The sequence below is a fragment of the Proteiniclasticum aestuarii genome, assembly GCF_017368455.1.
GTDB classification, from domain to species: Bacteria; Bacillota; Clostridia; order Clostridiales; family Clostridiaceae; genus Proteiniclasticum; species Proteiniclasticum aestuarii.
In genome coordinates this window covers 1-57,671 of the sequence record NZ_JAFNJU010000005.1, presented here as the reverse complement: position 1 = coordinate 57,671, position 57,671 = coordinate 1, and the positions used below count along the sequence as shown (strand labels likewise).

45 protein-coding genes are annotated in these 57,671 nt (G+C 42.5%); 17 read left to right on the top strand and 28 right to left on the bottom strand.

The genetic code is table 11. The features are described 5' to 3' along the window. The first annotated feature begins 33 nt into the window (after window positions 1-33). Together J3A84_RS07535 and J3A84_RS07530 are read left to right on the top strand one after the other, a co-directional pair. Window positions 34-1,152 carry a DUF3644 domain-containing protein gene (locus tag J3A84_RS07535; RefSeq protein WP_207599403.1) on the top strand — a complete coding sequence of 373 codons (1,119 nt, stop codon included), beginning with the start codon at window positions 34-36 and terminating at the stop codon, window positions 1,150-1,152. Continuing rightward, on the top strand, window positions 1,145-1,537 hold the full coding sequence (locus tag J3A84_RS07530; RefSeq protein WP_207599402.1) for a hypothetical protein: 393 nt from the start codon (window positions 1,145-1,147) through the stop codon (window positions 1,535-1,537). The genes J3A84_RS07535 and J3A84_RS07530 overlap by 8 nt, the downstream gene beginning before the upstream one ends. Window positions 1,538-1,686: 149 nt before the next feature. Here J3A84_RS07530 and J3A84_RS07525 read toward each other — a convergent pair whose 3' ends face one another. Both J3A84_RS07525 and J3A84_RS07520 read right to left on the bottom strand, forming a co-directional pair. Next, on the bottom strand, window positions 1,687-2,697 hold the full coding sequence (locus J3A84_RS07525) for an aromatic acid exporter family protein (protein ID WP_242694073.1): 1,011 nt from the start codon (window positions 2,695-2,697) through the stop codon (window positions 1,687-1,689). Next, window positions 2,694-3,146 carry a MarR family winged helix-turn-helix transcriptional regulator gene (locus tag J3A84_RS07520; protein WP_207599401.1) on the bottom strand — a complete coding sequence of 151 codons (453 nt, stop codon included), beginning with the start codon at window positions 3,144-3,146 and terminating at the stop codon, window positions 2,694-2,696. The genes J3A84_RS07525 and J3A84_RS07520 overlap by 4 nt, the downstream gene beginning before the upstream one ends. Window positions 3,147-3,276: 130 nt before the next feature. On the opposite strand from J3A84_RS07520, the gene J3A84_RS07515 reads away from it, so the two are divergent. Continuing rightward, window positions 3,277-3,675 (top strand): 23S rRNA (pseudouridine(1915)-N(3))-methyltransferase RlmH, encoded by a 399-nt coding sequence (locus J3A84_RS07515; RefSeq protein ID WP_207599400.1) that lies wholly within the window; start codon window positions 3,277-3,279, stop codon window positions 3,673-3,675. A gap of 231 nt (window positions 3,676-3,906) precedes the next feature. Here the strand turns inward: J3A84_RS07515 and J3A84_RS07510 are convergent, their stop codons facing one another. The 3 genes from J3A84_RS07510 to J3A84_RS07500 form a co-directional block, all read right to left on the bottom strand. Next, window positions 3,907-4,458: a uracil-DNA glycosylase family protein gene (locus tag J3A84_RS07510; RefSeq protein WP_207599399.1), complete on the bottom strand. Its 552-nt coding sequence runs from the start codon at window positions 4,456-4,458 to the stop codon at window positions 3,907-3,909. Further along, entirely contained in the window at window positions 4,430-5,785 is a 1,356-nt protein-coding gene (locus J3A84_RS07505) for a B12-binding domain-containing radical SAM protein (RefSeq protein WP_207599398.1), read from the bottom strand. Before J3A84_RS07505 ends, J3A84_RS07510 begins: the two co-directional genes overlap by 29 nt. A gap of 638 nt (window positions 5,786-6,423) precedes the next feature. Beyond that, window positions 6,424-7,794, bottom strand: coding sequence for an exonuclease domain-containing protein (locus J3A84_RS07500; RefSeq protein ID WP_207599397.1), 1,371 nt, complete (start codon window positions 7,792-7,794; stop codon window positions 6,424-6,426). Window positions 7,795-8,181: 387 nt separating this feature from the next. Here J3A84_RS07500 and J3A84_RS07495 point away from each other — a divergent pair, with 387 nt between their 5' ends. The 5 genes from J3A84_RS07495 to hag all read left to right on the top strand — a co-directional run bounded on the left by J3A84_RS07495 (window position 8,182) and on the right by hag (window position 13,221). Next, window positions 8,182-8,517 (top strand): nucleotide pyrophosphohydrolase, encoded by a 336-nt coding sequence (locus J3A84_RS07495; RefSeq protein WP_207599396.1) that lies wholly within the window; start codon window positions 8,182-8,184, stop codon window positions 8,515-8,517. A gap of 4 nt (window positions 8,518-8,521) precedes the next feature. Continuing rightward, entirely contained in the window at window positions 8,522-10,387 is a 1,866-nt protein-coding gene (locus tag J3A84_RS07490) for a DUF2075 domain-containing protein (RefSeq protein WP_207599395.1), read from the top strand. Window positions 10,388-10,507: 120 nt separating this feature from the next. Continuing rightward, window positions 10,508-11,530 carry a recombinase family protein gene (locus tag J3A84_RS07485; protein WP_242694071.1) on the top strand — a complete coding sequence of 341 codons (1,023 nt, stop codon included), beginning with the start codon at window positions 10,508-10,510 and terminating at the stop codon, window positions 11,528-11,530. A 14-nt stretch (window positions 11,531-11,544) separates the two neighbouring features. Further along, complete coding sequence (locus tag J3A84_RS15295; protein WP_242694070.1) at window positions 11,545-11,868, top strand: hypothetical protein; 324 nt, start codon at window positions 11,545-11,547, stop codon at window positions 11,866-11,868. 513 nt (window positions 11,869-12,381) lie between these two features. Beyond that, on the top strand, window positions 12,382-13,221 hold the full coding sequence (gene hag / locus J3A84_RS07480; protein ID WP_207599394.1) for a flagellin Hag: 840 nt from the start codon (window positions 12,382-12,384) through the stop codon (window positions 13,219-13,221). Window positions 13,222-13,485: 264 nt separating this feature from the next. Here hag and J3A84_RS07475 read toward each other — a convergent pair whose 3' ends face one another. The 5 genes from J3A84_RS07475 to J3A84_RS07455 form a co-directional block, all read right to left on the bottom strand. Beyond that, window positions 13,486-17,913, bottom strand: coding sequence for a coiled-coil domain-containing protein (locus J3A84_RS07475; RefSeq protein ID WP_207599393.1), 4,428 nt, complete (start codon window positions 17,911-17,913; stop codon window positions 13,486-13,488). Then, window positions 17,900-18,610, bottom strand: coding sequence for a DUF6063 family protein (locus J3A84_RS07470; protein WP_207599392.1), 711 nt, complete (start codon window positions 18,608-18,610; stop codon window positions 17,900-17,902). The genes J3A84_RS07475 and J3A84_RS07470 overlap by 14 nt, the downstream gene beginning before the upstream one ends. Further along, complete coding sequence (locus tag J3A84_RS07465) at window positions 18,597-20,216, bottom strand: hypothetical protein (protein WP_207599391.1); 1,620 nt, start codon at window positions 20,214-20,216, stop codon at window positions 18,597-18,599. Before J3A84_RS07465 ends, J3A84_RS07470 begins: the two co-directional genes overlap by 14 nt. Next, window positions 20,209-21,252: a Wadjet anti-phage system protein JetD domain-containing protein gene (locus J3A84_RS07460; protein WP_207599390.1), complete on the bottom strand. Its 1,044-nt coding sequence runs from the start codon at window positions 21,250-21,252 to the stop codon at window positions 20,209-20,211. The genes J3A84_RS07465 and J3A84_RS07460 overlap by 8 nt, the downstream gene beginning before the upstream one ends. A gap of 560 nt (window positions 21,253-21,812) precedes the next feature. After that, on the bottom strand, window positions 21,813-23,561 hold the full coding sequence (locus tag J3A84_RS07455; protein ID WP_207599389.1) for an FAD-dependent oxidoreductase: 1,749 nt from the start codon (window positions 23,559-23,561) through the stop codon (window positions 21,813-21,815). A 244-nt stretch (window positions 23,562-23,805) separates the two neighbouring features. Here J3A84_RS07455 and J3A84_RS07450 point away from each other — a divergent pair, with 244 nt between their 5' ends. Further along, window positions 23,806-24,414 carry a TetR/AcrR family transcriptional regulator gene (locus J3A84_RS07450; RefSeq protein ID WP_207599388.1) on the top strand — a complete coding sequence of 203 codons (609 nt, stop codon included), beginning with the start codon at window positions 23,806-23,808 and terminating at the stop codon, window positions 24,412-24,414. A 420-nt stretch (window positions 24,415-24,834) separates the two neighbouring features. Here J3A84_RS07450 and J3A84_RS15510 read toward each other — a convergent pair whose 3' ends face one another. The 10 genes from J3A84_RS15510 to J3A84_RS07400 form a co-directional block, all read right to left on the bottom strand. Then, window positions 24,835-25,188, bottom strand: a complete 354-nt coding sequence (locus J3A84_RS15510; RefSeq protein ID WP_425350739.1) for an SPASM domain-containing protein — start codon at window positions 25,186-25,188, stop codon at window positions 24,835-24,837. Between the two features lie 62 nt (window positions 25,189-25,250). Next, on the bottom strand, window positions 25,251-25,490 hold the full coding sequence (locus J3A84_RS07440; RefSeq protein ID WP_207599386.1) for a sulfatase-like hydrolase/transferase: 240 nt from the start codon (window positions 25,488-25,490) through the stop codon (window positions 25,251-25,253). An 85-nt stretch (window positions 25,491-25,575) separates the two neighbouring features. After that, on the bottom strand, window positions 25,576-27,042 hold the full coding sequence (locus tag J3A84_RS07435) for a GH39 family glycosyl hydrolase (protein WP_207599385.1): 1,467 nt from the start codon (window positions 27,040-27,042) through the stop codon (window positions 25,576-25,578). A 56-nt stretch (window positions 27,043-27,098) separates the two neighbouring features. After that, window positions 27,099-29,312: a glycoside hydrolase family 2 protein gene (locus J3A84_RS07430; protein WP_207599384.1), complete on the bottom strand. Its 2,214-nt coding sequence runs from the start codon at window positions 29,310-29,312 to the stop codon at window positions 27,099-27,101. A gap of 129 nt (window positions 29,313-29,441) precedes the next feature. Next, window positions 29,442-30,281: an HAD family hydrolase gene (locus J3A84_RS07425; protein ID WP_207599383.1), complete on the bottom strand. Its 840-nt coding sequence runs from the start codon at window positions 30,279-30,281 to the stop codon at window positions 29,442-29,444. Beyond that, entirely contained in the window at window positions 30,282-31,958 is a 1,677-nt protein-coding gene (locus tag J3A84_RS07420) for a glycoside hydrolase family 3 protein (protein WP_425350738.1), read from the bottom strand. A 74-nt stretch (window positions 31,959-32,032) separates the two neighbouring features. Beyond that, window positions 32,033-33,067, bottom strand: a complete 1,035-nt coding sequence (locus tag J3A84_RS07415; RefSeq protein ID WP_207599381.1) for an ABC transporter permease — start codon at window positions 33,065-33,067, stop codon at window positions 32,033-32,035. Window positions 33,068-33,093: 26 nt separating this feature from the next. Continuing rightward, entirely contained in the window at window positions 33,094-34,368 is a 1,275-nt protein-coding gene (locus J3A84_RS07410; protein ID WP_207599380.1) for a hypothetical protein, read from the bottom strand. A 17-nt stretch (window positions 34,369-34,385) separates the two neighbouring features. After that, window positions 34,386-35,345, bottom strand: a complete 960-nt coding sequence (locus tag J3A84_RS07405) for an ABC transporter permease (protein ID WP_207599379.1) — start codon at window positions 35,343-35,345, stop codon at window positions 34,386-34,388. A gap of 9 nt (window positions 35,346-35,354) precedes the next feature. Next, window positions 35,355-36,875: a sugar ABC transporter ATP-binding protein gene (locus tag J3A84_RS07400; RefSeq protein ID WP_242694069.1), complete on the bottom strand. Its 1,521-nt coding sequence runs from the start codon at window positions 36,873-36,875 to the stop codon at window positions 35,355-35,357. Between the two features lie 245 nt (window positions 36,876-37,120). Between J3A84_RS07400 and J3A84_RS07395 the strand changes: the two genes are divergently transcribed. Then, the gene (locus J3A84_RS07395) at window positions 37,121-38,341 is read left to right on the top strand and encodes a helix-turn-helix transcriptional regulator (protein WP_207599378.1); all 1,221 of its coding nucleotides are present in this window, start codon (window positions 37,121-37,123) and stop codon (window positions 38,339-38,341) included. A 399-nt stretch (window positions 38,342-38,740) separates the two neighbouring features. Here the strand turns inward: J3A84_RS07395 and J3A84_RS07390 are convergent, their stop codons facing one another. Then, complete coding sequence (locus J3A84_RS07390) at window positions 38,741-39,457, bottom strand: uracil-DNA glycosylase family protein (RefSeq protein WP_207599377.1); 717 nt, start codon at window positions 39,455-39,457, stop codon at window positions 38,741-38,743. 598 nt (window positions 39,458-40,055) lie between these two features. On the opposite strand from J3A84_RS07390, the gene J3A84_RS07385 reads away from it, so the two are divergent. Both J3A84_RS07385 and J3A84_RS07380 read left to right on the top strand, forming a co-directional pair. Beyond that, window positions 40,056-41,861, top strand: coding sequence for an ABC transporter ATP-binding protein (locus J3A84_RS07385; protein WP_207599376.1), 1,806 nt, complete (start codon window positions 40,056-40,058; stop codon window positions 41,859-41,861). Continuing rightward, complete coding sequence (locus tag J3A84_RS07380) at window positions 41,858-43,717, top strand: ABC transporter ATP-binding protein (protein WP_207599375.1); 1,860 nt, start codon at window positions 41,858-41,860, stop codon at window positions 43,715-43,717. The genes J3A84_RS07385 and J3A84_RS07380 overlap by 4 nt, the downstream gene beginning before the upstream one ends. A gap of 547 nt (window positions 43,718-44,264) precedes the next feature. Here the strand turns inward: J3A84_RS07380 and J3A84_RS07375 are convergent. Beyond that, complete coding sequence (locus J3A84_RS07375) at window positions 44,265-44,567, bottom strand: DUF2089 family protein (protein ID WP_207599374.1); 303 nt, start codon at window positions 44,565-44,567, stop codon at window positions 44,265-44,267. A gap of 330 nt (window positions 44,568-44,897) precedes the next feature. On the opposite strand from J3A84_RS07375, the gene deoD reads away from it, so the two are divergent. Beyond that, window positions 44,898-45,617, top strand: coding sequence for a purine-nucleoside phosphorylase (gene deoD / locus J3A84_RS07370; RefSeq protein ID WP_207599578.1), 720 nt, complete (start codon window positions 44,898-44,900; stop codon window positions 45,615-45,617). 141 nt (window positions 45,618-45,758) lie between these two features. Here the strand turns inward: deoD and J3A84_RS07365 are convergent, their stop codons facing one another. Next, the gene (locus J3A84_RS07365) at window positions 45,759-46,226 is read right to left on the bottom strand and encodes a nucleoside deaminase (protein WP_207599373.1); all 468 of its coding nucleotides are present in this window, start codon (window positions 46,224-46,226) and stop codon (window positions 45,759-45,761) included. Between the two features lie 370 nt (window positions 46,227-46,596). Continuing rightward, window positions 46,597-48,552 (bottom strand): oxidoreductase, encoded by a 1,956-nt coding sequence (locus J3A84_RS07360; protein WP_207599372.1) that lies wholly within the window; start codon window positions 48,550-48,552, stop codon window positions 46,597-46,599. 241 nt (window positions 48,553-48,793) lie between these two features. Here J3A84_RS07360 and J3A84_RS07355 point away from each other — a divergent pair, with 241 nt between their 5' ends. After that, window positions 48,794-49,339, top strand: coding sequence for a TetR/AcrR family transcriptional regulator C-terminal domain-containing protein (locus tag J3A84_RS07355; protein WP_207599371.1), 546 nt, complete (start codon window positions 48,794-48,796; stop codon window positions 49,337-49,339). 249 nt (window positions 49,340-49,588) lie between these two features. Here the strand turns inward: J3A84_RS07355 and J3A84_RS07350 are convergent, their stop codons facing one another. Beyond that, window positions 49,589-50,212 (bottom strand): DUF4352 domain-containing protein, encoded by a 624-nt coding sequence (locus J3A84_RS07350; protein WP_207599370.1) that lies wholly within the window; start codon window positions 50,210-50,212, stop codon window positions 49,589-49,591. Between the two features lie 432 nt (window positions 50,213-50,644). Between J3A84_RS07350 and J3A84_RS07345 the strand changes: the two genes are divergently transcribed. After that, complete coding sequence (locus J3A84_RS07345) at window positions 50,645-52,648, top strand: methyl-accepting chemotaxis protein (RefSeq protein ID WP_207599369.1); 2,004 nt, start codon at window positions 50,645-50,647, stop codon at window positions 52,646-52,648. 203 nt (window positions 52,649-52,851) lie between these two features. On the opposite strand, the gene J3A84_RS07340 is transcribed toward J3A84_RS07345, so the two are convergent. After that, window positions 52,852-53,169, bottom strand: a complete 318-nt coding sequence (locus J3A84_RS07340) for a hypothetical protein (RefSeq protein ID WP_207599368.1) — start codon at window positions 53,167-53,169, stop codon at window positions 52,852-52,854. Between the two features lie 298 nt (window positions 53,170-53,467). On the opposite strand from J3A84_RS07340, the gene J3A84_RS07335 reads away from it, so the two are divergent. Both J3A84_RS07335 and J3A84_RS07330 read left to right on the top strand, forming a co-directional pair. Beyond that, the gene (locus tag J3A84_RS07335; protein WP_207599367.1) at window positions 53,468-54,274 is read left to right on the top strand and encodes a class I SAM-dependent methyltransferase; all 807 of its coding nucleotides are present in this window, start codon (window positions 53,468-53,470) and stop codon (window positions 54,272-54,274) included. 98 nt (window positions 54,275-54,372) lie between these two features. Further along, window positions 54,373-54,888, top strand: coding sequence for a GNAT family N-acetyltransferase (locus J3A84_RS07330; protein WP_207599366.1), 516 nt, complete (start codon window positions 54,373-54,375; stop codon window positions 54,886-54,888). 104 nt (window positions 54,889-54,992) lie between these two features. Here the strand turns inward: J3A84_RS07330 and J3A84_RS07325 are convergent, their stop codons facing one another. Together J3A84_RS07325 and rsgA are read right to left on the bottom strand one after the other, a co-directional pair. Further along, complete coding sequence (locus J3A84_RS07325; protein WP_207599365.1) at window positions 54,993-55,877, bottom strand: SDR family oxidoreductase; 885 nt, start codon at window positions 55,875-55,877, stop codon at window positions 54,993-54,995. Between the two features lie 74 nt (window positions 55,878-55,951). Further along, complete coding sequence (rsgA, locus tag J3A84_RS07320) at window positions 55,952-57,073, bottom strand: ribosome small subunit-dependent GTPase A (protein WP_207599364.1); 1,122 nt, start codon at window positions 57,071-57,073, stop codon at window positions 55,952-55,954. Window positions 57,074-57,671 lie beyond the last annotated feature (598 nt).

Here is a 57,671-nt window from a genome sequence, read left to right as displayed (position 1 = left end):
GCATTTTTGAATTTATAGTTATTGGAGGTTGAAATGTCACTTCGAAAAGGAAAAACTAAGAGTATTTTAGAAAATTCTATTGATAGCGCATTATTGGCCGTTGAAATTTATAATAAGCCTAGAACAACTTTTAAAGTAGAAAATTATATAACTCTAATGATTATAGCGTGGACACGCCTTTTTCATGCATACTTCAATAACACAATCGGAGATAAATATTATTACAAAAATGGAAGAAACTACAGAAAAGTTGATGGAGAAAGAAAATCATGGGATTTACGTGAGTGTATTAAGCAATATAATAATTTAGATGATCCAGTGAAAAAGAACCTTGATTTTTTCATCCAATTAAGAAACAAAATTGAGCATCGGCATATCGATAAAGAAATATTGGGAACTCAAATATTTGGTGAGTGTCAGGCTATGTTATATAATTATGAAAGCACACTAACTAATTTCTTTGGAGAAGATTATGCAATTAATGAAAACTTAGCTTTTTCTCTGCAGTTCTCAAAGATCCTTACAAAGGAACAAAAAGAAGCACAGAAAAATTTACTATCGAGAGAAGCCCAAGATATTATTGATTACATAAATAAGTATAGAACATCATTGCCAGAAGAAATATTCAGCAGTCAAGAGTTCAGCATAAAGCTTATTCAAGTGCCAAAGATTGGAAATACTAATAGAAATGATTTGGCTGTTGAATTTATTAACTGGGAGGCTTTAACCCCAGAGGAACAAGCTGATTTTCAAAAACTAACCACAATAATCAAAAATAAGACCTTAACATTAGAAGGAGCAAATGTTGGAAAACTCAAACCCAAGGATGTCGTTGAAAAAATTAAAGAAAATGGCATTGATAACTTTACAATCTATAATCATACACTATTCTGGAAATTATTCGGAATTAGGCCTAATAACAATGCAGACAACCCTTTTGAAACTAATACAAAGTATTGCCATTATGACGAGGTCCATAAGGACTATGTTTTTAACGACAACTGGGTCTTATTGTTGACATCAATTCTTAAAAACCATCAAATTCCAGTAGAATGGATTAAAGACCAAGTTAAGAATAATATTGTAGTATCTGTTCATGATTACCCCCCCCAAAAAAAACATTCACCTATAGGAGGTCCCATTGTTGATTAAAGTGAAAAGAAACACAGGCTGGCAAGGGTCCGGTTCGCCTATAAAGATCCATGCCAATGGAGAGAAGATTGCTTCAGTTTCCCATAAGCAGAAAGTGGAGATAAAGATCCCTCATGATCAGGTAGAGCTGAAGGCGATGCAGTTCGGGATAAGAAGTAATACTATAACCGTACATGACGGTGACCTGGTGGAAGTCACGTCCACCTTTTGGACCAGATGGAGTCTGCCGGTGCTCATTATACTTTTCGCATTACCGATCCTGCTTCCTGATGCGCAAGAGAAGTTCATGATCACTGCTCTTCTGATGATACTACTGATCACTCTCCTTCTCCTTTTCGTTAAAGGATATGAACTTAAAGTGCTCCCTGCTGAAGAGGACAGGTAGCTTTCTTTCATGCAGCGAACCGTTCATGTTTCCATCTGGTCAGGCTGCGCCTGAAGCTTATGTTCTGGGGCTTTTTCAAACATAATACGTTCCATACTAAAAGGGGTTCTGGCGAACCCCTTTTGAAATGCCTTGAATTAGGATGGTGCTTATACCGCATCCTCTTTTTTCCAGAATGTTTTCTTGTCATACTCTGTTAGAGAGTCCGCAAACTCCTTCTTGATTTCCAGAAGGGTCTGTAGGTCTCGAACATACTGATAGAGAGAAGCCCTGTTTTCAAACTCCTCTCTTGTCTTGGGCAGGTCCTGATTCCTGAAGAGCTCCATATAACAATGGAGATCTTCCATGAGCTCTCTCGCGGTATTGAGCTCATTATACTGATGAGCTACCAGTTCCGTAAGGGATGCCACCAGGCGGTTCTGCTCGTAGTAGCTGTCCACCCTGCCAAGGACTTCTCTCATCTGTTTCAGAATCTCGTACTGCTTGATTCTCATCTCCATGTACCGGACATAGTAGAGGAAGGATTCCGAGAGATAATTAGATGAAAGCCTGTGCGCTTTCTCAAAGCCTCTAGTCAGCGTGGCATCCAGTTCCTTGAACATCTTCTCTTCTTCTATGTTCACAGACTGGGAGAGGATGTCTTCCGAAAAACTGGCAAGGATCTTCTTGAAGAGTCTTTCCACATCCTTCTGGGCTTCCTTGATATCCTTCTCCACACTGGGCATGTAGATATTAAAGAGGAGCGCAATTCCTGCTCCAACAATGAGAATGCCATATTCATTGAGAATCCAGGAAAGGGCCACAGACTCTTCCACCAGTAGGTGGGTTACAAGGACGGTACTGGGTACAATCCCATCATTGAGATTAAGTGCTGCCGCAACGGGTATGAAAATGAGAAGGTAGACCCCAAAGCTCACCGCGGAGTAGCCCATGAGAAGAAAGACCACAACGGCCACTATGATTGCTAGGGTTGTAGAACCCAGTCTTCTTATGGCTATATCGATGGACTTTCTCTTGGTGCTCTGCACACTCAGAACGGTGATGACACCTGCTGATACGGCGTAGCTGAGCCCGATGTATTCTGCGATGATTATGGCAAGGGCTGCACCGATGGCTGTTTTCAGTGTGCGGTATCCCACATATTTTCTCAGCGTCTTCATTCCTGCATCCTCTGCATCTTCTTAAGTAGATGGATCATTTCCTGTTTCTCCTCATGGGTCAGTCCGTCCATAGATTCCGCCAGAATCTCAAGGTGTCCAGGAAAAAGCGCACCGATGAGCTCTTCTCCTTTTTCCGTGATGCTTACGCTGTAGGATCTGCGATCCCCAGGGGTCGGTATTTTCTCGATGTATTCTTCTTTCAGCAGATTATTGATGACCACAGTCATATTTCCACCAGTGGACAGTATTTTTTCTGTAATATCACAGACTCTCATCTCTCCTTTGTGATATAAGACTTCCAGAACCATAAACTGGGAGGGAGTTATGCCATATTCCTTGATGTTTCTCATGGTCTCTCTGCTGATATTTGATAAGCCTCTGCTCAGTGAGATCAGAAGCTTCAGGTTTGTGTCGTTTTCTTTTCCATAACTGTTTCTATTCTTATCCATACTACTACTATAATGGAAAATGGCCCGAATTTCAATTGCACTCAATTTATTTAAGTGGAGATGCATTATTTTCATTCTATATCGGGAATGATCCATGGTATGATTAAGGTAATAGAAGGGAGGCGAAACTATGGTTACACTACTTGTTATCTATAGGAAGAATGAAATCCCAGATTACTATCTGGGTGCCATAAAGGAATACAGTAAAAGGCTGAAGAGGTACTGCAATCTGATTCTGCAAGAAGTGGAAAACCAAAGTGATGTTCTTCCTCTCGTTTCTTCCTGCTACACTTTCAGAGTATATGCAAAAGGAAAAGCCCTGGATTCTGTTTCCTTTTCGGAAAAGATCCAGGAGCTTACTTTAAACGGACATTCTAAGATCGCCTTTGTGGTTAATATGAAGGTAGATACAGATGACACACTAAGTCTCACCACACTTGATATGAGTGATGATCTGTCTGTCGTCTGTATGCTGGAGCAGATTTATAGGGCGTTTAGGATATGGTACGGTGAACCGTACCATAAGTAACGGCGTAAATTTTGCCCTTAGGTATGGTGAGGAAGCGAAGGAACTATGGTTTCTCTACAGTTATCATGAATACTTTCACTTATAATCCCTAATTGAATTCATCGGTTAGAACGGGGAATGTGTATTTTGAATTAGATTGTATCGGCAGAATTTAGGATTATTAATGAATCATCCACCTTAAGGTTAGATATAGCCTTGAAGGTGGATGATTCATTTCATTATCTATATGCATTATAGTGATAAGATAATCAACTCTTTGACAGCATCAATATAGGTCTCTTTATTCTTTCTTTTATAAACACTTATATAAGAAGGGTGATGAATTGGCATAAAACTATACTCACCATGCTTATATAGCTTATACTCATAATCATTAAATTTATCAAATGTTACCTTCATGCTTTTTTCAACTGACTGGATAACATTATTCCCTAACAAGATAATGATTTTGGGCTTAAGTATCTCAATCTCTCTCTTGAGATTGACAATACAAAGATCCATTTCCTTCTTAGTTGGGTATCTTAACTTACCATTATTGTTTAACGGTAGACACTTAACTATATTAGTTTTGTAGAACTTACATCCTTGTACTTCAGATTCCATTTCACTAATTAGTTTACCAGATCTAGTAGTTGCCGATAAGGGGATTTCATCTAATACATTATCAACCAGTTTTGCAGAAAGTCCAACCCACATTACATCACACTCTTCCACCTTATCTAATAATGGTATCTGATTATTACACATATTGCACTTATTGCAATTCATTATCTCCTTGATCATATTTTCCTCCTAGATTACTAGTTTTAAAAATAAACTCATATAATATTTTATCGTCACATTCACTGTAGTTTTTAGTCTGAATATTAAAATGTCTTCTCTCAATCAATGTAGATAAAATATGATTTTCTTGATAATCCAACTCTAACTTTGGTTCAACAAATTCATTGAATAATGCAGTGCCATGGTATGGCCTAAACTGAAAAACACTCGTTCTAAAGTTTCCATCAGAATTTTGTGAATATCTGTATATTGTAGTCGCAACATTAAAACTCATTTCCATATCACTCTCAGATTCCAATGGAAAACCGAAAATGAAATATCCTTTAATGTCAATTCCACATTTTAATATTTTTCTAGTGGTATTCTTTATCTCATCTACTGTTCCTAATTTGTTAATCATCTTCCTGACTTTATCAGATCCAGATTCAATTCCAATAAACAATTCAACACAACCACTTTTCTTCATTTGAACGATTAATTCTTCTGGTACATTTTCAAACGTTTTGATATGTGCCATGGCTCTCCAAGACACATTAAACTGACTAAATATCTCAATTGCATCCCGTATAGATTGTAGGCTCCTTAAGAATAAATCATCTAATATTCTGATGCATTGAACCGTCGGATCTACTTGAATTAGATCATTAATCTCTGACAATACCACAGCCTTATCTTTTAGCCTAATTTTTCTATTATGATTCAAGCTTTTTGCTGCTCCACAAAAAGCACAGTCATAAATGCATCCTCTTGATGTTATTATTGCTCTTTCTTTCAAACCATAGTAGTTTACCACAAACTCCTCATTTAGTAATCCTCTATTTAGCGGTAAAACATTAATATCAGCTGGGAAATACTTTGATGAACTATGTACTTGAAATACTTTTCTAGTCTTACTTTCATATACTGGCGGTTCAGAAACCACGTCTTCAATCACATCACAAATAATCAAATCGCCTTCACCGATAATTACCGCTAGCTCATTATTAGTATTCCATTTGATGATTTCATTATAAATAAAATTTGTACATTGTCCACCAACAATAAACTTTGCTTTGGATTGATATGACTCCAATATACTTCTGACAACTGGAATATTAACAGAAAAAATATTAATAGCAATGATATCTGGCTCCATTTCATAGAGTCTCTGAACGACTTGAGTTACATTTAGACCTAATTGAATTGTGTCTAGGATTGTTACATCCCAATTTTTTTCTTGAATTTTTGTCGCCAAATAACCAAGACCAAATGGTGGTAAATACTCATTACCTGCAGATTCAATTTCTAGTCGATCATATATTGGCGAATTAATCAGCACGACCTTCATTTCACACTCTCCCCATTAATCAACTAACACGCATCCAGAATTACATCTCCAATCTTTTTAATATTCTTTGCTAGGGACCCCTCGGTATCTATATATTCCATTAGCAACCTAATTCCTCTAGAAATTTCCCTGCTTTAAATGATAACTCAATTTCGTGTTTGCTTCTAAAACCTCTTTAGAATCTTGTTAATGTTGACCTTACAGATAACCTTTTAATAATTGTCTTTTCATTTGCATAAACTATTACAGATAAATCCGACTTCAAAATAATACATTAATAATCTTAATATTATTGTACTATCTAATGAAAATCTTATCAATTAATTAAAAAGATAGCTCACTATGGATCATGACAGTTTATCTATAAAAACTAAAAAAAGACTAGCCACAACAAGCACTAATTCTTAAATGACTAGTCTCTTCTTACGCCGATAGAATAGTTACGGAGAACCATACCATAAGTAAGTTGGAGTGTGCTAGTATTAATCAAATAAACATATCCCATCCAGCCACCTTGATCCTCAAGAGGTAGTTGAAACATTCCGGCATCTTCTTCTCTCTACTGACACCTTATCATTCTTAACACTATTGTGATAACATCCTATAAGTATTAATTAAACACTATTTTCCAGTTTATTCTATTTCTCAATAAGATCTATTTCTTTCACTATTTGAATATTGCACCCTTTCTGATTATATTCGATAGCCTTAATCACTTTACTTCCATAAGTTCCATTAGAGTATGATTGACACTCAAGGTTCCCAATCAGCAAAATATTTGTTGATTTCTTTACTGTGTTATCAATGATTCCGCCACGATTTACAATATATTGACTTACATCAGTCTTACTTCCAAATGCAAAATTACCTGAAAGACAGACATGTTTCCCTTCAACTGAATTGACTTGTACCTTCAACGCTTCAATTGGATTTAGAATGCTTTGTATCGATTCAGTAATATATTCCGATTCTTTTTCTGTAATTAGTGAATCAGCAAGAGCTTCCTCCAGCAGACACATAATTTCATCATAAGGATGATGTCCAGAGAGAAAACTATTATCACTCAACCAACTTCGCAGGTTTTCGCTTTCTTCAGTAGATATTTTCCCGTCAATAATTATACCCTTCATGATTCCATTTAGTACCTGCGTACCTAGAGTTACGGGTGATTTTGAGATGATGTCCATACATTGCCCAACAACACTCTGAAGTTTAAAAGATTCTTCTAGCGTAACGACTCCATCATCTAGAATACGATCAATGACATCGATAATAGATGCTAACTCCTCTGATCCAGTATATAGACAGTACTGATTTCTCCAATTTCTAATGTAATTTGCTTCGGTAATAGTGATTTTATTATCAATGGAAAACCCTTTCACCATACCATAAAATTCAATTATTGCCTTTCTGATTAATGGAGCAGCCATGAACTGTTCGAAATCTTTTATTTCAATCGAATCATATCTTCTAATATGCTCCTCAATGTAAATATCATAATTATTAACCAAAGCTCTGAATAAGTTTGCATTCGCACTTGCATCAGCAAAAGCATCATGCTCTAAATCTATATCGATATCAAAGTACTTACAAAGTGTACCCATGCGGTAATTTTCTACAGTAAAAGGTGGCACATATTTCTTAGCGAGATCAAGGGTGCAGATATAGTAAAACTCAGGAATATCTATACTGTAGCGTTTTAGATTTCTTGCCAATGCATTAAGATCTGCATTAGCTACATTGTGGCCAACAACAACGGTGTTAGTGAAATATTTTTCTATTTCAGACCACACCTCTGGTAAAAAGGGTTTATCCTTAACTTTAGAAAAGGAAATTCCATGAATCTTAACACAAATATCATCAAAACCATCTTGTGGATTCAGATAGAGATTCTGTTCTGGATAGTATAGCTTTCCAGAATCATAATCTTCACATAATAATCCTAATTGGCAAATAGATTTATTTTTGGGGTTCGCATATTCCACATCAAAATATGTGATTTTTTTCATATTGACCTCCCTTACTTAAAACTCCATATTCAAAATACATCTCGTGGCAAAGTAGGAATTAGTAATACTTCTAGTCATCATCAGCTCTGATGATGATCAAATTACATCAAAATCTTCTGCTCAAAAATATTATAGAATATTCTAAAAATTAATACAACATATAGGAAATAACATTTCATTCACTAATGTTCTATTCTATTATTTACGTTCTAAATATTTATTCAGATATAGATGGATACTCAAATATAATCAAATATCTATATCATTTGACGTTATCCCTTACACTATTGATCGTATATTATGCGTTTTTCGTTCCAAATTATTCATTTTTCGATAAATAAGTTATAATAAGAATTATTAGATAATTTATTGATTACTGGAGGATATATGAATCAGGATTTAATAGAAAAGATTATCAAGTTCAGAGATGAAAGGAACTGGGATCAGTTTCATAACCCTAAAGATTTAGCCATCTCAATCAGTATCGAAGCAGCTGAACTGCTTGAGACATTTCAATGGTCAGGAGCAGACTTAGAGAAAAGCGACAAGCTCGATAACATGAAAGAAGAGATTGCCGATGTATTGATCTACTCCATACTACTTGCAGAGAAACTGAATTTAGATATCTCAGAAATTATCGAACATAAGCTTAAGAAGAATGGAGAAAAGTATCAGAAAGACAAAGCATATGGGACAAGTAAAAAATATACAGAGTTGAGGTGATTACATGATTATCTACAAGAATGATGTGGAAGGATTCCGAAATGCTGTTGATAGTAATGCCATCGTCTCCGACATCGAAAAAGGCTTTCGAGAGAAATTCGGGCGTAAGGTCAACAGTAATGAGAAGCGATCCTGGAACAATTCACTCCGTTTCATGGAAACAGCCCTAAGAAAAGCAGACATACCTGGTGATTGCGGCGTACTTGTAGAGTATAATATTCCTTCAACAAGCAAGCGAATTGATTTCATTGTAACAGGACACAATGAAAAGGATGAAGCAAACTTTGTAATTGTAGAACTTAAACAATGGGAATCTGCTCATGCAACAAATAAGGAAGAACTGGTCGCAACTTACGTAGGTGGAGCGGTTCGCGATGTACCTCATCCATCCTATCAGGCTTATTCCTACAAAAAATATATTACTGATATGAATGAAGCTGTCTACACAAAGAACATCCAGTCCTACTCCTGTGCATACCTGCATAACTATCAGGTACATGAGCCTGAACCCTTGCTTAGCTCACAATATGCTGAAATCATAGAAGACACACCTGTTTTCTTCTCTAGAGACGTAAACAGATTGGAAGCTTTCATCAAAAAGTATGTCGGAAAGGGCAGCGGTAAAGAAATCCTCTATCAGATTGAAAACGGAAAAATCAGACCATCTAAGAAATTCGTGGAATATATTACTAGCATGTTTCAGGGAAATCAGGTATATACCCTACTTGATGAACAGCAAGTGGCTTACGCAAACATCATAGAACATGCGCTGAATGCTGAAGGCAAAAAGACAATCATCGTTAATGGTGGTCCAGGTACTGGAAAGTCCGTTGTTGCAATGAATGCTTTTGTAAAGCTGCTTAATGAAGATATGAATATCCAGTTTATAGCACCGAATGCCTCCTTCAAAGAAGCACTTATTTCTTCTCTCAGCGGAAGCAGGAAATATACTAAGAAGAGACTGAATGCGATATTTTCCGGTTCCGGAAAATATTATAATGCTTTAGATGATGAATTCGATATGCTCATCGTGGATGAAGCTCATCGACTAAAAGGAAAAGGCACTTATATGTACAAAGGTGCGAGCCAGGTGGAAGACATGATTCGATCCTCAAGATGTAATGTGTTCTTCATCGATGATTTTCAGAGAATCAGACCTAATGATGAGGGCACTGTAGAAAAGATCATCGAAGTTGCAGAAAAATATGGTTCTGAAGTAGTAAAAGTAGAATTGATCGCACAGTTCAGGTGTGCTGGAGCAGAAGGCTTTCTTAACTGGGTAGAGCATACCCTCGGCATCTCAGATACAGCGAATTTTGACGGCTGGGATCAGGAAACTTTTGAATTCAAGCTTGTCGAGAATCCCAATGACCTCAAGGACACTATAGATCAAAGGATTGAAGAAGGCTTTAAAGCAAGACTTTTAGCCGGTTACGCATGGAACTGGACATCAGAAAAAGAAGGAAACTCTAATGCAGAAATAGATGACATCGTCATCGAAGACTACAATTTCAGTATGCCATGGAACAGCAGAAACAATTCCTATTCTTGGGCAGTCGACCCGGATAAGGCTGGCCAGATCGGCTGTATTCATACATCCCAAGGCCTTGAATTCGATTATGTTGGAGTCATCATCGGCAACGATCTGAAATATGACCCCATATCTATGACGGTTTATGGTTCCTATGATGACTATAAGGACTCTGCAGGAAAGAAGGGATTAAAGAATAAACCAACTGAGCTAACAACCTATATTAAGAACATCTATAGAGTTCTCTTAAGTAGAGGCATGAAAGGTTGCTATGTATTCTGTCAGGATGAAAATCTAAGAGAACACTTAAAATCTCGATTAGTTAGCACGCAAATTTAAAGTCATTTCAAAGCATCTTGATTGCAGTACCCATCGCTGAGATCAAGATGCTCTTTTAATGTCTGAGCAAAAACTCAGATTAATTTTTAAGAACTAAACTATAAGCCAGATAGTAAACCATTGGAGAAAAACAATATCACCTTCAAGTCCTACTCTGAACCCTTTAAGACCAGTACTCCTGCTGGAAAGATGCAGTTTCAGATGATGGCCCTCATTGGTGAGTTTGAACGAGGCACCATAGCGCAGAACGTGAAGATGGGTATGAATGCGAAAGCGAAAGCAGGAGAATGGTGTGGTGGTATTGTCCTTGGATATGACCTCATACCTATTCCAGAAGAAGGCACCAAGAAAAAGCGGACAGAGCTCATCATCAATGAGAAGGAAGCCCAAATTATCCGGAGAATCTTCAAAAGCTTCATTCAGGGAAACGGCTATAAATCCATCACCAATCAGCTGAATAAAGAAGGACTCAAGACAAAGAAAGGAAACTCCTTCTCTGTGTCCAGTGTGAGAGATATTCTTCTTAATCCTCTCTATGTAGGTAAAATTCGATATAACATCCGTCAAAACTGGGCAGAAAAGAGAAGAAAGAACATCAATGCGAATCCGATCCTTGTGGATGGTATCCATAAACCCATCATTGATGAAACCACATGGAGTCAGGTCCAAGCACTCTTTGAGTCTTCCCAGGGTAAACCAGCTAGAATCTACGATGGTCAGTATCCTCTCACCGGAATCTTAAAGTGCCCGGAATGTGGTTCTGGCATGGTCATCGCCAGAACTGTGAATACCCTGAAAGATGGGACAAAACGCAGGCTTGTCTACTATGCTTGTGGTAACTGGAAGAATAAAGGCACCAGTGTATGTCACAGTAACACCATCCGAGTAGATAAGGCCAATGAGTATGTGTTCTCCAGAATCACAGAACTGATCTCCTCTGAGAAAATGGTGAAGAGCATCGTGACAAAGCTCAATACGGACAGAAATGACAAAATCAATCCTGCCAAGAAGATCTTGGAACAGATTTCTAAATATCTCCAGCAGCTGGAAAGAAGAAAGACCAAGCTGTTTGATGCAACGAAAATGACATCATCAGCCAAGAGGATTTCAGAAAACGAAATGATGAGCTCAATGAGAGAATAAACAACTTACACAACATGAGAAATAAACAGGAGATCATCCTGAACCAAGAGAAGGTCAATGAAGTATCCTATGAGCTGGTGAAAAACACCTTACAGAAGTTCAGTGACATCATGACCATATATATGACGAGGCAAAAGCAGAAGAGGCTTCTCCATATGATCATCTCAGAAATCACCATCAATGAAAAAAGAGAGGTGGACAGCATCAACATCAAGCTGACGGACCATCTCACCAATTACCTGAAGACTGAAAGAGGAGTATCCGCGAGTGATGCTCCTCTTTCTCCTTCCCCTGATTTACACATACCTCAAAGGGAGGATATCAGGTTTTCTATTTAGAATCGGGAAGAGAAGAGTTTAAGTGCCCTTCTCTTTTTTTGATTTACTTGGTTGGAGGTGATGATAAGCTTCTCCATAGTTCTCAGGTAGCACTTGCCAAAATCCAAAACTCAATCCATTTTCCTTCCATCTGAACTGCCTTTTCTCAAACAACTCAGAGAGTATCATAATCTACTTCCATAAAATTTTGTAATTCTTTTCTAATTTACTCTTAAACTTTCTTTACAGATGACGATACAGATAACATAGCCAAGAAAGAGATACTGCATCAAATTATATTGGTAAGAATCCCTAAATTGACTTGTTCTTATGCTGATCTCATAGTTAAGGTTATCAAGCATAAGACCGATGGATCAAGATGATCCATCGATGATACAAATATCTCCAATCGTCCAAGGAGATACTTAAGAAAAAAGGACGCTTACTTATGGTAATAAGCCGAGATGATCATAGGCTTGTTATAAAATTATGTGAACACGGAAGTTCACACTCAACATTCAAGGAGGAAAAATAATGAGAATTAACAACAACATCGCTGCAATGAATACTTACTCAAGACTGACATCAGCACAGGGTGCACAGGCAAAGTCTCTTGAAAAACTTTCATCAGGTCTAAGAATCAACAGAGCTGGTGATGACGCTGCAGGTCTGGCAATCTCAGAGAAGATGAGAGGACAGATTGGTGGACTGAACCAGGCAACTAGAAATGCTCAGGATGGCATTTCACTGATTCAGACCGCAGAAGGCGGACTGAATGAGACTCACTCCATTCTTCAGAGAATGAGAGAGCTGACCGTTCAGTCAGCGAATGACACAAACACTGATGAAGATAGACTGAACATCCAGGATGAATTCGACCAGCTGGCAAAAGAAATCACCAGAGTTGCAACCACCACTCAGTTTAATGGTAAAGCTCTTCTTGATGGAACAGCATCGGTTTCTCTTCAGATTGGCGCTAACGCAGGACAGAGCATGTCTTTAGCTATTGGAGCTATGGACGCAACTACTCTTGCAGTAGGTACGGGAGCAAATGAAACTGATACAGTAGGTCTTGATATTTCAACTGCATCAGCTGACTTTGACGCAGCTCTGACAGCGATTGACACAGCTATTGGAACAGTTTCTAGTGAACGTTCAAAGCTTGGTGCCACACAGAATAGACTGGACCACACCATCAATAACCTGACAACTACTTCTGAGAACCTTTCAGCTGCTGAATCAAGAATCAGAGACGTAGATATGGCTAAGGAAATGATGGAGTTCACAAAGAACAACATTCTGAACCAGGCATCCACAGCAATGCTAGCTCAGGCTAACCAGATGCCACAGGGAGTACTTCAGTTACTCGGCTAAGCAAAATACTAAAGGTAGACAGTGTCATACTGCCTACCTTTTTTCTTGCTCCTATTTTCTACTTTCTTTCTGCACCATTAATATCCAATCATTAAGCTCTCTTACTCATTTATAGGAAACCGCACTTAACTTAGTTACGGTGAACCGTATCACAAGTAGTGCCTTGAACACTTAGTGGCTTAATGGTAAACGGTAAGCCACGTTTCATCAGTCATCTGATTATTGAAAAAAATCCATACAATCTATACGTGAAACCCCTCATAACTACTCCGCGATCCCATCCAGAAGACTAATTTGCTCCATCTCTTTGAAGTGATAATTAACCATTTCAAGATTCTCATTCACTTCATCCTGATAGTCTGAAGAAGTTTCCTCCTCCACCGTCAGATATTCCATGGTTCCTGTGGTATTGCCCATGATCTTCAGCATGAAGATCACCTTGAACTGATTCATGATGGAGTTCTGCTTCAGATCCGTGAGACAGATCAGCTGTGTATCATACTTATTCGCAATCTCAAACAGAGGCTTCAGGAGATGCTCTGATGAAATGGGACCGAAAGGATTGTCCATAAGCAGCACTTTCGTGTCCTTGATCTTATGGTACTCCTGAATCAGCTTCTGGCTGTTTCTGGAATAGGACATAAGGGCCACCATGACGGCAAAGAAAGATACGAACCGCTCTCCCCCGGAGTTTTCCCTCATGACCTTCTCCCAGTCCTTCGCCTGACTGTGCTTTGCATTGACATCGATCTTGAACGCCTTGATTCTGAGATCTGACAAGTCAGACACCACATTAAGCAGCTCCTCGCTGGACATGAATTTCGCAATCATATCTCTCAGGTCCTTCTTCGTCTTGCCGCTCTTCAACTGCTGCTTCACTTCATCGGCTCTCTCTCTGATGTACTGCCTCATGGCCTCAAAGCCCTTCTCCTGTGGGGCCAGCTCCTTCAGAAGGATTTCTATCATCTTCACCTTTCTAGTGCGCCCCTCCAGCATGATGCTGGAATCATCGGCCACTCTGTTCACGTGGTCATAGATTTCTCTTGCCATGTTATAGCTCTGGATGACCATATCTCTGAAATTATCCTCCATCTTCTCAAGCTGCAGCTCGTTCATATGAATCAGCTGATTGAGACTTTCCAGATGATTTTCCGTATGCTCATACAGATAGTAGTACTTCTCATAATCTTTTTCTGCCTGACTATGCATTTTCTGAAACGCTTCTAGTATAGAACTCAAATTATGGTTCTTCCCCTGATACTGGTAATTCAGATTCTGATATACTGACTGCACTTCACTTCTCTGCTCACTCATAAGCTTCTTCAGCTGGCTTAGTCGTCTTCCCAGCTCTTCAAAGCTCTCACTGGCATTTTTCTCCGGAATCCATTTCTTTATTGCTTCCGCACGGTTCCTATCAGGCATAATGAGTTTTATCCGGTCTCGCAGTCTTCTGTATTCATCGATTCTGCCGTTTGAATCTTTCACTTTCACTCTGATGATTCTGATTGCTGTTTCACACGCAGCGGTTCTTTCCACATAATGTCCACGAATTTCTTCCTTATCCAGTGGTTCCGGCATCATTTTCTGTAGCTCAATTAACTTACCTTCAAGTATTCCTGATCTGCGGGCAGCCTCTAGACTGGCTTCTTCGAGTTCTTTCTTACTTGAAGTGAACTTTGGCTTCAGGTTCTCCAGATTCTCCTTTATCCTCGCCTTTTCCGATAGACTAAATGACTTCCCCTTGTACTCCTCTTCAGTTATTCCTGTATCCTTAAGCTTCCCTCTGGCCTTATCCAGTCTTTTATGCAGTTCCTCTTTCTCGCTGGTGAGCCTGAGAACATTACCATCCAGCGTATCTTTGTATTTCTTAAGCTGTACCAGAAGCGATGAAAGAGTCCCTTCCACAAGGGGTCTCTCTTCGAAAGATTCATAGACTCTGGCCTCACTGGCTTTTGCTTCCTCTACCAGTTCCATTTTATAGACTTCGTTACGCTCACTGATAACATCGCTTTCCACTTTCTCAAGCTGTCTTCTTAACACTTCCATGTATCTTTCCAGCTCTTTCAGCTCATCCTCTCTGCTGCTCTTCTCCCTGAAACCACGTTCATACTCTTCATTCTCGGAAAGGTGCAGTCTGAAATCCTCCAGATTTCTTTCCTGATGTTCCCTGTTTTTCTCTTCTAGGGTTCGTTTTTCCATCAGGTCCCTACGCTCTATCTTCAGATTTCTCAACCTGACCCGAAGCTCCTCTTCCTTCTCTATCAGCTTCCTCAGCTTTTCGGATAACGCCTCTTCTTCAAGCCTTGCTTCCTTGAGCCAGTTTTCCGTATACCCGAAGTTTGTCGCTATGGACTCATCTGCTCTTATGCTCTTCAGAAGCTCCTCATAATGCTTTCTGCTGGCTTCTTCGCTTTCCAGCCTCAGCATCAGATCCTTTTTATAGGACTCGATTCCATCACTTTCAAAAAGTTTCCGATCCGGATAGCAGAAAATACTCATGCCTTTTCCAAGATCGATGGATACTTCTCCGTTTTCACCGTCACTTTCCAGAGACTGATACAGCATCACGGGTATGGGCTGCAGAAGCGGTCTCAGAGGACGATGATTCTTCACTTTCAGAAGCTCCTCTTCCGTCATAAGAAATGCATAGGGGAGCAGCGGCAGTGACTGCATCAGTTTTTCTCTGATTTCAGCGGTCTGCCTCTGAAGATAAGACTCTCCCGTCTCGAAGATGATGCCGCTGTTCATGAGAAAATCCCAATACTCATTGGATACATGGAGAATATTGTTCTTCATAGCGGATTCACGTTTTCTAAGACTTCTGATTTCCTCCTTATGTCCATCCAGCTTCTCCTGATCGGACAGGAGGAGTTTCTGGAATTCCAACGCTACATATTGCTGATCAAATCGCTTCACACTATTCAAATTGTACTTTTCAAGGCAACGGATAAAGATTTCCTCTTTCTTGAGGAAGGTCTCGATTTCCTCCTCCTTCTTCTTGTGTTGGAGTCTTGTTATCCCTTTCTCTTCCGTGATTTCAGGAATAGATCTCTGTATGGCTTCCTCTTCCTCATTCCGATTGGCGATCTCAGCATCCAGTCTTTCTATCTCTCCTATGGCGTCCTTCATAAGCTTTTCGAGATGCTTTTCCATTCTGCCCGTTTCTTTCAGATCCAGTCCACCCATGAGATTCCTCTGGAAGACCATGCGGATCCTTGCAGAAAGGTTCTCCTCTTTCTTCTGATACTGTTCTATTCGATTTTTGAGAGAAAACACTTTTTCCTTGAGTGTACTCCGCTCTTCATCCTTCTGGTTTATCTTCTCTTTCAGTTTCTGCTGTTCTTCTTTAAGTGATTCTGCCTGGACCCTTTTACTCTCAAGCTTCTGCCTGAGATTTCTCAGTTCAGCCTCATAGGCAAGCTTAATAGAGTAGGACAGCCTTTCGATCATCATCTGATCCTCAGACTGGTCCTCCAGTCTTCTCAGCTCCGTTTCTACACCCGCGAGCTTTGTCTCCATCTCAAGAAGTTCTTCATGAATCTCTGCCGCATCCATCACAGCCATGGTGTGAAGAAGACGTTCCTTCTCTGCGCTCAGCTCCTCAAAAACCTTCTTCAGCTCCTCTGCCCTCTTTCTGCTCTTCTCATACCTGTTTTCAGCTTCATAGTAATCATGGGAGATTTTCTCCTGACTGATACGCGACTTCTCTCTTTCCTTAAGGTCCAGTTTCACAAGATCTTCTTCAATGGACTCGGATATCCTCAGAATCTCCTCTTCCAGATACCGGTCCAGAGAAAGAAGCTTTTCTTCCACCTCCACCTGATCTCCATAGGTGGAAGCGACCTTTCGCACCTCATCGCTGATTTTTCTGAGATTGTCCGAAAAACCTTTCAGAAGGTCTCTTTCCACCATGTATTCTTCGTTGTCGATCATGGTTTGAGCCAGATTCCCCATCATTTCATGAAGACTCTGGGATTCTCTTGTGTCATCAAAAAGCACTTTGTCCACAGTCTTCAAGATCCAGTCTCTCATGAGCTGCCTGGAAGTCTTGCACTTTTCGAAAATCTTTATGATGCCGCCTTCTTCAGAGTTTATGGGTACCATTATGGTTTTCCATTCATCGCTGTTGATGTTGAAGCTGAGAAGATGCGCCTGATAAGCTTTCTTCTCGTGCTCAGGAAATGCCGAAACCACATTCGGGCGTTCCCTGCGCTCCGCCTGGAGCAGATCATAGGACTCCTTAAAGGTCCTTATGATCACTCTGTTGTCCGATTTTTCCACCAGCGGAATTCTCAGGATGTCAAAGGTGTCCGGTCTTCTGTAACTGGTGGTAAAGGTGAAGTACCTCACATAGTTTCCCTGTTCTTCCTGATCCTGAAGATGTCTTTCCTTGTTTTCCATACAGATACCTGTGGTAAGATACCCTCCATCACCATCCAGTTTCCACTCGATTAGGATATAGGACGGCAGCCTCTTCTTTACGAAAAAGTCGCTGATTTTTCTCTTCTGGAGAGTCTGAGCAGGAAGAATCGGCTGCATGATGGCCTGAACCAGGACACTTTTCCCTCCCCCGTTCTTGAGACTCATCAGCGCATTTTCACCCTGATGGAAATTGAACTGTTCATCCAGAATCAGTCTTTTATCGCCATTGTAGGAAAAATTAATGATACGGATCCGATTAATTTTCGGCATGGTGCTCCTCCTTGAAAATCTTCTGAATCTCTTCTACGCGGTCATCGTTCAGGTAATAGTGCAGCATGAGATCGTCCAGCTTGTTCGTTGTACGTATTTCCTTCTCATTTTCTGAAATGCGAAGAAGTCCTTCCTGCTGGAGAAGCCTCATGACTCTCAGAAGAAATCCCATCTTCGTGGTCAGTCTGCTTCCTTCCTCATACCCTTTCTTGATGTCCCAGTTCTGGGCGATGTTCATGAAGTTCATGTTGTATTCCTGCTCCAGCTCTTCCGTCTTTTCAGGATGCTCTAGGCAATCTCTGGTTCTTCTATCCATCTCCTCCATGATGGACACCAGGGATAGAAACTCTCTCTGTTTGGGATCACGGTTTTTCCCGCCATAAAAGAGATTGAAGATCACCGCAACGATGTAGTAGGCAAGAAAGGCATCCGCCTGCCTCACATTGCTTCCAAGCCAGTCCCTTACATCCTTGTTCCGAAACCCCAGAAGCTGATTCTCCGTGGAAGGGATCAGATAGAGGATATTGTTTATGCGAAGCACCTGTGCATCCAGTTCCTCCGTCATGGCGTGGAGAACCTCCTGAACGCCGGATTCACTGATGTAGCTCATGAACAGGTCCTTATTCCCTGTTCTTTCCAGTTTTCCTTCTTCCATCATCACCCGAAGAATCTGAGAGGCTGTTCTAATATTCTCCAAGACTTTTCACCACCTTTATTCGTATGTTGTCCAGCTCAATCTTATTTCGGATGAGCATGCTTTCTCTTTGTTCTTCCAGAATCACCTCAAAGCTTTCTCCTTCAATCTTAGAGAAATGGATCTCATTGACCTGCTCATAACCGAATCCACCCTGGTTCAGCTGATAGAGGAGTGCATCAATATTGAACTCACTGGTGGGATTCCCGAGAAAAGTGCTTTTAGACCGCCTCCAGGCTTCCACATCCAGTTTCTCCAGCTCATAGAGCTTGAGCATGGTGATGAAGAGAAGATTCCCTTCTATGAGACGCGCCCAGGTTTCTTCTTCCTTCTTCAGTTCCTGGCAGAGGGTTCTGAAATCTGTCTCACCGCCCTTCTCCATGGCGATTTCAGCAATGCTCTTCATGATCTTCAAGTAGCAGAGGTTAGTCTTCTCATTCTGTGTCTTTTCCAGATCTTCCTGAAGCTCATCCATAAGAAATCCCGCTTCAGGTGCCTCGTCCTGGTCTATCAGTTTTCCTTGGCGCTGATAGAATAGACTGATGGGCAGATGACGCACCGGCTCCACGTGGAAAAGAGGATTGAAGAGTCGCCAGAGGTTCTTCACGGATTCTTCTCCAGCAGTTTCCATTCGCCGAAGTATCTCCGCTTCAAAGTCATAGCGCTTCTGACGGGTGTACTGAAAGCTTTCCGCCAGTGTGGATTTCAGGATCTGATAGGACCCTTCTCTCTCATTGATGAGATTCATCTGCTCTTTCCTGGCGGAAGCCAGGTTCTGATTGATTTTACCGAGCTCCATCTGCGCCTTTTTCAAATCCTCCGTCAGCTCTCCCCGGAGGCTATATTCCATCTTCAGCCTTTCTTCGGACTTTCTCACCATCCCTAATATTTCCCCAAGCATTTCGTATTCATCCCGGAGAAGCTTATAGGTGCTGTTGATAAGCTCATCAAACTTTGACAGATCCAGCTCCAGAATGTTTCCCTTGGCGGTCTGAATGAACTGCTCCAGATCCCTTTTCTTCTGTCTGACCATCTGCACCAGATTATTGCTCTGCTGAAGGGCCTTCTTGTAGTTCTTGCGCTTGATTAGTTCTCGAAGCTTGAACTCCTCCACAGAGAAGCTGATTTCATTATCCACTTCCTTGGTTCTAAAAAGAAAGTCGTACCCCTGATCCGTCAGGGAATAGATGCTGACATATCCTCCTGGACGGTCTTCCACCTTTTCATCCAGAAGCTTAATTCTAAGCTCCGTCCATTCCTTTGTCTCATAATTCATCACCGGATAATAGGTGTTTTTCCCATCAAACTGCAGAATGGTCTTCACGATGTATTCACTGATCGGAAGAGCCATTTCCGTGGGACTGGGATACTGATACTCCTCTATCATCAGCTGCTCGACAAATGCGGCAATAGCCTTCATGGTGCACTCTTCTTCCTCTGTGAGGGTTTTTTCCATGATGAAGACGAGGACCGAAAAGATCAGGTTTTCAAACTGCCTGTCTCCGACGGGCGATTCCAATTCAGATTTCTTATTTCTTCGATTGATCAGGGCATCCACCACACCGATGAGCTGCATCCGCCTGTGGAATCCTTCCAGAAATTCATACATGGCTGTTTCCTTTCATATGTGACTTAAACGTCGAATAGTTCAGTATTTCCTGAGGTATATAGTACCCCCCTTCCAGAATGTCCAGTATCTTCTTCTGATGGTCTTCTGAAAAGAGAGCAAGAAAAGCAGTTAGATCTGCTCTTGGCATTCTGTGATCTCTGGTCATTGGATACTTCATGTTCTCACCGAGCGAAAGCATCAGTTCATAGGCTGGTGTAAGTAGCGACATCTGGATTTCCGGATTCTTCTGTTTCGCTTCCTGAAAGATGGAGATCCCCTCATAGTCCAGGTCGCCGAAATAATAATATCTGTGATCGCCTTCTCCCAGCACCTCTTCACTGTATTCCCGCAGTCTTCCGGACTGCCTGGTAATCTTCTTCCCTTCTCCATACAGAAGCACCTTGAAATCATTACCGAAGAGACGCACCTTGTCCTCTTCACGCATGATCTTTCGCAGCGTGTACCAGGTATCCTTATTCTCCACAACCAATATGTCTCCTTCAGGAATATTCGGATGGATGTACTCGAAAAAGGGCTCAGGCGTGGCATAGATGTTCAGATCCTCCCAGATGAAATCTCGAAGATGAAAACAACTGCTGAACTTCTTCTCCACGGATTTCAGAAGCTTCTCTTTCCCGAAGATGGAGAAGGACCTTTCATTGATGGACATGGGCGTCTCCAGCTCTTTTGCTCTATGCCATAGGAAGTCACTGAGCGCTCTGATGTCCTCCTCCTGTTCCCGATAGCTTTCCGGATGATCCAGATAGTACTGATGGTCGAATTTCCCATGCAGCAGACGGATCTGTCCATAGACATCGGAATAGTCTTTCTCATTTCTTACAATGCGATACCTGTTATATAGCACTGGTCTTCTGCCATTGAGTCCAGATGATTTTACAGGTTCAAGTAGACCTTCTGAGACCAGCTGGGTCACCTCATCCGCAAGAAGGCCATAGGGTAAAATGATCTTCTCCATGAGCTCTGCAGCACCTATGATCTTTTTCGGAAACTTTTCAATATACTTCCTTACTTTCATATTATCCTCCGAAATACTAATTCTCTTTCATTATATCAAAATATTCACAAATATAGCTGTGATCAAATCAAAACATATAAATGAATGAATTCATAGCTTAAAGTATTTTCATTTAGAGAAACAGATTCCTGCTAACGAATCGATTGATCTAGGCTTATTATGATGTTCTCATCCAGATCCAACCATCATATCTCTTCTGTCTATGGATGTGGCAATTGGATGACGACTTTTCTCAGTTTACTGCTCTGAATGTTCTATAATTTGTGAGATGAACTTCATCTGATTAATCGTATCAGTTATAAACACACGTAAACACTCGCGAGTGTTTCGAGTGTTCTCATAGGTTTCTATACTGTCATTTATGTAGAGCGAAGATAGATTATACTATCCATTACAAATATAACCACATGAGCATCTGACTCGCCTACTGCAAACATTCCATTCTGGCACTGGGTCGGATGTTGGACAGCATCCATTGTCAGCGTGTTGCATCTCATCTATTGCTGAACTCAAAAAGAGGAACATCTTCAAATACGATGTTCCTCTTTTTAAGTTTAAGTTTATTTCAATGCTTCTGCTGCATGACGTCCAGCCTCACGGCCAAAGGTCAGGAAGCACATGATGGCAGTACCAGAACCTGGGTATTCCTTGTACAGAACACGTCCTGATGCAGTCTCTCCCGCTGCATAGAGTCCTTCGATGATGGACCCGTCTTCGCTGTAGACTCGTCCCTGAAGGTCTGTATCGATACCGCCGAAGGTACCTGAACTGCTCATGCCCATATACAGCGCGTAGTATTTCTCTCCTTCAACAGGTTTCATGAAGGATGCATCCTTGCCGAAGTCCGCATCCTCTCCAGCTTCTGCCAGTTCATTGTATCTGGTTACGGTCTCGCTGAGCTTCTCAGCACCGATGAGTTCACTTAACGCTTCCACAGAGTCTGCCTCAAACGCAAGTCCCATTTCCATGGATTTCCCGATGCGGTCATTGTACTCAGTTGTAATGGCGTACATCTCATTGATGCCATGATCCATGAGAATTCTGGTTCTTGTGAAGTGGAAGACAGATTCATCCATGAAACGTTCTCCTTCAGGATTCACAAAGAGGCCCTTGAATTCTTCACCATACCCATAGTAGGTTCCACCATTTACGGTCAGATTGATGCCAGCTTCTCTCATCAGAAGCTTTGCACCTACAGCCTTGGCCATGGTGATACCGTCACCGGAATTCCCCAGGCCTACATTGCTGGTATAGTTTTTCAGGAAAGGAATGTAGGTCTCCATCATTTCTTCATTGTGATTGAATCCGCCAGTAGCCAGAATGACTGACTCCGCTTTTATTGTAATGTCATCCTTGTCAGGATTGGTCGCTTTAATACCGATGACCTTGTCTCCTTCGGTCAGAAGCTCTACCGCTGGAGTTTCATACAAAATGGTTCCACCTGCTGCAAGAAATTCTTCTTCCAGAGGGGTGATCATGCCTGCACCGGATAGGTTTGCTGTATAGTGTCCTCTGGCAGGACTGATGGTGGAATGCAGAGGCTCGATGTCATCAGCGAACTCAACGCCATGCTCGATCAGCCATTCCAGGTTTTCATTGGACTTTTCTGCAATGAGTCTCACATAGTCCTCATCCACCTGATTCTCTCCGACCTCCATGAGGAAATCACCAAAGGCTTCTGCGCTGTCCTCAATCCCATGGGCCTTCTGGATGTCCGTTCCAGCAGCAAGAATCTTTCCACCGGATCTCGTGGTGCTTCCACCAACAATAGGCATCTTTTCCACCAGTATTACTTTCGCGCCCAGCTCTACAGCCTCCATGGCAGCAGATAGTCCTGCGATGCCTGCACCCACAACAACGATGTCCGTTTCATGCGTAACGACTTCGCCTTCTGTTTCCTGGCCTGCTTCCGCTTTCTTCAGGGATTCGATATCTGCTCCTGCCGCAATGCAGGCATTCTCGATGGCTTCGAGTAGACCTTCGGACGTTACGGTCGCTCCAGCCACAAGGTCAGCCGTCAGGCTCTGCTCTTCGAGAACTTCTTTTGGAATCTTGTCCACAGGCGCTTCGAAAATCCCTAGAGATTCTTTATGGTCCAGCACCTCGATCTTCTCAATACGGTCTGTGGTGAAGGTGACGGCAACTTTGATTTCTCCATTGTGACCTTTTCCAGTTCCTTCAAAGGTTCCTTCTGTAAAGAGGCTTTCAGCGGCGGTGCCTGGCGTTTCCTCTGGGGCTTCGTTCTTTGCGCCACAGCCGGCACTCACAAGCATCATCATGGTAAGTAGTAGTACAATCAGTTTCTTCATAATTCCCTCCTGGTTCGTTATTTCACAAACAAATTGTACTAGATTTTATTGCTTTAATCAATATGTTTTAAACGTTTTGTTTAATTATTTTTATTTCTATCTCGTATTCAATGGAACATCTGCTTTATTCTACCCTTAATCGATATTTAAATGCTATTTTTAAGTACTGAAGAAGACCTTTCAAATATACTGAAGAAAATCATGCTATACTAATAACAAAACAAGAACTTTCAAAGGAGCCGCCATGAGAGAACTCAACAGTGTAGAAGAAAAAATACTAGATAGAACCTTGTACCTTATTGGAAAAACAGGCACCTTAAGCGTGCCTGTACGTGCCATCGCAAAAGAAGCTGATGTGAACGTGGCTTCCATCAATTACTACTTTCGCTCCAAAGAAGAGCTCATCAACAAAACGAAAGAGTTCTATATCGAAAATGTAGAGTCCACCATCGAGCCTCTAGAAGATGACACACTCACTGACATGGAAAAGCTGAAAGCTTTCTCAGAACGTGTCATGGACTACTGCATCCGGTTCCCAGGGATCACCATCCTCTCGAAGGAAGCCCGGATAGCAAAGAACCCGGATTCATTATTTAAAGAAATTGTTCGTGTGACAGAGAACATGAATCAGCTTCTGGATCAGGTTCTCGCAAGAGCTTTTAAACTTAGTCCTGAAGACATTGAAGTGCCACACACGATTCTAATTGCAAGTATTGTCCATCCACTGGAGAGAATCGTCGCTGAAGATAAAACCGATCACTATTTACTGGATCAGGACAGGCGCAGTGGGTATATTGATGTTGTAATAAAAATGATTGGGGATCTGCCTAAGCATTTGAATGCCATGAGGTAGTTTATTACGGGTCCAACATACTCACTCACTTTATATTCCCTTCCAATCGAGAAACCATCACACTGCTATAAAATCATTTGAAAAGAGACCCATCCGATATCTCTAGTAAACATGAGATTGGAAGGGTCTCTTTCTGTTCTTCTAAAATGGTCTTAAGAATAATAGATCTGTCAATAGAAAGGGTAGGCAGCTCAATCAACTTCTAGCCATTGAAATTAGCTATAACAAATGATGCTAGAACTGAAGCTCTGAAGGAAGTGCTGAAAAGTATAAACCTGTATCATACGAAACACGCCTATCTGAAAAGCGATTCTCCTTCACTTCGGAAAACCGCTTTTCTTCATCAGATTGCTTGATTATACCTGAATATGAGACGTCACCTTGTATCAAAATGTCTCCATCCAGTGGTTTGTGCAACACTTAGATTTTTTTGTAGTATCTCACGAGTTGTGCTATTTCTCTCAGCCTTTCATAAGCATGACTGTAATACTCCTTGTATGAACTGCAGAAGTAATTCTGACTGATTGTTCCATTTTGAACATAATGGCGCTTGCACCCTGATCTGCACAGCTTCAAGTAACTGCAGCTTACACACTCCTTATTTTTAGGATAGGATTCATTCACGAACTGAAGAGCTCGATCCTTCTTCTTCAGCGATGAAAAATCATCCTGTGTAATATTGCCCAGATTCCACTGATCCAGCACATAAAAGTCACAGGGATACATAGAGCCATCAGCTTCTATGACTGTATTCACAGAACATACCCCCGCCATATCACAGCTCTCAGGGGAATAACCAAGAATGATCTGGATCAGATTATCAAACATTCTGACACTCACAGGTATATTCTGTTCATGGTTCTGTGCCCGTGCACATGCGGATATAAGCCTGTTGTAAAACTTGCACGGCTGGGGACACAAACCGTATTCTGACAAAAAGTGTTTCTGAAAGAGATACCTTCCTCGGATGCAAAACGGTCTAAAAACGGAGTTTTTGCTGCGATATTCCCAAGATGCCCCATACTGTCACTTCGCATCTGATCTGGATTAAATATAATGATATGCGGTTTCTTCATTTTTGCCTCCTTACCTGTATATAAAACTGTATTTCTGATAGCTACATAACATATCCTTTATTATCCGATTATTGTCACCCTGGTATCAGTTTTTACACTTCAGATCTACCGCAATGACACTATGTGCAGGAATACTCAGTATCAGCTCCGAATCCATCTCCATGATTTCAGGAATGAGCTCGGATTCCCCATGAAGAAGCTGAAGCTCTCTCTCTTTCAGATACTCCGGTTCTCCAAGCTTCACCCAGAGCTTTTTGGGATTTGCATGATTCTCATCGATTCGATACACAACCACATTTTTCAGGGTGCAAACTGATACAGCCATTAAAGATATCGTCTCCTCACGAATCGCTTCTCCTGGAATCGTATGATTATAGAAAATGATTCGGTACCCTGAATCTGTTTTTGCTGCAATTGCCTCCACTGTGGCATGTGAAACATCTGAAGAAATCCCCACTCTCCGATCTCCGAGTCCATGAAACAGCTGAAAGACTCTATGGGATGGCTTTGCAATCCCATAGCAGGTCTGCAGTCCGAATCCACCATGAAAGGCCCCTGGCAGCTGTCCGCTCTCTTCAAAAATATCCGAGAAGGTCCAATAAGAATATCCTTGAACCAGTCCATCCTGATCCGCCAGTGTCTTGGCAATCATGGCAGCGGCAAAGGGTTCATCCCGCTTCGCATCACCTTGCATGGCAGAGGTGTTCCACTCTGTGAAGTACACCGGATAGTCGCCAGCTTCTTCACGAACCCTTTTTGCCATCTTCGTCAGTACACCACGTTCATAGGTGCGGTTTCCAGCCAAGTCCGACTGAAAAAAATCCATGATATCCATGCCTGATTTCCAGAGAGGATCATCTGTAGGGTAATGATGGGTTGTAATGAAATCCAGGGGAACATCATGAACGCTGCAAAAATCCACCGTATCCTTGATCCAGGAATTACAGGAGGTAGCTGGGCCACCGACTTTCAGCTCAGGATGGACTTCTTTGATCGTCCTTGCTGAAACTTCGTAGAGTTTAAAATACTCATCCTTCGTTCCATCGAAAAAGAAGAACAGATTCGGTTCATTCCAGACCTCAAAAAACCAACTTTTAACTTCTTCAATCCCGTAGCGGTCCACAAGATGCTCCACGAATCTTCGAACAAGCTCCCCCCACATCTCATAAGATTTTGGCGGAGTGATATTTGCTTTATAATGAAAAATCGTTTTGTCACCTCGGGCAATGGCAGAAGGCATAAAGCCCAACTCAATAAAAGGTTTCATGTCAATCCTGAGAAGAAAATCAAAAATATTATCGATGTTGGTAAAATTATATACAAGTCCGTATTCATTGCCCTGATGATCTTTTTTCATGAGAAGTGTACTCATCCGATCATCGAAAATGCCATGAAACCGTACATATTGAAACCCCAGTTCGTCGTGAGCCCGCTTCAGCTGTGTTCTGTAATCCTCTCTCAGTGCCGTATAAGCATTGCAGCTGCCGATGCAATGTTCCCAGTAGTGCGGAAATGGATGTAGCTGGTCACTATGTAATGTAAATCTGATCATTTTTCTCCTGCCTTTCCATTCTGTCCTTATATAGAATTATTTTAGAATGTGAAAAATTATTGTTCTTTAGGGATTCTGATAAGTTCACCATTCATTTTCTTCACCGTTTCTTCCGAGAGAACGCTTTTCATTTTATTACAGACCCAGAGTAGGGTAACCACTCCAGGCACAGCACGTTCGGCAAGTTTCGGCGCGAACTTTTTCACAATATTCCAGGCTGCCTCGTTGGCCATTAAGGTGTCTAATGAATCCAGGATGGAAAAGAAGTTCTCTGGAAAAACATCCACCTCACCCTGTTCCTGAGTAAACCAGTTCTTCACATTGATTTCCGGGTGAGGATCTACAAAGACGTAAGAAGGGTCAGGCTCCTCTACTTTCACAAAGACAACCTGGTCTTCCTCTCCATTCTGATACGCTCTGATGATGTTCTGCCCCGGCTTTAAAGCTACATTCTTGAAGATGAATACAACACTTCCAGAAACTGGTTCCATCTCAACACCATTGACGGATACTGTAACTTTAGATAAATTGGAATACACTTTAATATCCATCAAATCTTCATGCCGGTTTATGAACCGCTTTTCACAGATATGGATAAAAGGTTCCTTGGACCAGTTGGCCTTGTAGAAATAAAACGCATCCTTCCTAATTTTTCTGTCAAAAGTGACCAGGCCCTTACAGTTTTTCCCCTTGGTTCCACCTTCATCTCGTATAGCGCTGCCAAAATCAAACATATTCCAGAGAAAACTGCCCCAAAGATAAGGCTTGTCGCTGATTATCCTGTAGGTCTCTTCATGATAGATACTCTGAAACTCTTCCGTATAATCTTTCACTTTCGGCCGTTCAGAATGGAAGGCAAGGTTGGCATCTGCACCATATTCTGAAATCCCCAACGGAACCTGGGGGTTATCTTTATGAAACTCTTCAATCCACAGTTTAAGATCTTTCGTCTCTCCATAGTACCACCCGTAATAGAGATTATATCCTGTCATGTCGGTGATCTGATTCAGCTGGCTGGAATTTTTGACATAGTACATGTTGGCACTGGCAGTCAGTGCCTTAGGCAGAATTTTATGCACAGCATCATTCAGTTCATCCACAGATCTGTACATACTGATGGACTCCCCGCCCATGGCAATCTCATTCTGAATACCCCAGAAACATACGGATGGATGATGACAATTCTGCAGTACAAGCTCTTTCAGCTGTTCTTCTGCGTTTTCCAGAACGCTTTGTGAATCCGGCATGGACATCATTGGAATTTCAGCCCAGACAACATATCCTTCCTGATCACAGAGATCATAGACGAGCTGATCATGCTGATAATGAGAGAGTCTCACAGCATTGGCACCGATTTCTCTGATCAGATCAAAATCTCTTCTTATGACCTCTGGTGTCACCGCATTGCCATAGCCTTCACAGTCCTGGTGTTTTGCTACACCGTTGATCCGCAGATGTTTTCCATTGAGATAGAAACCATTTTCTGCATGGAGAGAGCACGCCCTGAATCCGAATTTCAGGCTGACCTCATCATAAACTGTATCTTCTCCCACAAGCTCTGCTTTCAGCTCATACAGGCATGGCTTCTCTTTGCCCTGCCATAGGTCTGGTCTCTCCACTTTCATTGAAATGTGTTTTTCTGATGCATCTGCAATTTTCGTCTCTATGGTTTCATGATTCTCATCAAGAACCGACACCTGAACCCTGACACCTTCATCACATTTCGCATGCAGCTCCAGATGAAGGATTCCATTTTCTTTCTCATCCACTTCGCTTCGAAGAATCACGCCACTGGTGCCATAATAACCCAGATCAAAATGGTTTTTATCTGTGCAGATCAGATTCACACCTCTGTAAAGTCCACCGTAGATCGTGAAGTCTCCCGCCAAGGGTGAGACATCTTCTGTAGGACTGTTGTCCAGAAACACGGTCAATTCGTTGTCATCATACCATCTTACCAGCTGGGTAATGCAGAATCGGAATGTAGAATATCCTCCACGATGCTCTCCAAGATAAGTGCTGTTTAGATACACCTGACATACGGAGTTTGCTCCAAGAAATTCAATGTATATCTCCTGGTCCGCATGCTTACTTCCCAAAGAGAAATTCCTCTGATAGACATACTTCCCCCTGTCATTGTTGTCATCTGCATTCCAAGTATGGGGCAGATTCACCACCTCGTGGGATGATATCATGTAACTATTATTCTCAAGTACTGTATTTGCTTTTTCAAACATCCATCCTGTATTTAATGGATATATTTCTCTCATAATTACCTCCGTATGACTATGCTCATCCACCAAAATCTGTCATAAAACTGAAGATTCTTTTATACTGACACGAAAGAGACAAGGCATGGATTGCTTGTCTCTCCTGGTATCGTATACGCCTTCAATGTTCTAAGATTTACTTATGGAATCTGCTAGATTATCATCCATTGCTCTTAAAAGTTCAGCTTGAATATGCTCATCAAAATCTCTATTCATGAACATCTGGAAGTATCTATCCTTAAATGCCTGCCAGGAAAAAGTTTCCTTGCCAGCCATGATGGGATAAAACCTGATGTTGTTTTTTTCGGCTGCTATATAATCACCGATGGCATCTCCGACCATGATGCTATTTTCATGCCTGTACCCTGAATCAATGAGTTTTCTGATGCATTCACTTTTGGTTCCATCATTCTGTGCAAAAAAATACTGCACCAGATTGTATAATCCACTCGTCTCCCATTCCTCCTGAATCGCAGATTTGTTCGCAGAAGATACCACAGCTATATCCGCCATCTCTCCGATTCGCACCATTGCTTCTCTCACTCCCTCAAAAGGAAGCGCCAAGGGCAGCGAAGTTATAAGCACATTCACTCGTCTAGACCACGCAAGGGCTTTGGATAAGATCTCGAGACCGGTTTTATCATATTCCTTCTGCAAGGATTCCGGTGATAGAACCTTCGTATTTTCAACCCATGCGGTAAAGCTCTTAAGTTCCATGGGATCGGAAAGCTCCGGGTAGTAGGATAAGATTGCAGAAAGTCCCTGAAATCTGTTGATTCCTCTGGTTTTTGTATAGAGATTCAGTTGATTCCACAGGGTAAGGATCTCCTGATGCCTTTCATCAGGAACATCCCAAATCTCAATCAACGCAGGTCCAAAGGCTTTTTCATGTTTTACCGTCATGGAATCTATGGCGCAGCCATCAGAATCAATGCAGACCAAGTATCTGTTTTCTTTAAAAGTACTCATTTATAACCTCGTTTCCCACCTGTTGCAGAAATAATGTTCCTTAACATCTCCAGTGAAGCTGGACTTCCCGCAGAGTTTATCCACGGTGGCTCTGATATGATCTCTCGAACTGCCAAAGGAGTTGATGAATGTCTTTACCTGAGGTATATCAATCAGATGATTTGTATAATTCAGGCTGATACCGATGGTAGGTACTTCTGAGATATACCAGGGCAGTTCCACACTGTGATGCTGACTCCACTTAACGCGGACAATATTTTCCTGAGCATAGCCGCTGATATTGAATACGACCAGAACCAGATCGTACTTTTCTTTGAACTCTTTTCTGCTGGTTTTGTTCAGCATCTTCACAAAATTCATCATGCCTGGACCATTTTCCGCTTCCAGATCATAAAAGCATGGTGCCAGTTCCACCTGGAATCCAGCTCTTTCGAGCTCTTCCACCATAACAAGTCGTTGAGGGTCTGGTCTGTAGGCGATGCTTGTAGGCGCAGACTGTACGTAAACCAGCCAGACCTTCTTCCTCTTATCTGGATCCACTGGAATCAGATTTGCCGTATCCTTTACCAGAGTCACGCATCTTTCTGCTGCCAGTTTTCTGAAGTTCTGATGCTCCTCTGTATTCACGTTGGTATAGAGAAGCTCTTTTTCAGGGATGGCCACACGTTCATCGGTCAGATTGAGCTTTGCTTTCAACCCTAGAATTCTTGTGACCGCATCATTAAGGCGCTCTTCTGACAGGATGTTCTTTTCAATTCCATTCTTGATAAATGCCATGTCCTCATCCAGATCATTTGCAAATAAGATCATATCACAACCTGCAGCCACCGCCAGAGGCAGCGCCTCTTCTCTACTCTTTACTGCAGAAAGTCCGATCATATGGGTGGCGTCTGTAAGAAGCAGACCATTAAATCCCATTTCTCCTCTGAGAAGATCTGTTAGAAGCTCTGGTGCGATGGTGGCCGGCATGATTTCTTCATTTTTAATACCCGGTCTTAGTTTTCTGCTCATTTCAGGTAACCCAATATGGCCTACCATGATGGTTTCAACACCATCCTCTATGAGATTTCTGTATACTTTGCCAAATGTGTCGTTCCATTCATCTACGCTCAGATTATTGATTCCGAATACCAGATGCTGATCGAGTTCCTCCACACCATCTCCTGGAAAATGCTTGATGCAGCAGGCCATGTTGGGATTTCCATCTTTCACGCCTTTGATGAATGCTCTGGTGTTTTTCAGAACTACATCTGCATCAGAGCCAAAACATCTTGTGTTGACAATGGTGTTTCTCCAGTTCATGTAGATATCTGCCACCGGATTGAACAGCCAGTTGCAGCCGATGCTTGTCGCTTCACGTGAGGAGACCAGTCCCATATGATAGGCAGTATCAGGGGACTCATGGGCTGCAGCCTGGGCAGCTGTTGCTACAAATGTTCCTTTCTCAGGTATACATCCATTGCCACCTTCATCACAGTTTGCAGCAATGAGCAGTGGTACTGTAGAGAGCTTCTGATACGTGGTGTTCTGGAGATGGACTGTTTCCATATCTCCTCCCTGCCAACGCAACCCACCTTGGTGATATTTCATCAAGGTCTCTTCAATTTCTTTTTCATCAACACCAGGTTTACTCTTCAGCGTAATAAACAGCTGACCTATTTTTTCTTCCAAAGACATTCCAGAAAGTGTCTCTGTGACCCAAGTGATTTTTTCTTCACTGAGCAGATATGGTTTCGTTCTTAAATTGACCATCATAATCTCCCTACATTTGTAACGCTTTCAAGTTCTATTCTTTTTTCCTTCGCTTCCTTAATGCGTGCTCTTTGTCTCCTTCGTAAAGCAGGAATCCTTTCATTGGCTAAAAAAGCAAGGAATCCGATGAACACCAGCATATTGATGACGGTATTCAGTGAGTTGGAGACTTTTAATGCTACCATTCCAATACCAAAGAGCTTTATGGTCAAAGAAGCACTGATGATCCCCACGGCGATGTTCGTTCTTCGTGCCAGATAAGTCCCGAGAAACATCGGGAAAGTCATGGCGATCACTGCACTGTTGCTGGTCATGCCGAGCATCGGTGCAAGAGCTCCAGTGAAAGAAGCACTGAACACTCCTGAAATCGCAACCAGTCCCCCGGCCAATGTGTAACAGATCACAACATGTCTGAACACATTGATTCCAGATGTCTTCGCGATCTTCTGAGAGCCTCTCATCGCTTGCATCTCATATCTGAACTTTGTGAATGTGAATAGGATAAAAACAAACAGTGTGCCCAGCCCAAGAACCAGCAGTGTAAAGTTTGGGTTCACAAGCATTTCGATATCAGGAACACCAAAGAGCTGTAGCCCTTTTCCATCAGAACCTGCAAAAGCCAGGCTTTCATAGATCATGGCCATGCCAAGACCTAGTATCACAGGTGGGACCCTGAAGACACTAAACACCATCCCAACACCAAATCCTGCCAGGAGTCCCATGAGAATTGCCATGATAAGCAGTCCAATGCCATTAAAGCCAAGACTCACAGCGATGTTGCCACCAATGATGGTGGCTACAAGTCTCTGAGCTCCTAAAGATAAATCAAATCTTCCACTGCCTAGATTTAAAGACAAGGCAAAAGCGATGACCGCTGTGACTCCGAGATCTCGTACTAAGTTCCGGAGGTCCAGCACCGAAGAAACCAGATGGCCTCCAGTCTGTGCATACACCAGCAGTTCCATGAAAAGACCAACAGCCAGTGGTACTGAAATTAAATAGATGGCCTTATTGACGAATTGTTTAACATTCAATTGCAGTTCTCCTTTACACTACCGTCTTACTTCAGTCCACGTCTTTCCAGAATGTTTTCCGTGGTGAAGTTTCGGCTTGTTTCCATAAGCAGATCATAGTCTGCAGCATCGTTATATTTTTTCAGAAGGGTTTTGATCTCATCGGAGGTGTACACATACATCTCATCGCTGGTATCCAGCTGCTCCAGTTTGCCGTATGCTTCTGCGCCACTGGCAACAAGTGGTCCTGGCGCCATGGTGATGGCCTTGCCTTCCGGCTTGAAGGCATCCCCATGTCCAGTGATGCCGTTATAGAGAAGGACTACACCATAAGCATCCGAAGCGGATCCGGAGTTGATGACAGCACCATCCAGTGTAGGGTTTCCTGTGGAGTCCAAGGTGCTAAATGCCTTCTTGGTATTTTCTCCAAAGTTTGCCTGACAAAGAAGCTTGACATTCTTGCCCAGTGCTTTTTCCACTTCGTCGATGGCGGTGCCGAAGGTTTCAGCTGTAGGATACACAGAGACGATGGCATCATAATCTCCTGTCTGCAGCAGTCCTGAAACACCAGAGACATATCCGTCCATATTGGGGAATCCTGGCACGATGGTAATCTTCACTTCCTCATTACCCGTGCTGATCTCCGTGGTGGCATTCAGTGTGGCAAGTTCTGTGATGTCCGCATCATAAGTCAAATCAAATTTCGTCTGAAATGTTTTGAGCATGGATTTTGTTGCTTCACGATGAGATGCAACGCCCATGGCGGAACCACCGGAAATCACAATGAAATTCGCAGGTTCAGCAGAATCAAACTGCGCATCCATCAGTTCACCATAGGCATCTGCAACCTTGCTTAAATCAATTCCGGTAATGCCCATGTAGGTCGGAACTGCGGCTACTTCTTCGTAGAGCGTGGAAGATACCACTGCGGTATACACACCAAGCTCGTCTGCTTTGGATACCAGCTGCTCCGTCCCGTCTGTAATAAGAGAAAGTAACCCGTCAGCGCCAGCTGCGTATGAGTTCTCAAGGAACGTCATGAGCTGCGCTGTATCAGAAATAGCCTCCGAAAAGATGAAGTCAATGCCCAGCGCAGGTCCCAGATGATCCTCCAGATAGGTCATTCTCGTCTGAGTTGTTGCATCGATGGCATTCCAGGCTACAGCGATGGTGATGTTCTCTTCTTCTGATGGAGCAGGTGTCTCATTTCCTGCTTCCGGTGAGGAAGGAGCAGACGGTTCCGGCGTCTCTTTACTCCCACAGCCTGCAAGGCCTACCACCATCATCATGGCTGCCAGTAATAATGCAATTTTCTTTTTCATTTCATTTCCCCCAATATTTATATTTCGTTGTCTGGTAATCGATCCGGCCGTTTCTGACCTGCAAAGATAAATGTCAGAAAGAATATTCCTCTGACCAGTTGAAGAACTGTTGGACTGATACCTACCATAAGTAATCCATTGTTTAAGAGTGTGACAGTAACCGCCCCAAGGGCTCCTGCATAGATATAAGATCTTGTTCCGCCAAACACAGACATGCCTCCGAGGACAATGGCTAGCACTACATCCATATTAAGGCTTGAAGCCGTTCCAACACCTATGGTACCCGTTCTGATGCCCGTCATGATGGCCGCAAGACCGATTCCTATACCCGATACAGCGAAAGCAATCATCAGGTACTTGTTCATGAAAATTCCGCTCTGCTCAGCACAGATCTTATTTGATCCTAGAAACTTTATGGAACGTCCGATTCCAGTAAAGTGAAAGAGCACCGCACACAGAATGAAGTAAGCCGCAAAGGCTATGTAATGAAAATTCGCACTGGTAAGCGCCGATGTCATCTCATAGGGCAGTGTTAAGGTTCCAGCACCCAGTATTGTCTGCAAAATTGCCTGGAATAGAACCATGACCACTATAGATACAAACATGACAGAAACTTTCAGCACTGTACTCAGTACTGCTGTTGCTACCATAATCAATGTAGCGACAACAATCGCAGAAAGAATCATCACAGGCACGGATTCTGTTGCAAGGTATGCCTTACTCATGATGGCAGCTGTTATTGCAGTGGTAGCTCCAAGAGCAATACTCACATTCCCCGTTCCAAATATAAACACCGCACCAGTTGCCACCGTACCAATGATTATCGCCTGGGTGACGATGAGTTTGAGATTTCGAACATCTCCAAATTTTCCATCCGTAGCGATATTGAATCCAATGGCCATGACAGCCAACAGAAAGATCGGCATCAGACGAATGAAGAATTGCTGTTCATTTAACCGTTTTAATTTCTCCTTCATTTCTTCCTCCTACAACATGGCATCTATCAGTTTATGTTCGCTGAATCCTTCACTCCTGGGAATCTCAGCACTGATTTCGCCGTCTTTCATGATGATGATCCGATCACTCATCCCTATCAGTTCCGGAAGCTCCTCACTGATCAGTAGAATGGCCTTTCCGCTTTTCTTCATTTCATAGATCAGTTTGTACATCGCTGCTTTAACCCCGATATCCACACCTCGTGTGGGACAGTCCATGATGAGAATATCGGAGTCAACGCCAATCCATTTCCCAAAAACAATTTTCTGCTTGTTCCCACCGGATAGTGTACTCACTAGATGAGCCTCTGATGCACATTTGATAGACAGGTCTTCGATCTGTTTTTTTGCATATTGGGACTCTTTCCTGAATGACAGGATGGGTCCGAAAACTTTATTGATATCATGGGCAATACTGACAATATTTTCCTTCACAGTGGCATTCAGAGCCAGAGACTCACGGTCTCGATTTTTCGAAAGGTAAGCCATTTTATGCTTGACTGCTTTCTTCGTATTGTCAATGACAGTGCCATCTGACAGAGTTACTTTTCCATCCAATACTTTCTCCGCACCGAATAAGGCTTTCCCCAGAGTGTGCATGCCACAATCCGATAATCCTCCGATGCCCAACACCTCACCTCGATGAAGCTCTACACTGAAACAAAGCAAATCCTCCAGCGTAGTAATCTGATCCGCCCGTAGAACCACTTCGTCTGCATAGCCTTCCTCATCTGCATGATAGTAGTCTCCTTCAAGATTTCGTCCGATCATCATTTCTTTCATGCGGTCTGCATCGAACTCATTTTTCTCTAGCGTTCCAATGAAATCCCCATCACGAAGGATATGAATGATGTCACACTGTTCCATGAGCTCTTCCAGGTCATGACTGATAAAAAGAACCGTTGTCCCCTTTGATGTCAGATTCTTCATCAGCGCATAGAGGAGTTCACGCCCAATATGGGATAAGGCCGTTGTTGTCTCATCTACTATAAACACTTTAGGATTCCAGTACATTGCTTTGGCGATCTCAACCAGTTTGCGATCCTGAAGATCCAGCTTGGATGTAGGGGTTTCAGAATTGAATGAAGTGATCTTCAGTTCATCCAGTATTTTCTGAGCAGCCACAAACATCTTCTTTCGGCTGATGAATATTCCTTTTGAAAACAGCATTTCTTGACCTAAGAATATATTCTCTGCCACAGTAATATTCTCAATGGTTCCTGTTTCCTGAACAATCATAGCCACTCCGTTCTTCTGTGCTTCCAGCACATTCCCGGGCTTCCACTTCTGACCATCCAGAAAAATCTCTCCACTTGTCTCTTGTGTAATCCCTGCAAGTATAGATGCAAATGTGGATTTTCCACTTCCATTTTCTCCAACGAGTCCGCACACCAAGCCTTTTGGCACGGTGAAGGATACTTCGTTCAATGCAACGGTTACGCCAAAATGCTTGGATACATTGCTGACTTGAATAAACCGATCATTGAAATCGTCACGCTTTACCATTTCCATAACATACACGTTCCTCCCCTGTATTCGTTAACATAATCAATGTATCACGTTTTTTTCTAGTCAGTTAGAAAAAAAACTTTGGTATTAGTATTATTTTAAAGTAATTGCATGAAATTGCATGTTTTCGTTGATTAATTCCTGTGTCTTAGTTATAATTTCTTCAAATAACTATATTTTCACTCGAAGAAGATATACTTAATCGCAATTCTTTAATCAAGGTCAGTTTCGTAATAAAGGAGTATCCTATGATCAGCAGAACACTAGATTTCATAACCAAGCTACTAAAAGACACATTGAAACTGGACATGCATTATTTTCTTGAGCCTTATAATGATTTACCAGCATTTGACCTTTATCTTCGGGATAGTCTGGAGAGATCTCATGATCTTTATGATGATGTTCGTGGCTTTATCAAGGAAATGGACCATTATACATTTCACATTGTCACCGACTCTTATATGCTGAACTATATTTTTTTCTATCCTTATGAGGACAAAAATGAGCTCATTACCATCGGACCATATTTTAATAAAACCGTCGATGACAAATACTGGCACGATTTAACAGAGCAGCACAATCTTACCATTTCAAATGTGCAGCACTTGAAAAGTTTCATTTATGGTATACCCGTCATTAACACCAATCTCCAGATCATCTCCACCATTGGTAATATCGTGAACTACATCAATCCCGATGCCACGCCTTTTTCTGTTCAGTACCATGACCTGTCCAATGTGTCAAAATCAGGAATACTATATCAGCCAAAAACTGATTTTGATGCCTACTCCAGAAAAGTAGAGCTGAGGTACCGCACTGAGAAAGAGCTTCTGCAGTATATATCAGCAGGAGACCGCAAAGCCGCATTGGAGTCCGCAAGAAAGTTCATCAGTGCACCCTTTGAACCTCGATTGACAAGCACTTTAAGAGAGCAGAAATCATTGCTTATCACAGCAAATACTCTCTTCAGAAAAGCCATTGAACCCAATGAGATTCATCCGATATTTCTACACGAGATCTCAAGCAAGTTTGTGAACTACATTGAAAACTCCCTTAGTGAGACAGCGTTAGACCAATTATATGAGAAAATGATTCGGGAATACTGTCTTCTTGTGAAGACAAAATCCACCAGGCAGTATTCCCATTGTGTAAGGCAGACCCTGTATTTCATCGATTTCAATCTGGATGCAAAAATCAGCCTTTCTGATTTAGCGGAAAAATACAACGTTTCCGTGCCCTACCTTTCCAATCTCTTTAAAAAAGAGGTTGGCACAACCATTATCAAATACATCAACAAGCTAAGAATTGAAAGAGCAAAAAACCTGCTGAACACCAGCTCCCTTTCCATACAGGATATTGCAATCCACGTGGGTATCTATGACCATAATTACTTCACGAAGGTTTTTAAGAAAGAAGTGGGTGTTGCGCCGACGGATTTCCGAAACAATGCCTACCTGGAGAAGATATAGGTTTGGTGCATAATATCTTCTATTTTTCAGCAGTTTGCTTTGAATAATCTGAACATGAACAGGTAAAGTCTGCTTCTCCCCAATAGACTTATCATTCGAACACATTCAAAAAACACACCAAAACACTCGCGAGTGTTTTGGTGTGTTTTTAGTTAAACTTTCTCTACTCTTTCATCTCTGGAATTTCTGTCTTTACGATCAGATTAAATTCAATTATTCCTTCGAAATCTGCAAAGACATCGATGTATGATTCATCAGCGTATTCTTTTGATTCTCTAAAAACATATATCGGTAATGAAACCTTGGATGCTACTTCTGAAACTATGTTATGTATTTAATTGTTCATTTCTTTAACGCATAAAAGATATTGGATGAATTAGTAATCGATACAAATATCCGTTACGTGAACTGCATCGCATCTTTCAGCAATTCAACTTCTGCATGACTACCTGAATAACATCCACTTTCATTTTGGTGTCTTCTTCTCTTCACATTCTGATTTCTCATAGATGGATGCTCTAACGCTGCACAAATGTAGTTATGGTCATGAATCACAACATTATTTTTCAACCCATTGTTCGGGATACTAAGGGCTTTACCACCTGCCCATGACTCCTTCAGTTCCTTAGAGAGTAAGGAAAGATTAATTGAGGCTGGCTTTCCTAATGTGATGATTACTTTTGGTTTTATTGTTTCAATCTGAAGCTTGAGGAACTCTAAATTTCTATGAACATATGCTTTGTCCTTTGATCCTGGAAATGTACCAGTCATCAATTTCACATCGCGAAGCCCCATGTAAACATTACTGAAGAAGCATCGGTTAAGATCAATCTCTGCTGTTTTAAAGAGTTTTCTCAATTCTCTCCAAGTAGGACCATTAATCTCATTCTGCATACTATCCACCATTTTTTTGTATTCTAGAACAGTTGAGAAATCATGTCCAAGAACAAGAATATCTGGAATTATCTCTGATTTTTCCTCTAACCATAGCCCCATTCCCCCAGGAAAAAAGGCAGTAAGCTCCATCATTTCAGAAACAGGCTTTACTTTATCGGGATAAGGTTCAACCATATTCATTTTGCTAAATAAAAATTCTGATAACTGTCTTCTATTCATAAATCACCTCAAAACAGAAATTTTCATATAATCATCTATATATTATAGTTTTCTACTTAAGCCTTATTATATAATTTGGAGATAATTATCACAACATATTTGACAATCAACCATTTATTATTCATTTTCTCCGACCTATTAAGACCAATATTGATTCTTCAACTAATCTTAAAACTGATATTTCAATAAGATTCTATGTCAAATAGAGAAAGCTTAGAAAACATAATAATTTCTCATTATTTTATTGTAATAAAGTGTAATCATCGTTTAAAATAATACTATGTTTTGATTATCGTTTTCAATCCTTAATAATATAGTTATTCTGACTTACCCAGAAAAGCTACCAAATCAATATTCCCATACCGAATCTGGAGCAAATTCCGATCTTATCACATCTTCATCATCGTCATCACAGGGAACTATCTATGAAACGAAATTCTGCCTAGCGCTACTGCTTTTTTCTGAGCATTTCTCTCTCGCTGAGCCAACTCTCTTCTTATTTCACTGCGATGCCTCTGCGACTCTTCACGCTTTCCTACAAATCTCAATCCATCTGCCTCATTATCATATTTTATACTGTTACAGGAGGACTTATTTTATGAGTAAACCCCGTTATGGCGTATGGAGTAATATCACCTATACGCTGAAGAACATCTGGAGAATCGATTCCGTACTCCTTCTCTCTATGCTGGCATTGGTCTTTACCATGGTGGTGCAGCCTCTGATCGGCATCTATATGCCAAAGTTCATCATTCAGTACTCTGAGGAAGGAAGATCAGTCAGGGAACTACTGCTACTAATCGCCATATTCGGTATAGTTTCCTTACTGGTCGGCCAGATCAGAAGTTTTGCAGATGGGTATTTTCCCAGAAGAAAATCCCATTTCAGAAGCATGAACCTGGGTTCTGAGATGTGCATGGCCTCTCTGAACGTCCACTATAAATACCTCTCCTCAGAGCAGGGACAGCTGGAAATGCGTAAGGCACGCCATGCCATGAGCAGACCTTCCACCGGTGTGGAGGACATGGTCACTCGCATCGTCGAGTGCAGCGCGAATCTCTTAGGCGCCCTCGTCTACATCATCATCCTGTCCTGGCTGAATCCGCTCATCATACTTCTACTTATACTCTGCGGCATCTTCAGCTTCCTCGCAGGAAACAGCGTGAATAAATTCAGAATCCGAAACAAGGATGCCATAAACAAGATCCGAAAGAAACAGTCCTACGTCATCGATGCCTCAAAAGACGTGAAGTATGCGAAAGACGTGAGAATGTATGGCATGTTCCAGTGGCTTGTTTCCTTAGGTCAGAAGTACATCAATGAAGAAATGGATTGGGAAAAGAAGATCTCGCTTCGAGTATTCATAAGCGCTGCAGTGGATGGACTCATCGCCTTCCTGCGGGATGGTTTCGCCTACATCTATCTGATCCTGCTGGTCCTGCAAGGCTCCCTTTCCGCTTCGGAGTTTGTGCTCTATATCGGCTCCATCACAGGGTTTTCCATGTGGGTCAGTAACTTCGTCAACAATGCCATCATCCTGTCATCAGACTCTCTGGAAGTCTCCGATTATCGTGTGTTTCTGGATCAGGTGGAAGAAAATGCCAACTTAAAGCTGCCTGACAGAAAAATTGAGACACCCATCTCCATTGAACTACGTGACATCTGCTTTTCCTATGGCGACAAGGTCATCTTTGATCATTTAAATCTGAAAATCGAAGAAGGAAAGAAAATCGCTTTGGTAGGTATCAACGGTGCCGGTAAATCCACACTGATCAAACTGATTCTGAATCTTCTAAAGCCCGACAGCGGAGAAATTCTCATCAACGGCATTGATTCAAGAGACATCGACATCAGCAGCTACTTCGATCAGTTCTCCGTGGCCTTCCAGGATGCGCTGGTACTGGCTTATGGCATCGATGTCAACATCTCCATGAAATCCCGGGAAGAAACCGATCAGAAGAAAGTAGACGAAGTGATCGAGCTGTCAGGACTTTCAGAGAAAGTGCGTACCCTTCCCAAGGGGAAATACACCAGTGCCGAAAAATATCTGGACCGGGAAGGCACGGAACTGTCCGGTGGAGAACGCCAGAAACTGATTCTGGCCCGAGCCCTATACAAGGATGCACCGGTGCTGATTCTGGATGAGCCTTCTTCTGCCCTGGATCCCATCGCAGAAGCAGAGCTTTATGAAAAGTATCATGATATGACCAGGAACAAGACATCCATCTATATCTCCCATCGCTTATCCAGCACAAAGTTCTGCGATGAAGTGCTGCTTCTGGACCAGGGACAGATCGTAGAGCGCGGCACCCATGAAGAACTGATGAAGGAAGGAAAGCAGTATGCCCATATGTTCCAGGTGCAGAGTCAGTACTACAACGAGGAAACGGAGGTAGCATCATGAAGAAAAGGCAAAAACCAAGACTGAACCTGACTTCCGTGAAGATGGCCCTACAGACCATCCATACACTGCGCAAGCAGTATCTGCCGATCCTCTTCATAAATGCCATTCTTCAGGCCTTGAAGCCCTTTGTGCCCATCGTGTTTTCAGCCAGAATCCTGGATGAACTCCTGGGAGAAAGAAATCAGACAACCCTGATTACCCTGGCGGCGCTCCTTGTAGGGTTCCTGTTCATCCTCCATATCCTAAGCGGATACTTCACCAAAAGATACAATGATGAGACCAACCATCTGATCTTCAATTATGAATTCGAGCTGTCAAAGAAAACCATGAAGCTGGACTATGCCCTGGTTGAAAAGACGGAAACCATGGATCTTCTGCAGCTTATTCAGGAAGGCGGAAACAACTACATGAGCATCTGGCATATCGCTGAGTTTCTGCAGCTGGGCACACTGGCCATCCTGGAAATTCTCATCGCTTCAGGCCTGATCCTGACCATGTTCACAAGCGGAAGTCAGGTGGAGGTGACCGGAAACCTGGGATTCATCCAGTCTCCGCTGATGTTTGTGGCCATGGTTGTGGTCCTTCTCACCGGTATTTTCCTCTCCAGCATCATTCAGGGGAAGCTGGGCGAGACCGTCGCAAACAGTGCAAAGGGCGGCGTTGGTGCCAACAGGATCTTCGGTTATCTGTTTTTCCATATCAGCTACAACTACGCCAACGGCAAAGACATCCGGCTTTATAATGCACAGAATCTCCTCCATGAAAAGATCATGGACTTCGTTACGCCCAACTGCGATGATTGCCTGGAGAACTTTGTGAAACCCAATATCCGTCATTACTCGCTGCTGAACCTGGTGAATGTCTTCATGATGGTGGCCGTCTATACCTTTGTGGTTCTGAAGGCCTACGTAGGTGCCATAACCATCGGGGTCATCTTCATACAGGTCAATGCCATCATGAGGCTCTATCAGGCCATCGGCAGTTTTCTGAAGCAGTACAACATGCTCATCGCTGCCTGCGATCACTTCCAAAGCAGCATCACCTATTTCAATCTGCCTGAGATGAAGAAAGAAGGCTCCAGACAGATTGAGCCGCAGAGCAATTATGTATTCGAGTTCAAAGACGTCAGTTTTAAATACCCCTCATCGGAAACTTATGCTCTCCATCATATCAACCTCACCATAAACTCTGGAGAAAGGCTGGCAGTCGTCGGCATGAACGGCTCGGGAAAAACCACACTGATCAAGCTCCTCTGCAGATTGTATGAGCCTACAGAAGGAACCATCACCCTGAACGGCATTGATATCCGGGAATATGACTATGAAGCGTACATCCGTCTTTTCTCTGTGGTGTTCCAGGACTTCAAACTGTTCTCTTTCGGCATGGATCAGAACGTTGCTGTGAGCGAAGATGTTGACATGGAAAAACTGGAAGACTCCCTCATTCATGCAGGTTTAGAAACCATGGTGCATACATCGGTTCCTGATTACCAGGTATCCGTCGGTAAGAATTTTGATGAAGAAGGTCGAGATTTCTCTGGTGGAGAAGAGCAGAAACTGGCCATTGCAAGAGCACTCTATAAGGATGCACCCATTGTGGTACTGGATGAACCTACAGCTGCCCTAGACCCCATAGCTGAGTTTGAAATCTATTCGAAATTCGATGCACTGGTTAAAGACAAGGCAGCGGTCTTCATCTCCCATAGGCTCTCCTCCTGCAGGTTCTGCCATAACATCGCAGTATTTGATCGGGGAGAAATCGTGCAGCTTGGAAATCATGCTTCCCTGGTTTCTGATAAAGAAGGCAAGTATCATGAGCTGTGGTTTGCCCAGGCTGATCATTATGTTTATGAGTAAGAGGAAATCTCATCAGATTCTGCTTGTAAATTGTCCATGACCAAAATGAAAAATGCATAAACTAAAACAGTGTCATTCAAGAAACCCTTGAATGACACTGTTTTATTCTACCGTTTAGTGAGGCTAGTCCTGATTAAACCACCAATCTCGCCACAGACTAATGTAGTATTTCACTAATCATCTGAGATTCAGGATGAATAAGCACTACTTTACTTCCCCTCAGTGTAGATCTTGAATATTCATTTTTTCTAATTCCTTCATCGCCCTTCTTTTCTTCTTAAAATGAAAATTGATTAGAAGTAACGACACAGTTAGCATATTCGTAATAATGAATACTGTTAGAGAAAATCGGATCACTTCTGACATTACAACGTACTCTGGATCTCTTGAGGAAATATGAAGAATAAGAACGTAAATACGATCTAGTGAATACAAAAATACTGCACTAGGCAAAATCCATCCTAAGCCCTTACTCTCTTTTCTGGATAAGTAGATTTGTAGAAATAAGAGTGCAATAACAAATAGAATCAAACCAAGAGTCTTCATCTTATTCTCCCCTCTCATTCTTTTTCTTATATTCATTGATGAGAATTTTTGCCGTGTCAAAGTCCAGCTTATCATTTATCGCTAGTCTCTTGATCAATGCTATGTAGGGGTCTTTTGCATTATCCTCGCTAAGGTTGATTTTTTGTATTAATTTGTCTAATCGTAACCTTACTGTAGGATAGGTTACCTGATACTCTTTAGCCATATCCTTAAGAGACCCTGATGACAAAATAAATTTCTTCACAAAAACCATATCCTCATCATCTAGATTAGCCATCCAATCTGGAACCATTTCGATTGTCACAACGATCGCCTCCTTTAATTTAATTAAGTATAATCTTTTACTTTATTAAAGTCAATGTTAAATTTTACTTTAATATATCAGCAGTCACACTGCTATTTTTTGATTCTCATTCCTTCTTCCAATGTTAGAGACCCTCTAGACATGTTTGCATCTATTCAGAAGCTTACACACTTGAGAATCTTCCTGTTCAGTACATGATGGAACAACCGAAAAGAGCTCCTATATATTATTATTGAAAGTTCTGAGATAAAAGGTATGATAAAGTTGAAAACACGTGATAAGGAATCCGATTCTACACGCACATCCAACAACAATGAAGGAGTGAACTACATGAACAATCTTGCATTTAAAGAATCCCCTCACATCAAACCCAACGGAGTAGAAATCGCGGAAACAATTCTACTGCCGGGAGACCCACTTCGCGCAAAATTCATAGCCGAGAACTTCCTTGAAAACCCTGTGCTCTTCAACGAAGTCAGGGGTATGCTGGGCTATACAGGAGAATACAAAGGGAAGAAGGTATCCGTCATGGGTACCGGCATGGGGGCACCCAGCATGGCCATCTATTCCTGGGAACTGATCCACATTTTCGGTGTGAAGAATCTGATCCGCATCGGTTCCTGCGGAGCGATGCAGGATAACATCAATCTTTACGACATCATTCTGGCCATGGGTGCTGCCACCAACTCCAATTATGCCCATCAGTTCAATCTTCCAGGTCAGTTTCCGATCACCGCATCCTATGAGCTGCTGGAGAAAGCAAAAAAGATCGCTGATGGGAGAGACTGCAGCGTCCATGTAGGCAATGTGCTCTCCAGCGACGTCTTTTACAATGCGGATAAGACCGCCATGGAGAAATGGGCTGCCATGGGCATACTGGCCGAAGAAATGGAAACCACCAGTCTCTATCTCAACGCGGCAAGTGCGGGCGTAAAGGCGCTGACCATCCTGACGGTAAGCGATCATATGATCCGTCATGAACAGACCACTCCGGAAGAGCGACAGACCTCTTTCACAGAAATGGTGGACATCGCTTTAGCGCTGGTCTGAGAAAAAGTGTCGTTCCTCACAATCTGCTTACAATGATTATTCGGTAAAATAAGAAGAAAGCGAAAAGGTATCAAAACCTCTACGCTTTCTTCTTTTTTCTTTATCTTCATCTGATTCATGACTTCATCAGGTAACCATCATTTACTCAGACTGACTCTTTCCGAAATACGCGCTCAGCACTTCCATACTTTCTTCACGAAGAAGCCCTGCATGAACCTCCGGCTGATGATGGGAGTGTGTGAATACAATTTCCGAGCACTTGACCCCTTCCTTTCCCATAATCTCTTCCAGGTCCATATTGCTGGCTGCATAATACAGGGTGCCCAGGTTTGACCAGACCATGGCGCCGCTGCACATGAAGCAAGGTTCACAGCTGGAATACATCACATACTCCGATAAGTCGGTTATACCCGTTTCCTGGCAGAAACTGCGGATGAGTCCAAGTTCACCGTGGTAAGTGGGATCCGTCTTCGTGAAGATCTGATTCTCGTTAGAGTATACTGCTTCACCATCTTTGACCAGCACTGCGCCAAAAGGCTCATTGCCATTTTCAACGGCGGAAACGGACAGTCTTATGGCTTCTATCATAAATTCTTCATGTTTTGGCATTCTTACATTCCTCCCTGGTATCTGCTATTGCCTTTTCATTCAACGTCCCCATAGAGACAAGGTGAATGAGGCTGTTCTTCTCCCCTAGAGAATAACCCAAATAGAAGTGAAACGCAATGCAGAAAAACTTATGACACAGGACTTCATCCAACCGTCGGGACTTATGGATGAGTTTTCAACCCTTATGGTCAATGCTCGGTACGTTTGTGTTGCTTATGATGGTGTGTTCGTGAGCAGCCCTACCACTGGAAAATTATTCAATCCTGCTCACTGAATCGATTTGAGTCTCGAGAATATCCATCAAATAAATCAGAAAGCCGATGGTCATTCGAATCATGACCATCGGCGGAAAATCTGAGCGAATATCAGACTAGATACTCATTGCTGCCTGGAAAGCCTCATGTACTGCTTCGGATACTCTTCTTGCAGACACAGCATCCCCGATTGGAAGAACCCAGTACTTCTTTTCTCTTAATCTACTGATGAACTCATCACCTAAAGCAGGAACTCTTCCGATGGCAGAAACAATATGATCTGCCTTCGTTATGATCTTACGACCCATGGAATCAACCGTAAGGACGCCATCCTCATATATTTCCACGATAGGCGTATGGGTATGTACTGTGACGCCGTACTGTTCAAATAATCCTGTAGGTCTAAGCAGTGCAATGCCCTGCACACTCATGGCTGGTTCAAGCGCTTCAAAAACCGTCACTTTTTTATTCTGCCTTGCCAGGTTGTATGATAACTCTTCACCAACCATCCCACAGCCAATTACTATAACATTCTCGCCAACTTCCACTTTCTCATTCAGGACATCATCAGCGCTTAAACAGTGCTCCGCACCAGGAATCTTTGTCAGCAGCTCCTTTGACCCCGTCGCCATAATAATCGCATCAGGTTTCATGGTTTCAATATAGTACTCATCCGCAAGTGTGTTCAGCTGGACATCAATATCCAGTCTCTTCACTTCATTGATATAGTACTGAACCAGCCGATCAAATCTGTACTTGAAACAGGGTTTGGATGCAGTAGTCAATGTACCGCCAAGGCTCGGATTCTTTTCAGCAATTGTAACATGATGACCTCTCAGCTTTGCAGTTTTTGCTGCTTCCATACCAGCGATACCGCCACCGATCACTAATACTTTTTTCACATCATGAGCATAGGGTATCTCACTTTCATTGAGATATTTCCACTCTTTCCCACTTAGTGGATTCACAGAGCATCTCATCTCAGCATCGTATACAATTCGCTGACCACATTCTACGCACTTCACGCAGGGTCTGATCTCTTCTCTTTTTCCCGTCTCAACTTTCCGAATCCATTCCGAATCTGCTATGAGCCCTCTGCCAACAAACAACATATCCACATTGTGCTCTGTTAAAATACGTTCCGCTTCCTCAGGAGTCTCAACGCCTCCACCGGTCATCACCGGAACAGATACGACTTCTTTGATCTGTTCCGCATAATGAATAAATGCACCTTCAATACCTTCCAGCACATAAGCTGAAGGCACATATAAATGGATGACATCATCGGACCCTCCCGTGACGTCAAAGGCATCTACGCCAGCCTTCTCAAGCCTCTGAGCTGTGACCTTGGCATCTTCAATAGTAATACCCTTTTCCATGAATGTATCGCCCAGCGTTTCATCCGCACAGAGACGGAAAATCACAGGATACTCTTTACCGCAGACTTTTTTGATTTCTTGTACAATTTCAACAGGAAACAGATCTCTATCCACACCATAGTTGTCAATTCTGTGATTGGTTATGGGCGACAGGAACTGCATGATCAGATACCCATGCGTTCCGTGAACCTGTACCGCATCAAAGCCTGCCATCTGAGCTCTTTTCGCAGCCTTTGCAAAATCATCCACATACTGATGCACTTCTTTTGTTGTCATGGCTCTTGGAGTAAGTTCTGTAGAGATTGGCTTACCATCTATTCTTCCGATTTCACTTGGCCCCACTGATTGCTCCACCCATGCCTGGATACCAGCATGAATAAGCTGAAGGACAGCAACTGAGCCATTGTCTTTTATTGCATTTGCAATTCTTGAAAGACCGGGAATATATCGATCATTACTGACATTAATAGAACAGGGAATCTGAAGTCCATTGTCATTTACATAGGCCCCTTCCACAGTCACCATCCCAGCACCGCCTCTTGCTCTGGCTGCATAATACTGCATCAGCTGATCCGTAACTTCACCGTCACTCCCTGCATACAGCGTGGTCATAGGAGCCATATTGATTCGATTTCTAACCCTCACTTTTCCAATCTGAATCGGTTCCAGAATTTTTGAATAGGTCATACTCATTAAAATCATCTTCCTTTCTACATACTAGTAATAAAATTGACTCACTCATTAATATTATTCATAATAAATGATATAATATTAACAAATTAGCTCGAGCTATTTACAACATGATTGTACATAGAATTCATTTCAGTTCATATGGACAAAATAATCATACTGTAACGGATTGTTACATTTTTAACTATTTGTAAGGATCAGGCTGTCCTTACATATGTCAGCAAGGAGGTTCACTTAAAGGATTATGATAGGCAGAACAACAATAAAAGACATACTTGCAGATTCCCTCATTGAACTTATGGGAACCTATCCTCTGGAAAAGATAACAGTCCAGATGATAGCGGATAATTGTCATACAACCCGGCAGACTTTTTATTATCATTTCAAAGATAAATTTCAGCTGGTGAACTGGATTTTCCGAACCAGCATAGATGCTGTCACTTCTGGCAGCTCATCTGTTGATCCATGGAGCGAAGTACTTGGGAAAATGTTACACTCCATGAAACAGAATGCGTGCTTTTATGAGAACGCTCTAGCGTATGAAGGCCAGAATTCGTTCCAGAAGTATATTACTGAATATACAAGAATCGCCTATACCAATGAGCTGCGAAAAAGAATTTCCAAAAATGAGATGACGCCATCTCTTGTCTTTTCAATTGAATTCAATAGTTATGGGGCGACCGGCATGATACAGAATTGGATTAAACAGAAAATGAGTACAGACCCCTTTGAACTGGCTGAAATCATTGCAGATAATATGCCCGAGTCCATGAAGATATACTTTTGTTAAAAGAAATCATCAGATTGATTTCAACCATGATCATCTCTCATAGGACAATAAAGTACCAGTTGGGTTTCATCTGCAAAGCCTCACTTCTATCCGTAACCATTTCATCCCTTTGTACATTCCACTATAAGAACTATTCAAATAAAGAAGTCTGGAAATTTTGAGTAATTTCCAGACTTCTTCGTTCTGTAACGATCTGCTATGGAATAGAATCACCGGATCAATAGACCCTATCCTAGCACATCGGATGCATTATTGTTTCAGACTGATTTCAACAGATTCTGTTCCCCAGAATCCGGTCTGCCCCTTCAATATGGCTGTATTAAGATCCAGATCCTCACCGACCTCAAAAACCACTTTTCCCGTTTTGCTTAATCCTGGGTTCACCTGCTGCAAGAAAAAATCATCTTCATCCATCATTGCCATCATTACTTTTCCATCTGTGTTTGGTTCATATACAACTCCATCTACTGTTTCCAGTGAAAAGTAGCTGGAATTGATTGTCAGAGCTTCTTTCTTATCGTTCTTCACTGTGATCTCAAGAATAACATATTTCCCTTCTGTAGTAGCATTCTCTATGAATTCATTTCCGGAGGAGATCTCCTTCGTTTCTTCTAGACTATTCACTGTGAACGACACATCAGCAATCATTGCCGGCACACCAATACCAACTTCCACTACCTCATCGGAAGGCTCAATTAGTTCTTCAGGCTGCTCCTCCGGGGTATCAGCTGCTTCCTGCGCTACTTCGTTCCCACCATCAGCAACCGTCTGCTCATCTTCACCACCGCCTAATGCAGCGCCAATAATTACAATCGCCAGCAACCAGACCCACCACTTCTTATAAATCGGCTTTTTGATCTTCTCTCTTCTCATCATAACCTCCTAATTTTTTATTTGGATTATATAGATATTAACATTTCATGTGTACATAAATACGGACTCTTCTTTACCATACCGCATTACAGGTACCCCCTAATTTTCAGGTTCCTCTTCTTCACTTGCCATGCTCAGCAACACTTCAATAAACTCATATTCTAGTTGTATTGAAAAACATATCCATAGGATAACATTAATATAATATAGAAATAATAACACTTTTGAATTTAAAATAATTTGTGTGAAAACCGAAAAATATACTCATTTAGTAAATAATCGGTCTTAAAAGAAAAAGTAAGTAACCGAAATATAAAGTATGTCCTTTGATAACCAAAATGTCAAAGATCCCATTTCCAGACGAACACGCTGAAGACTTCTTCAGTGTTTTAAACAGCACACACAATCTCAAAACAAAGGAGACTCATGAAAATGAAGTTAAAAGGTAAAATCGTCCTCATCACCAGTCTTATTATTGTACTTGCCATCGGTGTGCAATCCCTGATCAGCACCATCACCACCACCAGGTCTCTGGACCGGGTCATTGAAATGCAGCTGAAAGATCAGGTGGATAACCTGAAAAGCGAGTATCTCTCTGCAGAAGATGTGGTGGATATCACCAAAGAAGCCCTTAATAAAAAAATCATCGCCATGGCGCGAAGTATTGCAGTGATGATCCGCGAGGATCAGACCTATCTGGAGACAGAAAGAATGATAGAACTGGCCAGTATTCTGGAGGTGGATGAAATCCATGTCACAGATGGAGAAGGAATCCTCCTCTATGGAAATATTCCAGATTTCTACAACTTCGATTTCAACGAATCAGAACAGACAAAGCCCTTTTTAAATCTGATTGGTCAGAACAGCGGCCAGCTGGTACAGGAACCTTCACCAAGAGGAACCGACGGAACACTCTTCCAGTATTTTGGTGTTTCACGACTGGATACCCCAGGAGTGATCCAGATCGGACTTGAACCTAAAGCCATCCAAGCGCTTCTGGAGAATCTCGACATCCAAAGAACCATTGACACATTGGACATTGGTAACGGAGGCTTCGGAGTCATCCTCTCTTCCGAGGGAACAATCCTAAACCACAAGAATGCTGAGCTTATCGGCCAGACCGCAGATGATGTGTCCTGGATGAATCAGGCGCTTTCAGAAAAAGACACCCTACAGACCATCACTGTGGATGGCATCTCCTACTACGCCATGGCAAGTGATGGAGAAGTCCGTACCTATGTCGCGACTTATCCTCGAGCAGCTATCGAGGAAATTATCAGAACCAACAACATCAACAATGCAGCGGCTGTACTAGTATCCATTCTGATCCTGGTCAGTGTCATTTCCTTCGTCATATCCAAGTGGGTTTCCAGACCTCTGGCCATGATGGAAAAGGCCATGGAACGCGTAGGTGCAGGTGACTTCACCGCCACCATGAACTATGCTTCCAAGGATGAAATCGGAGTACTCAGTGAGCGCTTCATGACCATGGTGGAAAATGTCCGAAAACTCATCAAGGGGACCGTGACAAGCTTCAACTCTGTGGCAGGAACATCCGACCGGGTGATGGAAAACGTGGATGGACTCATGTCTTCCAGCAAGGAAGTCACCAGAGCTGTGGAAGAGATCGCACAAGGAGCAATGGAAACAGCAACTGGTGTCAATGAGCGTCTCATTGCCGGTCAGGACCTGGGCAGAAGTATTAATATCATTGCTAGTAGCCTGGAAGATGCAAAGAAAATTTCCGAGAACATGGTGTCCTCAAATCGAGAGGGAAGACAGAAAATCGAAACTCTTCAGAACGTCTTCACTCAGACCGTTGAAAACACCAACGAAGTGGCAGAAAATGTATATGAACTTAGTAAGAGTTCAAAATCCATTGAAGATATTCTCAGCACCATAAAAGGTATCTCTGATCAGACCAATCTTCTGGCGCTGAACGCTTCCATTGAAGCAGCACGAGCCGGAGAAGCCGGAAGAGGATTCTCCGTAGTGGCGGAAGAAATTCGAAAACTGGCCGAGCAGTCCTCCAACTCAGCTGAGGAAATCAACACCATCATCACTGGCATCGTCTCCATCGTTTCAGTCACCACGAAAACTGTGGAAGAAACAAAGACCTCTGTTGAATCAGCAAAAGGAAACATATCCGAGACCGTACAGGTCTTTGACCAGGTGGACCATAACGTCAATGAACTGGAAAGCATCCTGAAAGATTTCATCAAGGAAACCGGAAACATGGATACACTGAAAAATGATCTCATTGCTTCTCTGGAAGCCATGGCCGCCATCAGTGAAGAATCAGCTGCCTCCACAGAAGAAATCAGTGCTTCATCCGAAGAGCAGTATGCACAAATTACAGAAATCGGAGAAGCTATGAACTCACTTAACGCTGACATTAGCAGCATACAAGAAGAACTGAGTCGATTTAAAGCCTAAAGTAATATAGGATTCTATGGTTTTAACTGGTCCATCAAGGTGAATGAACATCTTGATGGACCAGTTTCTTCTATTACAATAATCTGGTCTTCTAGAATCTCCTTATTCTAAACTAGATTGTGATCACTAGATAGAAGCAGCGGACCAGATTGATTTTCATCAATCCTCGTCCGCTGCTTCTTCTGTCTTCTTGTGCCGAAGGTTTATTCCATCATGCCATGGTGCATGCATCCATTATGGTCCATGTCGATGGCATTCAGTGTATGATGCAGATAATGCATCACTTCATGCGCATACATCGGGTCATTTTTTTCAACGCCCATGAAGGAGCCTCTTGGTCCGACATTCTTTGCCACCTGCTTCAGAACTTCTCCTGAAGGGGTTTCTCCATGTGCTTCCAGTATCTCTACTGCAAGAGCAGGGGCTGCTTTATGCTCTTCTGCTGGCTGTGACATGGCAAAAACCGGAGTAGCAGAGAGTAGTGTAATGGCTATTGCCATGCTTATAGTTTTTCTGATCATGTTCTTTCTCTTCCTTCCATATATATAGATTGGGGTGTTACTTATACTGTACCGGACAATTGTGGAGACATTATGGAGAACCTCACGATTTTTTCCGATGGATTCATCTCCATGATTGAAATCTTCAACTTCCTGAGCATCTTCCTCCTTTTCATATTGAAAAGGTTCTCATTCAGATGATAGAATACAGGAAGATGACGGCAATCTAGTCCATAGCAACATCATCTCATCTATGTATATGTACTTAGTAATAGACGGAATGAAACTAAAACACGCCCTGAATAAAGGAGGAGAAGTCATGCATGAAGAAATCATCGCTGCCAACCAGGCAGCCTGGAGCACCCTGTCCAAGGATCACTACGAGCATTTCAGAGAACTTCTGAAAGACGAGCACTTCACACTGAACCCCCTGGTCATAGAAGGCCTAGGTAGCGTTGAGGGAAAACGGATTCTGCATCTGCAGTGCAACACCGGTGCAGACAGCATTCTCCTTGCCAGAATGGGCGCCACAGTCACAGGCGTGGATCTTTCTCCTTCGAATATTCATTATGCAACCCTTCTGGCACAGGATTTCGGCATGGATTCCGTCCAGTTCATTCAGTCTGATGTACTGAAGCTTAGAGAGGTCCACGACGGGACTTATGACATTGTCCTGACCTCCGATGGAGCCATCGGGTGGCTGCCGGACCTTAAGATATGGGGACAGGTCATCGCTCATTTTCTGAAACATGATGGAATCTTCTTTCTTCATGACTCCCATCCTTTCATGATGATCTTTGATGAAGAAGAACTGGCTAAAGGAACCCTCTCGCCCAAGTATCCATATTTTGACACCGAACCGGAATATGATACCACCATCGGCGGGTATGCTTCCAAGGCAAAAACCGCTGAGAACTATTTCTTCGGTCATACCTTATCCGCCATCCTGCAAGGCCTTATCCAGGCAGGACTCCACCTCACAGACTTCAGAGAGTATGACAGGTGCGTCCCTGGCATGGGTGGCTCCAGACTCGATGAAAGAGGCTTATGCTATTACCCGGAACTGGAAGGAAAGCTTCCTCTGGTCATGAGCCTAAAAGCCAAGAAGCTTCCAGGTCTCAAGTAGATTTCTGTCACTCTATCAAAAACAGTGCGGATAAACCATTGTCACCTCAGCTATTTTTAGAGCAGCTATTGCGCCATTATTATACTGGAGGAAACATCGTGAAAAACAGAATGGAAATCAGAACAGACAGACTCCTCATCACTGAATTTGATGAAAGCATGGTAGAAAGTGTCCACCTTAATTCTCTGGATGAGGAAACCCGCCGCTTTGTTCCCGATGAAGTATTTGAAACCAGGGAAGATGCCCGTGAAGTAGTGGAATTTCTTATTTCTGCCTATGAAGGTACTTCCGGTCCCTTTGTCTATCCGGTCCTTCTTCATGAAGGAGAAAACATCGGATATGTACAAGCCGTGCCCATAAAGGATGGCTACGAAGTCGGATACCACATGGCACAGGCCTTTAGAGGAAATGGCTATACAACAGAAGCACTCAAAGCTTTTCTTCCCGCCATCATGGATCAGCTGAAGATCGAGCACATCTATGGCATATGCCATGGAGAAAATATTCCCTCACAAAGAGTCCTGGAGAAAACAGGCTTCACACTGGAGTGTAGAGAAATGGCTTCCTATCAGGGAAAGACCCAGGAAATCTTGAAATATAAGTACTCCTTATAGGCAATCAATGGAGCCTTCAACCAATGAAAACACCGTACTGAAAAGAGAAAATCCACCATCTGGATACAGATCGAATTTCTGCCCAGATGGTGGATTTTTCGATTCTAATTTCTGACTGAAGAGTTGCCCATGTTTTTCTCCATCTCCTTAAAGGACACTCCAGTGAATTCTTCCGTCCATCTCCATAGCTTTTCAGAAAGTTCTCGATCCTGTGCCTTTTTCGCAACTGCCATAGGCTTTCTGTTGTAGAAGTACGCTCCCGTAACCTTTTCTACAGATGGATCTGTGGCCAGAAACACCGCCGTATCCGCCCCTTCCTCCGGTGTTCTGAAAAAGGGTTTCAGCAGACTCATGATTCCTCTTCCAAAGCCCGTCTCCCGGTTCACCCCCATATTGGTGCCTACAGCACCCGGATGACAGCTGTTTACGGTGATGCCATGGGGCTTCAGTCTTCCTGAAAGCGCTTCAGCAAAAAGCACATTGGCAAGCTTCGACTGTCCGTAGGCCTTGAAAGGTCTGAAATTCTTCTCCAGCGTCAGATCGTCAAAATGGATTTCTCCCCACTTATGGGCACCGGAAGCCACCTGAACGATTCTTGCCCCCTCGCGCATCAGAGGAAGAAGCGTAAGCGTCAGAATAAAGTGTCCCACGTGATTGACGGCAAACTGCATCTCAAGACCCACTTCATTCAGCTGTCTCTTCGTGGTGATGAGCCCGGCATTATTCAGCAGAATATCCAGGCCGCTGCACTTCCTGCTGATTTCTTCTGCAGCTGCTCGTACGGAGTCTCCATCGGAAAGGTCGCACAGGATCATTTGAAAGCTTCCCGGAAAGGCCTTTTCCAGCTCCTCCAGGGCTTCTTTTCCTCTTTCCCTGTTTCGCACAAGCATCACCACATGATAGCCTTTTTCCGCCAGCATTCTGGCAGACGCCTTCCCCATACCGGAATTGGCACCTGTTATGACCGCGATCTTTCCATTTACTCTCATCTTTTCTCCCCTTGCCCTTCTCATGATTTCCTTCTATTCATTCTTCTGATCATTCGTTCCTGACATGGACAGTGCTACTCCTCCTTCTCCCTTGAGAAGTAGAAGGACCGGTCCACGCCATTTCGTCTCACGCTCTTTTTCTTCTTTTGACTGCTTCGATCCTTATAGTAGGATTCCCTGCTGGACTTCAGTGCCTCAAGCTCCTTCTGCTGACTTTTGAAGTGCTGAAACCTTTCCGCATCCAGTTTCCCTTCGGCAATGGCCTCCCTGACGCTGCAGTGGTCCTCCTCTTCATGTCTGCAGTCTCTGTATCTGCAGCCTTCTGCCAGTACATGGATATCGTGGAAACTCTCCATGAGCACTTCCTCATCCGCCCACAGCTGAAGTTCTCTCATACCGGGTGTATCGATGACCGCACATCCGCTTTCATGAAACAGCAGCTGACTTCCGGTGGTCGTGTGTCTGCCTTTTCCATTGGCTTCACTGGTGGCACCTGTTTTCTGCACGTCCTCCTCGAAGAGGTAATTGACGATGGTGGATTTTCCCACTCCGGAAGAACCAAAAAAGACGATGGTCTGGCCAGAACCCGTATAGGGGTCCAGCACGTCCATATGGATCCCGGCGGAAGCACTGATGGGATGGATCTCGATCCCCTCCGCCACAGCGCGCACTTTCTCCATGTACTCTGAAACATCAGGCACCAGATCGCACTTATTGAGAAGAATCACAGGATGCACCCCGCTGCTTTTCACCAGCGTGATGTAGCGCTCGATTCTGCCGATACTGAAATTGTCATCAAGCCCTGTGACGATGAATGCCGTATCGATGTTGGCACTGAGTACCTGCTCTTCGATGTTCCCGCCGACGATGACACCATTTCTGATTTTTCTTCCACCGGATATAGCCATTTTTCTCGAAAACGAGTTTTTTCTCGGCAGGACGACATAGATCACCGACTCCGATTCCTCAATAATCTTCACGGCCACCCAGTCCCCCACCACGGGATAATCTTTTCTGACATCGGAATGATAGATGAATTTCCCGCTCAGTTTTCCGCTCAATATTCCTGTCTCCGTATGGACCATGTAGCGTCCCTTATGCTGCGCCACGATTCTGGCTGGCACATATCCTTTGTTCTGGTAGGGTCTGAAGCTTTCTCTGAAACAGTCATCAAACCCGAATTTTTCTAGACTCATTATTCTAATCCCCTTTTCTTTCAACAAATCAGCTGCAGTTACGCTCTAAAAGCTTACTCTGGTCAAATAGGGTTACATAAGGCTTCTGTCGGTGATCTGAAAAAGGATAATAAAATACCACAGCAAGATCAACCTGCTGTGGTTACACTTCATTCTTCATAGCTGATACACACGCCGCAACACAGCGTGAAGATCAGCTTTCAGCAAAAAAGTTCCTGGAAGGCCAATTCTGAGTGTCTCAGAAGACGTAAAAAGAAAACTTTTCGTTACTTCAAACCTTCTGAGCAATATGCAATTAGACGAAAACCACCTCATATAACTTCTGCATCTAAAATCACTCCTTCCATGGATTATGCCATTAAGCTCTCATTACTACAACTATACGTTACAGATATACCAAGTGCAATGAAATTCAGACCGTGTCAATTTACTGTTGGTTAATATTTAGAAAATAGACACCGTGATAATCACGCTGTTCTCAGTTTCTTAAGAAGCTTGAACATGTTGGTTCGTTTACCCATATCGAGTATGGTGATATTGCTTGAGAATTCTTCATATATCTTCTTTTTTCTTTTTATCGTTTTTCTGTCCAAGACTT

Coding starts and splice junctions, on each gene's coding strand:
- J3A84_RS07535 (WP_207599403.1), top strand. CDS start 34: ATGTCACTTCGAAAAGGAAAAACTAAGAGTATTTTAGAAAATTCTATT.
- J3A84_RS07525 (WP_242694073.1), bottom strand. CDS start 2,697: ATGAAGACGCTGAGAAAATATGTGGGATACCGCACACTGAAAACAGCC.
- J3A84_RS07520 (WP_207599401.1), bottom strand. CDS start 3,146: ATGGATAAGAATAGAAACAGTTATGGAAAAGAAAACGACACAAACCTG.
- J3A84_RS07515 (WP_207599400.1), top strand. CDS start 3,277: ATGGTTACACTACTTGTTATCTATAGGAAGAATGAAATCCCAGATTAC.
- J3A84_RS07510 (WP_207599399.1), bottom strand. CDS start 4,458: ATGATCAAGGAGATAATGAATTGCAATAAGTGCAATATGTGTAATAAT.
- J3A84_RS07505 (WP_207599398.1), bottom strand. CDS start 5,785: ATGAAGGTCGTGCTGATTAATTCGCCAATATATGATCGACTAGAAATT.
- J3A84_RS07500 (WP_207599397.1), bottom strand. CDS start 7,794: ATGAAAAAAATCACATATTTTGATGTGGAATATGCGAACCCCAAAAAT.
- J3A84_RS07495 (WP_207599396.1), top strand. CDS start 8,182: ATGAATCAGGATTTAATAGAAAAGATTATCAAGTTCAGAGATGAAAGG.
- J3A84_RS07490 (WP_207599395.1), top strand. CDS start 8,522: ATGATTATCTACAAGAATGATGTGGAAGGATTCCGAAATGCTGTTGAT.
- J3A84_RS15295 (WP_242694070.1), top strand. CDS start 11,545: ATGAGAAATAAACAGGAGATCATCCTGAACCAAGAGAAGGTCAATGAA.
- hag (WP_207599394.1), top strand. CDS start 12,382: ATGAGAATTAACAACAACATCGCTGCAATGAATACTTACTCAAGACTG.
- J3A84_RS07475 (WP_207599393.1), bottom strand. CDS start 17,913: ATGCCGAAAATTAATCGGATCCGTATCATTAATTTTTCCTACAATGGC.
- J3A84_RS07465 (WP_207599391.1), bottom strand. CDS start 20,216: ATGTATGAATTTCTGGAAGGATTCCACAGGCGGATGCAGCTCATCGGT.
- J3A84_RS07460 (WP_207599390.1), bottom strand. CDS start 21,252: ATGAAAGTAAGGAAGTATATTGAAAAGTTTCCGAAAAAGATCATAGGT.
- J3A84_RS07455 (WP_207599389.1), bottom strand. CDS start 23,561: ATGAAGAAACTGATTGTACTACTACTTACCATGATGATGCTTGTGAGT.
- J3A84_RS07450 (WP_207599388.1), top strand. CDS start 23,806: ATGAGAGAACTCAACAGTGTAGAAGAAAAAATACTAGATAGAACCTTG.
- J3A84_RS15510 (WP_425350739.1), bottom strand. CDS start 25,188: ATGGCGGGGGTATGTTCTGTGAATACAGTCATAGAAGCTGATGGCTCT.
- J3A84_RS07440 (WP_207599386.1), bottom strand. CDS start 25,490: ATGAAGAAACCGCATATCATTATATTTAATCCAGATCAGATGCGAAGT.
- J3A84_RS07435 (WP_207599385.1), bottom strand. CDS start 27,042: ATGATCAGATTTACATTACATAGTGACCAGCTACATCCATTTCCGCAC.
- J3A84_RS07430 (WP_207599384.1), bottom strand. CDS start 29,312: ATGAGAGAAATATATCCATTAAATACAGGATGGATGTTTGAAAAAGCA.
- J3A84_RS07425 (WP_207599383.1), bottom strand. CDS start 30,281: ATGAGTACTTTTAAAGAAAACAGATACTTGGTCTGCATTGATTCTGAT.
- J3A84_RS07420 (WP_425350738.1), bottom strand. CDS start 31,958: ATGTCTTTGGAAGAAAAAATAGGTCAGCTGTTTATTACGCTGAAGAGT.
- J3A84_RS07410 (WP_207599380.1), bottom strand. CDS start 34,368: ATGAAAAAGAAAATTGCATTATTACTGGCAGCCATGATGATGGTGGTA.
- J3A84_RS07405 (WP_207599379.1), bottom strand. CDS start 35,345: ATGAAGGAGAAATTAAAACGGTTAAATGAACAGCAATTCTTCATTCGT.
- J3A84_RS07400 (WP_242694069.1), bottom strand. CDS start 36,875: ATGGAAATGGTAAAGCGTGACGATTTCAATGATCGGTTTATTCAAGTC.
- J3A84_RS07395 (WP_207599378.1), top strand. CDS start 37,121: ATGATCAGCAGAACACTAGATTTCATAACCAAGCTACTAAAAGACACA.
- J3A84_RS07390 (WP_207599377.1), bottom strand. CDS start 39,457: ATGAATAGAAGACAGTTATCAGAATTTTTATTTAGCAAAATGAATATG.
- J3A84_RS07385 (WP_207599376.1), top strand. CDS start 40,056: ATGAGTAAACCCCGTTATGGCGTATGGAGTAATATCACCTATACGCTG.
- J3A84_RS07380 (WP_207599375.1), top strand. CDS start 41,858: ATGAAGAAAAGGCAAAAACCAAGACTGAACCTGACTTCCGTGAAGATG.
- deoD (WP_207599578.1), top strand. CDS start 44,898: ATGAACAATCTTGCATTTAAAGAATCCCCTCACATCAAACCCAACGGA.
- J3A84_RS07365 (WP_207599373.1), bottom strand. CDS start 46,226: ATGCCAAAACATGAAGAATTTATGATAGAAGCCATAAGACTGTCCGTT.
- J3A84_RS07360 (WP_207599372.1), bottom strand. CDS start 48,552: ATGAGTATGACCTATTCAAAAATTCTGGAACCGATTCAGATTGGAAAA.
- J3A84_RS07355 (WP_207599371.1), top strand. CDS start 48,794: ATGATAGGCAGAACAACAATAAAAGACATACTTGCAGATTCCCTCATT.
- J3A84_RS07350 (WP_207599370.1), bottom strand. CDS start 50,212: ATGAGAAGAGAGAAGATCAAAAAGCCGATTTATAAGAAGTGGTGGGTC.
- J3A84_RS07345 (WP_207599369.1), top strand. CDS start 50,645: ATGAAGTTAAAAGGTAAAATCGTCCTCATCACCAGTCTTATTATTGTA.
- J3A84_RS07340 (WP_207599368.1), bottom strand. CDS start 53,169: ATGATCAGAAAAACTATAAGCATGGCAATAGCCATTACACTACTCTCT.
- J3A84_RS07335 (WP_207599367.1), top strand. CDS start 53,468: ATGCATGAAGAAATCATCGCTGCCAACCAGGCAGCCTGGAGCACCCTG.
- J3A84_RS07325 (WP_207599365.1), bottom strand. CDS start 55,877: ATGAGAGTAAATGGAAAGATCGCGGTCATAACAGGTGCCAATTCCGGT.
- rsgA (WP_207599364.1), bottom strand. CDS start 57,073: ATGAGTCTAGAAAAATTCGGGTTTGATGACTGTTTCAGAGAAAGCTTC.